The sequence below is a fragment of the Patescibacteria group bacterium genome (assembly GCA_041665345.1).
GTDB lineage: Bacteria > Patescibacteriota > Patescibacteriia > PEXW01 > PEXW01 > JBAYJA01.
This window is the reverse complement of the sequence record JBAYJA010000003.1, coordinates 57672-115342: the sequence shown is the minus strand read 5'-3', so window position 1 is coordinate 115342 and position 57671 is coordinate 57672. Positions and strand designations below refer to the sequence as shown.

Genomic DNA, 57671 nt, shown 5'->3' with positions numbered 1-57671 from the left:
AGGACAAGTGGTGCGCGGCGAATCAGTGACGGACATTGCGCTCTACGGCGTGCAGGCACAGTACCTAACCATCGAAGGTGTCGTCACCAACTTTGGCACAACCTACACATCAGACGATGAGCAGAGTGCGATTGTGAGCGCAACCGCCGCAGAACTCTTAGGTGCAAAAGTGCCGCAAGACCTCCTGGGGCAAAAGGTGACGATGCGTATTGTCCTTCCCGACACCGGTCCGGTGGAACAAGAACGATCCCTGGTCAACACAAATGCTTCCACGGCAAATACTAATGGCAACACGAACACCAGCACGAGTTCTATTAAGACGAAAGATGTGGAGGTAAAAATTGTTGGTATTGTGCCGAGTGATAATAGTTTAGCCTACATGCCGCTGAAAATTTTTACCGATGCAGGCATAACCAATTTCAACTTAGCCCGGGTCAAACTGGATACCCGAGAAAATCTTGCTGCGGCCAGAACGGCTATTGAAGCGCAGGGGTACCAAGTAGACTCCGTGGCAGATACGGTTGGGCAAATTGACCGCATTTTCTTCATCTTCCAGATTGTCATGTTCATCTTCGGCCTCATCGCCATGCTCATTGCCTCATTGGGCGCCTTCAACACCCTGACGGTGTCCTTGCTGGAACGCACGCGCGAGGTGGGCATTATGAAGTCCTTGGGCACCACCAGCCGACACATTTACATCCTCTTCCTTTCCGAAGCCTTGCTCATTGGTGTCTTGGGTGGCATTTCCGGACTCATCGTTGGTACTGCCTTTGGCGAACTAGTGAACTACATCATCAACCGACTGGCTGCGCGCTTGGGTGGGCAAGCCGTAGACCTGTTCACCATTCCCTTCATCTTCCTGCTCATTATCGCCGGCATCATCATTCTCGTGGGTTTGATCACCGGACTCTATCCTGCGCGTCGCGCTGCAAAAATCAACGCGCTCGATGCACTTCGCTACGAGTAACTGAAACGCGTATGGCGCTTTCTACCCCAACTACCAAGCAACCTCGACCACAACGAATCATTGTCGTCGACGACGACGCTCCGGTTTCTAATCTCTTCAAGAAGGAACTGACAGCACTTGGGTACAACGTGGAAGTCGCCTCAAACGGCGAAGAGGGGCTGCAATTGGCACAGCGCCAGAAACCAAACCTCATGATCCTTGACCTCATCATGCCAAAACTTGGTGGCCGAGAACTCCTCGAGAAACTACGGGCAGGAAAGACAACCTTCTCCATCCCGGTGATGATTGTCTCCCACTTAGATAGCAATATTGAACGAGAGAAATGTGCAGAACTTGGCGTTGAGTGCTTCATCGTCAAGCATAAAAGCTCAGTCGCAGACATTATCAACCAGGCGCGTACCATCCTGCAACGTCGCTAGTATGCCACACGTCCTGATTTTTGAAGACGATCAGCTGCTCCAGCCAATGTACCAACAAAAATTCTCTCGAGCGAAATTTGTGGTTACCGTGAAGTCTGACGCCACCGATGCTGTGGCAGTCGCAGAGAAGGTGAAGCCAGACATCATTCTCATGGACCTCATCATGCCAAAAGTTGATGGTTTCGATGCGACCCGCGCGCTCATGTCCGACCGACGGACGAGCGCCATTCCCGTTCTCATCGTCTCCAACCTCAGCGATCCTGCGACCATTCAAAAGGCGCTTTGGTATGGCGCCAAAGACATTGTCGTGAAAGCTGATTTAACACCCGAACAACTGGTGCAAAAAACCCGGGACGTGCTCGCCGGAAAACCCTCGGAACACGTCCTCAATCCCCAACTTATTGAAGTTTTACACATTGACGCCCAGGGCCGTCCACAAACGACCTCGTAAGGTATGACCACACCAACTATTCTCATAGACGGTTTCGTCGGCATCGCCTTGGCTGCAAATACCATCGCGTTCTTCTTCCTGTACTTCATGCAACGGCGGTACACGGAGAGCAGAATTGTACGCCCGCTCCGAATCCTGGTGTTCAATACGGTAATCGCACAAACCAGCATTGTCACCATCTGGCTGGTGGAGCGAAACATTGCCAGCCAACCCTCCGTCCAGTGGGTGAGTGTTGGACTCCTTGGCCTGAACCTCGTCTGCATCACCAGTGCCTGGCTGTGGCTGAAGAAGCTTCGGGCACACCCGCACTTGGCTCGTCTCACGGCCGCCCTGCCATATGTCCTGGGGTTTGTCGCACTGGTTTTCTGCTTGCAAATTGTCTCCGCTTTCCAGCCGCTGGGGGTGGGAGGGGTCATTGCCCGAGGTGCAACTGGCGTGGCGGCTATTCTCTGCCTGGCTTTTGGCGCCGCTCGCGCCCGCTCACAGTACCCGGGCGCAGGGATGGAAGCACTCTTCATCATTTGCAGCGTTGCCACCTTAGTCGTGGGCGCTACGTTCGTTGGGCAAATGAACGGCCGGACGGAGAGCATTGTCATTGAGAACCAAACCAAAGTATTCCAAGAATTCATTGCCCGCCAATCAGAAATGCACCTGACTGCCAAGGCATTCATTCCAAAGAGCGAGGAAGGGCAAAAGGAAATTACCAACTTCGTTGAACAATTTACGACCGCGACAACAAAACGTGTGTACGTGATTCTCCCGGACGGCTTGATCATTGGTTCCGATGTTGCTGATCGGGTCAATACACGTACGACAATTGATGAGGATATAGCCCAAGGTTTGAAGAGTATTGGTACAGTTCGCTATGTGCCTACCAGCAATTCCCTCCCAGAGTCTGAAAAAAGTCTGGGTAGTGCCATGATTGTAACCATGCCCCTCCACGTCAACTCGGGCCAAGGAACGCTGGGCGTGCTGCGGCTTTTCCTTGATGGCTCCACAACCGATATTGCTGCTGCTGGACTGCAAGCACGCGCTGTTGGATTTGCGGTTTTCTATATCCTCCTCACGCAAGTCTTCCTCTTCGCTTTCTTCCTTATTTTCCGAAAAACCATCAGCCACCCGTTTGCAGAGTTGCAAGACGAGCTAAAGAATGTACATGAAGTGTCCATAGAAACTGGGGAAAACCGTCGTCTTGCAGTAAAAGCGGGTGGGCCTTTTCAAAAACTTGCTGACAGCATTAACCGAATCATCAATGAAGATGAGCAGCGGATACGCGACCTGAAGCACACCATGGAAGAGAAGGGGTGGCACGAATAATCGCCCCCTTGCAAATGCGGTATACTATCAGCAAGGTAACGTAAGGAGTGAAAGGAGGTGGATCGTATGAAAAAAATGTCCGTCCTCGACTGGATCGCTATGGTTCTCCTCATCATTGGTGGCCTAAATTGGGGCTTGGTTGGCGTTGCAAAATTTGATCTCGTGGGTGCAATTTTTAAGGGTACCAATGAAATTGGAAGCGATGCGACCATAGCGAAAATTGTCTACATTTTGGTTGGCCTCAGCGCACTGTACATGCTCATTATGGCCTTTGCCAAGAAAGACGCAGCGGCACAGCCGATGCAGCCTATGCAGAAGTAAGCTGCTCTTGCCCGCAGCACAAGTTGCGCTTGTGCTGCCTCACGAGGAGCTGACAGCCAGTCAACGTAAACCACTGTGTGGTACACTTTTTGCATGCTCTACCGTCACGTCCTCCGACCCATCCTCTACCGTTTCTCACCAGACACCATTCACCCAATCGTAGCAACCGGCAGTGAATTTGCCGCACGCACGCCAATCCTTGGGCATGCGCTTCGTCACATTCTCCAGGTGCAGCATCCGGCCCTACAGACAACCGTGGATGGCGTGCTATACCAAAACCCCATTGGCCTATCCGCGGGTTTTGATAAGGACGGTCACAACCTCCATTTTGCGCAAACCTTTGGTTTTGGCTTTTCAGAAGTTGGCTCCATTACCGGTCGGCCCTACACCGGCAACCCCAAACCCTGGGCCAGGCGCATGGTGCGCAACGAATCCCTGGTGGTGAACTATGGTTTACGGAGCCAGGGGGTGGAACGCGTTGCTCAGCGACTGGAACGCACACGCGTGGAAATGCCCTTTGGCGTTTCCATTGCAAAGTCAAATCAACCGGACTGCATAGGCCAAGCAGCAATTGCGGATTACGTCCTTTCCTACGTTCGGCTGAGGGCAATAGGAGCCTACACCACAATAAACTTAAGTTGCCCAAATACTCCTGATGGCACCCCATTCAGCAATCCCCAAGCCCTTGAACCATTGCTCCAGGCACTGCACAAAGCTCGACAAAATGGCAATATTCGTAAACCAACCTACCTGAAGATCAGCCCAGATACGAATGAGAACGACCTTCAAGCAATTGTAGATCTGGCACGCAAGTACGAGATGCAAGGGTTGGTCATTGGCAATCTTCTCAAGGACAAAGCCAAAGCCCGAACGCTCCTAGATTTTCCAGCAGACCATAATCCAGACTGGCCAGGTGGGTTATCGGGCAAACCTGTTCGCAACCTCTCCACAGAAACGATACGACGGGCATACGCTCTCGCGCAGGGGAAACTGACTTTGATTGGTACAGGCGGCATTTTTACCGGTGACCATGCCTACGAAAAAATCCGCGCTGGCGCAAATCTGGTACAGCTCATTACCGGTTTCATCTTTGGGGGTCCAGCCACCATTCAGCACGTCAACAAGCGTCTCCTGGCACTTTTGCAACGGGATGGATTCTCCAATGTGAGCCAGGCTGTTGGCGCAGACCATCGGTAAGGGTTGCCGTTGCAAGGGGAGTCTGGTAGCATGGGTTGTGCCCTGTAGCAGGGCGAGGTAAGGGCGCGCGGCCACGTAGCCAAGTGGTAAGGCGAGGGTCTGCAAAACCCTTATTCGGCGGTTCGATCCCGCCCGTGGCCTCCAGCCTTCGCAACGAGCTCTGGCGAGAGCGAAGGCTGTCCTCCGAAGCTTCCGAGCGTAGGAGGACATAAAGTGTTTTCTCTAAGCTTCGGCTGGCAGGCCAGCTCGCTTTACCCCACAGACGCGTGCTCGTCCCGCAGCGGGACTGCGCGCCACATCTGCGGGGACCCCCGAAAAAAATTCAATAAATACTATGCGGGTGTAGTTCAGCAGTAGAACGCTTCCTTGCCAAGGAAGAGGCCGTGGGTGCGAATCCCATCACCCGCTCCAGACCTTAGTTAAAAATTCCAAGGTATTTTTTGCTACCTACAATTGTCACCTTGGAAGGCCTGGAGGTGAAGCGAGGCAACTGCTTGCCTCGCGTTGGGATGAGCAGGGTTGACCGATGCGCCGGAGGCGCCGGGCAACCCAGGCCCCGAAGGGGGAATCCCATCACCCGCTCCAGCTCGTTTCGAGCTCCACCCTTCGTAGCCCCGTTGCTGCGAGGCTACTTCGGATTCCGCTCGAAGCCTCGCTTTACCCCACAGACGCGTGCTCACCCCGAAGACGGGGTTGCGCGCCACATCTGTGGGGAGCCCAAAAAATAGAACAGGGGGAGTTACGGGGTTAGCTTTTGCATAACTCACCCTGGTGTATACTAGTTTCATGAACCAATACACACGCTCCCTCCAAAAAATCATCGCTACCGGCGTATTCGTCACGTGTATCGCAATACTCCTTTTCCCCTTGCAGGTGAAAGCAGGCTACGTGGCGGCTCCAACTAGTTACAATTACTTGGAAGCCTTCCCGAATTATAAAGTTGCCGTCATCCTGGTAACCTTTACCGATAATCCCACAAAACCAAAAATCTACGGTACCAAAAATCCATGGACAAAGAATTTTGTGACTGGCGAACTCTTTTCCAATACGTACTCCATGGCCTCGTATTTTACGGAAGTTTCCAATGGCGAAGTTTCCGTCACTGGCGATGTGTTCGACAATAACGGGTCATGGTACGTCATTGATACGCCGGCGACGGAGACTGACGGGGACTGTGATTGGACCTCATACTTCGGCGATGCAATTGCGGCAGCCGACGCCGATATTGACTATACGCAGTACAACACGATCATGGTGCTCTCCAGGCAGAAGCTGTGTGGCGCAGAAGGTCTGGCGTCGCATACACCAGTGCCCGAAGCGGGGAATGTACGGTACGGCATTGTGGACATCAACGGCAATATGGGCAGCAATCCACACCATGAGCTGGCACACTTAATGGGATTGGCGCACGCGAATTCTTGGCAATGTGACCCACCGGCCGTCATCAATGGCACGAACTGCAGGGAGGTTGAATATGCCGACCACTACAATATCATGGGGGCAACTGGCTCGCGGTCGTTGCTCTTGACGGCGCAGCAACGGGAGAACTATGGCTGGCTACCACCAGCGGATGTCATTACGGTAACGCAATCAAAAGACTTCACTATATATCCATACCAACTCGCAGGCGTTGGCCCAAAGGTGCTGAAAATTCCCCAGGCTCGCGATGCCAACGGCGACGTGACTAGTTGGTACTACCTGGAATACCGGCAGTCCATCGGATTTGATAATGTGACTGGCTACATTCCAACCATGCAGCAATTGGGCGTACCAAATGGTGTTCTCGTCCACATGGGAAACTCTACCGGCACCCGGTTCAGTTCAACGATACTGGACATGACCCCGGGTTCACAGCGTGGAGGTATGGATATCTACGACCCAGCGCTGCCGCTTGGTTCAAGTTATAGCGACCCCGTGGCTGGTGTCAGTTTTGGCGTGCTGGCGCGGAATGCATCCGCCATGGCTATTCGGGTGCGGTTCACCGGGGAATCGCTTTGCGAGTGGAAAGCACCCTCCGTAACCGCCAAAGCCATAAAAAGCATTGGGAAACCCGGCCAAGAACTCAGCTTCAACGTCACCGTGAAGCATAACTCTGTGCTCTGCGGAGGGCGTACAGCAGAACTCCGCGTCACGAACCTGCCCAAAGGTTGGGCCGCAACCGTGAATAAGAAAAAATCTGCCACAGCAGTCATTGTCTCGGGTCAAACGCAGACCTTCGTTGTCCGCCTCACCTCACCAAAAAAAACCAAGTACCAAAAATTTACTGCCACGGTCGAGGCACGCATGGTGAAGAAACCCACACTAAAAAGTACCGCAAAACTCACTTCGCTCATAAGGAGGTAGCACGGCAGTGCACACGTCTAGGGTTTGAGGCATAAAAAGAGCCTTTACCCTGCTGGCTTTCTGCCTGGCCTTTGCCACCGCCGAATTTTTCGCAAATACCCAAGAGTATGTTCAGCTCTGTTCCACAACTCCGAACAGGGGTATAGTGGAGCAAAGCGATGTGCAATCGCCTCGTCCAATAATCTCTTTGCCCTATGTCCAAGCGCAGTTTGATGACTATTCTTCCCTTGGCTCTTGCTGTTGTGCTGGTTACCGCTGCCTGCAGTAAGCAGGCCAGTACCAATACTGCAGTGACGAATTCGGCAAACGTGAATACTGCTGTCGCAAACACGAACCTGTCAAACCTGGACAACGCAAATGCCAATACAGCTGCAACGAACACTACCGTCACCACTGCAACCGAAAGCGTGAACATGCAGAACTTCGCCTTCAGCCCGCAAACCATCTCCGTGAAAAAAGGCACGAAAGTAACCTGGACCAACAATGACAGTGTGACCCATATCATTGCCGGGGATAAAAATGAATTTGCCAGCAGCCGCATTGCACCTGGGCAAACCTTCTCCTTCACGTTCAACGCCGTCGGCAGCTTCCCCTACCACTGTGACATCCACCCGACCATGATGATGGGCACGGTGACGGTAACGAACTAACGACATCAAAACACTCGTTGGCTAACCGGCCACGGGGTGTTTGTCTTGTTCCCAGTGGGTACCTATACTCAGCCTATGGAAACAGCACTTCGTACCAAACCGTACACAACACTGGATGCTGGCCAGGCTGGATTGCTATTGCAGCAGCTTACGGAGACCTACAACACCTTAGGTTCTACCGCGCGAGCAAATGTCCAAGCGTTGCAAACTTTTTTTTCTCAAGTTGCTGCGATTGACTCGCCTGAGCAAGGGTTTCTCATTGGCCAGTATGCAAAACTGCAGCCAATTGTGGATCAAGGAAAAATGACGAACGATTTTCCAGAAACCCCAGCTTTTACGTACGCTTTTGTCCCTTTGGGACTCATCCTCAAAGGTGAGGTAGTTGTGCGAAAAGGCGGCAAGGCAACCAAGCGACTTTCCACGGGTGACTTCCTTGGACTTTTCGAAACGAGCGATTGGCTGCTGACGCAGCGCACGCGGAATATTGGCGACTGGACGCTAGTTGCAAATGAGCACACGGAAATTCTGTTCTTCAGTGCTGCAACGCTCCAATCACAGGGGGACTTCCGTGTATACCTTACCGAGCTAGCCAGGAACGATCGCGTCCCGCAGCCGCTGACGACCCTCCCACTCCTGGACTGGGTCGCGAGCCACACCACGAAATCCCGGTTGGGGGACTACCTCATCATCGCCCACACGCATTTGCTGCCGAATAATGAGCCATTGTTCCGCCATCTAGCACACCTGGTGGGTTTTGGCCGAATGTTCGTTTTGGAAAAACCCTATTCCACCGTGCGCGCAACCTACACCAACCTGGTGCAAGCGGGATGCGAGGTTGTCCAAGTGCGAATGGAACCTGGCATGCCGTACGAATTCGCAGTGCAGAAGAGTGTAGAAATCCTCTGGGCAAAAATCTTGGAAGAGCTGGGCCGGAGCAAGGCAAAAAACCTGCTAATCGTGGATGACGGTGGTGATATTTGGCTCTCCCTCCCCTGGGACAAGCTGGCGAATGTACGGGTTGCGGGAGTGGAGCAAACACAACGCGGCATAACCCGGATTACCAGCCACGGCCTTCGCATCCCACCCATCGTGAGCGTTGCCTCCAGCGGGATAAAGAAACTTCTGGAATCACAGTTCATTGGGCAATCCATTGTGGACAAACTGCTCCAGGAAAAAATCCTGACGCCCACCACAAAAATTGGCATCTTGGGTATGGGTAGCATTGGCCAAGCCATTGCCGCCTGTTTGCAAAAGCAAAACCTCTCCACGCAGTCATACGATGCTAGCGCTGCTGTCGGATTGAAAAATACCGCTGCCTCAATTGATGCATTGCTCAATGACAACGAAGTTGTGATTAGCACCACTGGTACAGATGCGCTAAAGGGGATTGCGCTTGAGCGAGTGGCTGGTAACAAAATTCTGGTCAGCGCTTCTTCAGCGGATGTTGAATTTGCTTCAATACTCAAGCTTGGGCTACCAACGAACGAGCCTTTCGCCGCCCGTAAAGTGCACGTTCATGCGGGCTTCACCCTAACCGTACTCAACGGCGGCTACCCCTTTAATTTTGATCGCGAAAAAGACGCAACCCCAAGCGAGGATATTGTCCTGACCCGCAGCCTCATGTACATTGCGGCCATGCAAGCCGTGGCACTCATTGCAAATGGCAATGGTGAAGGAAAAATCTACGCGGTAGACCAGGTATCGCAAAAGCACCTCCTGGGACAGTGGCTCAAAGAGAAGGCATCGAGCAAAAATCCAGCGCCCATAACGGCGAAGGATACCAATCAAATTATCAGCTACACGGGCTCACCAAACATTGCCGCAACACCTAGCGTTTGGGAAGAGTAGGAAAGCCACTACGGAGAAAGTTGCGCTAGCCAAGCATCAATCATGTCGCGGCCATTTTGAAAGGCGATTGCTTTTGGGATATCCGAAATGGCAAACCACCGAAGTTCTGCAATATCATCACCTGGCGTAAGTTCACCGCCCACAACAGTGCCCACAAAGCACATGTTCAATGTGGCTTCTTTTTCTGAACCGTACGTATCCATAAAAAAGCCTAAGAAATCATGCGTCTCAACATCGAGGCCAGTTTCCTCCTTTGCTTCTCGTGCTGCTCCTGCAGACGGGGATTCGCCATACTCCAAGAACCCACCGATAACATCCCATTGTCCCTTTGATGGCTCTACTCGGCGTTTGCCTAACAGGAGTTTCCGACCATCAACAATGAGCACACTCGCAGTGGGTTTTGAGTGTTGAAAAAAAGTAAAATGGCAATGACTACACTCCAGTGCGTGCGGGTTCTCCGTATGCGAGTATGTATGTCCGCACTTTGGACAGAAGTTGTAGAACATAGTTTTACCTGAAATCCCAAGACTCCTACTGGGAAATTTTATACTGCTTCATAAAATCAGAAGCATGTATCTCCAGCAACATTGTATTCTGAATAGGTTTCATACATATTGCTCTATCTTGTGGGGTCCCCACAGATGTGGCGCGCACCCTGAGCAAAGTCGAATGGGGAGCAGGGTTTTTTCGGGGTCCCCGTTGAGCGGAAGCGCAGCCCGCTCTGGGGCGAGCACCGATCAATGGGGTAAAGCGAGGCTTCGTGCAAAGTCCGGAGTGGAGCCGTAGCAACGGCTACACGCAGGGCGGAGCACGAAACGAGCTGGTACCGCCGGTCGGATTCGAACCGACAACCCTTTCGGGACGACATTTTTCCGCCAGAGGCGGATCCGCCTTTGGCGGAAAGTGTGATGAACACCTGGTGCCAGGAGAGGGAGTCGAACCCTCAATCCCTTACGGGCGGGAGATTTTAAGTCTCCAGCGTATACCAATTCCGCCATCCTGGCCTACAGAAATCCTACCACTAACAAAAGACTGGCGCGAGATGCGCCAGTCCAGTGTCTTACTTTAAAATTTCCACCTTCACCCGCTTCACGCCCCACTGCTTGGCGTCATGGCGGGTTTTCATCCAGATGTCTGCGCGGGCAGAACCATAGCGGCTGTTCATCCGATCCTGCACCACGAAGACCTTATTCCCAAACTTCTCAGGGATCCGGACCTTAGTGCCAAAGGGGACGCCATTCATGGCAATAATCCCATCCCGCACCTTTTGCCCAGAGGCCGTGGTAAACGGGTCACCGTCGGTCTGGTCTACTGTAGACGAGTAGGCGGTCATCACCACTGTTCGTGCCTTGGCCACTGGCCGGGGTGGCTTGTCCTTGGGAACCGGCGGTTTTGGCACCTCCAGCACTGCTGGGGGCACGGCCGGGGCAGGCGCCACATCGGGCGGAAGAATGGTGGTTGTTTGTTCAGTCACTTCCGGCGTACTTTCCACCACTTGGGCAAAAGCATGCTGGGGGAAGGCGAATTGCCAGGTGAGGAGTGCCACCAGAATCTGGAGCACCAATCGAGCACGGCGCCACTGCTTGCGGGTAAAATGCATAGGGTAATATCAATACGAAAAACTCCCAATTTCGGGAGGTTCCTCTAGAACGGGGTACTGTAACACACCCCTGGGATAAGTCAAGGCAAAACCCCAGAAAGCAAAGGGCGAGACCAGGATAAAAACGTTATATTTTAGCTTAGATTAGCCAAGAAAAGACTTCTCCAAGTTACTTCTCTGGGGTGTGGGCTGAATGTGGATAACCTACCCGTGCTAGACCACTGCTTTGGCGGTGTGGAGCAGCCGATTAGTCACAAAGCTGGCTACCCACAGGATCAAAGAACCCACAAAAGCGGCCATAAAACTATCCACCGTAAAGCCTTTCACCACGGTACTGACGAACCAGAAGAGCGCCGCATTGAGCACCAGGGTGAATAAACCCAAGGTAATTAGGGAAATCGGCAGGGTCAGAACCAGCAAAATAGGCCGAACTACCGCATTGATAATACCAAAAGCCACCGCCACCCACAGGGCATTCCAGAACGATGCCACGTGGATTCCTGGCACAACGTAGGCAATGAGCAGGACGAGGAGTGCATTGATAACCCAGCGGAGGAGGAGCATCATAGGAGTTTGTGGGATAAGCGTGAGACCCGTAGGCACTCCCAGTATACATGGTTGACCAAAAGCCTTCACTCGGCTACACTGCTTGTGCCGCACAGGTGCGGCTTTTGATAGTCCTACATATTTTCGAAGTCGGGAAATTCGGTGAAGGGGGTCGCCACCCGTATCGGATTACGGCGGAAGGAAATCGTTAAACGATTCGTACCCCTAGTGACGAAACCGTAAACCAATACGGCTGCCTGCCCTCGTCGTATGACGGGGCGATACTGTCTCACATTCCCCATTCGTAATTCGTATTTTCGTAGCATCTTTTCGTAATTCGTAACCGTATTCGTAATTCGTAACGTATGCCCCTCCGCAATGTTGCCATTATCGCTCACGTTGACCACGGGAAAACCACCCTGGTTGATGCTCTGCTGAAGCAAACCCACTCTGTGAACAAAGCTACAGAAGGCGGGAGCTTGATCATGGACTCCATGGATTTGGAGCGGGAACGCGGCATTACCATCAAGGCCAAGAACGCTAGCGTGGTGTACCACGATACAACGATAAACATTGTGGACACGCCTGGCCACGCCGACTTTGGCGGGGAAGTGGAACGAACCCTGCGCATGGTGGACGGTGTGCTGCTGCTGATTGACGCGAAAGAAGGCCCCATGCCCCAAACCAAGTTCGTCCTCCGGAAAGCTCTGGAACTGGGCCACCGCGCCATTGTGGTCATCAACAAAATTGACCGAAAGGACGCGCAAGTGGAGCATGTCGTGAACCGGACATTTGATTTATTCGTTGAGCTGGGCGCCACGCACGAGCAGCTGGAATTTCCCATTGTCTACACCGCTGCCGTCCACGGGCAGGCTACCTTGGACATGGCCGTCCCCGGCGTGGACATGCAACCGCTTTTTGAAACTATTCTCAAAACCGTCTCCGAGCCAAAAGGCGACCCCAACGCCCCCCTGCAAATCCTCACCCTGTCCATTGCGTACGATAATTACAAAGGCCGCATGGGCATTGGCAAAGTGACGGCCGGCACCATTACCCGCGCTGAAGAAGTTGCTCTTGCTCGTCTAGATAAAACCTTAACCAAAGCGAAAGCTACGGATCTCCTGGTCTACCACGGGCTTGACCGGGTGAGCGTTCCCTCTGCAACTGTTGGTGATATTGTTGCCGTGGCAGGTTTTGATGACATCCGGATTGGTGAAACCGTCACCAGCGCCGTTAACCCCAGCCCCTTGCCACCGGTGGCGATTGATGAACCCACCATTCAAATGACCTTTGGGGTGAACAACAGTCCCTTTGCCGGCAAGGAAGGAAAGTTTGTGACCTCCCGCCACCTGCAAGCGCGGCTGGCCAAAGAGCTGGAAACGAACGTTGCACTTCGCGTAGAAGTGACCAGTGGTTCAGACCAATTCCTGGTTTCGGGTCGCGGCGAGCTCCACCTAAGCGTGCTCATTGAAACCATGCGGCGCGAAGGCTTTGAATTGCAAATTGCACAGCCACGCGTCATTACCAAAGAGGTGAACGGCGTCATCCACGAACCCTGGGAAGAGCTAACCATTGATGTGCCCGAAGCAAACCAGGGCGACGTGATTGCCGAAGTGGGAAAGCGCCGTGCCGAGCTCACGCACTTGGAAGTAACACCCAATGGCGAGGCGCACCTGGAGTACCAAATTCCCACCCGTGGACTGATTGGCCTGAAGAACGTACTGCTCACGGCCACCCGCGGCACAGTCATCATGCACCACCTGGTGGAAGGCTACCGCCCAGCCGCCGGAGATATGAACCCGTTCCCGCATGGCTCCCTGATTGCCACCGAAGCCGGGGAAGCAAATGCCTACGGTTTGGAAGCTGCCCAGGGTCGTGGCGTGCTCTTCATTAACCCGGCCACCCCGGTGTACCAGGGTATGGTCGTGGGTCAAAACAGCCGGGATGAGGATATTGAAGTGAACATTTGCAAGTCCAAGCGCCTGTCCAACATGCGCGCCTCGGGCGCCGATGAAGCAATTCAGCTGGCACCCGCCCGTCTCCTCACCTTAGAGGCTGCGCTGGAGTACATTGGCGGTGATGAACTGGTCGAAGTTACACCCAAGAGTGTCCGCGTGCGCAAACGCTTGCTGGATCCGAATGATCGCAAGCGCGCTGGCCGCAGCGGTCGCTAACATCTTCAAGAACGACGAGAGGGGAACGAACATTATTCGTTCCTCTGCTTTTTCTTTCAACGATCAACGGGTATACTACATGAAGAAATGACTGTATGAATGAGACGAACAAAACCCTCCTGGTCGAGAGGAAAATGACGAAAATCTAGAGTAAGAGCTACGCACATGCAACCTGTGACGATACTCATGCTGCTACTACTCCCCGTCCTCGGATGTTTTTTCGCGATTCACTACGAACTTTCATTTTTCACAAATGTCATACTCATGTACCTTGTTCCTGGATTGTACCTCACCTTGCGCAAGGCAAATTGGCGTCAAGCTGCGCAACACGCAACTTTTGCGTTACTGATCCCATTCCCGTTTGCATTTGTCGTTGACTATATTGGAACCGTAAGCAATCTGTGGTATGTTCCGCATACATTCCTACCCTGGCGAATCTACGGTGTGATTCCTTTGGAAGATTTTGTTTGGATGGCCTGTGGAGTCTACACCATAATTACCTGCTACACATTTTTTTCAAACAAGGCGCAAGACAAACTAGCGCCTCGAAAACTTCTCTACTTCTGCGCAATAGCAGCAATTGGCTTGGCTGTCTTTTGTATGAGCAGCACGGTGTACCCGGAACTGTTTGTGTGGCACGGTTCGTTTGCCTATCTTACGCTCGGCCTCACGTTCGCTGGCATTCCAACGGCTATACTCATGATGCGCTTCTGGCGCGCATACGCAAAAGTAGGCTACCTTATCGTCTATTTTCTCTTCCTGACGTTCCTCCTTGAATACACCGAGACCTTCCTGGGACAGTGGCTGTTTCACGGAAACTACGCAATCCAAAAGCTCACTTTTTTCGGCACTCCCGGAATTCCATATGAAGAATTTTTTTTCGTCGGGGTAGTGGAGGTACTTGCTGCAGTTGGTTTTTACACTTTTTTCACCGAAAGAGAACGAGCACCTCATCCCTGGTAATACATTTTGCTTGACACTTCATGCACTTCATTGTGCAGTACGTTTTTTTGTGCTACACTGTCTGCACGTTCGAGTGAGCGTTGACTTTCATAGTCACTAACGCTTTTATTGGAAGGAGGTGCGACCACCATGGCAAAGAAAAAGGTAAAGAAGACCAAGAAAGCAACAAAGAAAAAGAAAGTTGCAAAAAAGAAAAAGAAGCGCTAAACGCGTTTCTCTTCCTCAGCAGTCGCACCCTGTGCGCACTGCTGAGACAGCAAGGACGTCGTAGCCGATCAGTGGCGAACGACGTTTTTGTTTTCTCCGGTTGGCGCACACACCGTCAGTGCAGCCAGGAGCACTGCCAGAACTGCCAAATCATTTTTGAAGTACGGTACATCAATCATTCCATGGATGAGCAGCACGCTCCACGCAATGAGTGCAGGTACTGCCCACGGATCCCGCCTGCGCAAGCCCCGAAAAAGGGCTACACCAAGCCCGAAAACGCCTATGCAGCTCGCCACGACGCCCAGTATCCCAAGTTCAGTCCATACATTCAGGAGTGCATTGTGCGGGTACTGCAAAAATTCAATGTGCTGTGGGAGCTTGTACTTCTGGTACGCAACGGGAAACCCGCCCAAGCCAGCGCCGGAAATTGGTTCGGCACGCACCACACGCCACGTCCCTTGCCAGAGGACAGACCGCACGTCGGTGGAAGTGTCTTGCTTGGTCAAAACTTTGGTTACTACCTGGCGCGTTGCGGGGAGCAGCAAGCCAACGACGATGACCAGCGCGATGACCGTCCACCAACGCTTCCGATGTGCTGCCCAAAAGCTGGTCAGGACAATCCCAACCCCAAGGGCGAAGAGTGCGCCGCGCGAGTAGACCAAGAAACAGGTGAAAAAGCCAAAAAGTGCGGCAGTTATCCACAGGCTGGAATGAACCACCGAAATGCGCTCTCGTAAGCGGATTGCCGCGCCAAAAAGGTAGGCAGTGAGTGGCGCGACGTAGAGTGCCGCAGCATTGGGGTACGCAAACCAGCTGGTGACGCGTGCTGGACTTTCCTCGATCCAGGGGCTTGGGCTCCACACCCAGCCCAATCGCTGCAGCACAGCAATGCTACCGATCACCACAAGTTGCACTGCAACCAAATTGAGCAGCCGAATGCGCCAAACCTCCGAAGAAGCAACCGACCACCAGAGGGGGATGGTCAGTAGTGGTTCCAGAAAGTACGCCCGCCACAACCCCAATGCCTGCCAGTGATCTGGGGCGGCCAGCACTCCCACCACCCCAACGCCCAGCCACAAACCGGCAAAAACCAACCAGGTGCTAGGTATCCGCGGCCAGGGCGACCGGCCAGACCACCAGTGCAGCACTGCACCAGCAACTGCAAGCAAAAGCATACCCTCAAGCAAGGTTGTTGGTAGGTGGAAGATGCTTCCCCGAACTTGGTACGCTGGCAAGGCGAGCACTAGCAGGAGTGCACCAGCTTGTGGTCGCCACCAAGCAACCGCGCCTGCAGTCAGGCTCAGCACAATGAATCCCAGAAGGAACCAATCAGACATTGGGGACAGCTGGTTTACGCAATGCGAGATTTTGGAACGCTATAAGCAAACCAATCGCTACCCACACGTGCATGATGTAGAGAATGGAAAACGTTTGGTACTGCACCATGATGCCAACAACCACCGCTGTCCCACCCACAATCAATGCTCGGACGTAGGGCTGTGGCTTAGCACGCAAAGCGCGTACACTTCTGATCAGCAGAATAAGGAACGCACTAGCAATTGCAAATGTTCCAAGCAGCCCAGTTTCGGCCAGCAATTCTAAGCTGAGATTGTTCACAATTTTCCAGCCGTCTTTGGGTTGGTAGAACGGATTGATGGATGCGTACGGGCCAAACTGCCCGGGGCCAATACCCACCAGCGGCTGCTCGCGGAACGCTTGCTGTGCCAAGGTAAACGTATCAATGCGTTCTTCGTATGACGCACCGGTGAAAAGGTTGCGAACATGGTCAGAAAACTTCTGTGCGGAAAACGCATCGGTCCCCAGGTTCAACAGTTGCAAAGCAAAAACGCCAATGACCACTGCGCCTGCGCCAAATGCCAGGATGCGTCCAGGGTGAAGCAGCTGGCGCCAGGACAAGGCGAGGATGACTATGAGGGAAGCGGCGAATGCAATGTACCCACCCCGCGCCACGGTGAGTACGAAGGCCAGCCCAGCGATGAGGAGCAGGGGAATGCCCAACAAACCCCGGCGTGCTTCCCGCCCAAAGAGGAGCGCCGTGAGGAAGGAGAGCGGGAGCAGGAGGAAGTTTGCAAAGTACAACGGCTCCAATGCTGTGGATTGCACGCGGGGGAAACCCAACACGGCTTTCGTGTAGAGGTCGCGCAGACCAGTCACCGATGTTGGTAAACCCGCAAAATCACCCAGGAATTGGAACAACCCAAAGCCCGCTACCAAGAACGTGCTGATGGACAGGGTAAGAATGACGGCGCGGGCGTGCGCTTCGGAGCGCACGAGCTGTGGCACCACCAAGCACACCGCAAAGGTGAAGGCGGTAAAGGCAAAGACGGCAATGCCCCGCGTGGAATTCGCTACGTGCGTCAGCGCAATTGCCTGCACCGCCAAGAAGACAAGCATGGGCCACAGCAAGGGCTGCGCTTCCCAGCGCAGCCGCCCGCGCACCATGACCCGAACCAGCCAGGCCACCAAAACGCACACAGCCAACACTTGACTGGGCCGAATGGTGATACCAACCAGATCAATGGAGCCAATGCGTTCAAACGGCAAAAGGAAAATCACCCCAAGCATGCCCCACCACGGCCGAGCAATGCACACGCCCAAAGCTAGCATTCCCACAATGCCCCCCAGAACCAAGAGTGGTTCGCGGCTGGCTGCCCAGGCAATGGGCAAGCTGAGCACCAGCGCAACGCTGGCAAGCAGCCATACGCGCCCACGTGACCAGGTGATGCCTACACTTTGCATACGGTATGGAAAACGGCGAGGGTACGCTGCGCCGTGTTCTCCCAGGTAAACTGCTTGGCACGCTGCAAGCCGTTGGCCCGAAGTTTCGCTCGCAGGAAACTGTCGTTAATGACGTTACCAATGTGACTCCGCCAAGCGTCCATGTCCGATGGATCAGCGTACAGCACTGCATCACCCGCAACTTCAGGAATGGAAGAGGACGTACTTGCAACCACTGGCGTCCCACTAGCCATGGCCTCCAAAACAGGCAACCCAAAGCCTTCGTAGCGCGAGGGGAAGAGCAGTGCCGTGGCCCCGGCCATGAGCTGCACCACCTCAGCTTCCGCGACGTACTCCAGAATGTGCACCCGGTCACCTAAGTGCAATTGCCGGATACGCTGGTCCACTTGCGGTGCGTCCCACCCTCGCTTGCCCACGATGACCAAATCATGGCTCTCCCGCTTGGCCGTGGCAAAGGTTTCAATGAGAAACGGGAGATTCTTGCGGGGTTCTATGGTACCCACAGCCAGGCAGAATGGGCGGGGCAGGTTGTACGTCCTCCGCACCTGCGTCAGCAATGCGGGGTTGGATTGCGGCTGGAATACTTTTTTTGCCGCCAGGGGAGTGACCGTAATGCGTGACTCAGGAATCCCAACCAAGCGGACAATATCCCGCTTGCTCGCCGTGGACACCGTAAGCACATGGTCCGCATGTCGTAAGCTTGCCGGGAGCAGGGTCTTCCAGTACAGCTGCGCGCTCTTGGAAAAGTACTGTGGAAAAATCATGCCAATCACATCGTGGCACGTGACCACTAATTTTCCTCGCCACAGCAGGGGGGCGGTAAATGCCGGAACAAAGAGCACGTCTGGTCGCTGGCGCATGGCCACCAGAGGAAGTCGTACCTGATCCCAGAACATCCGGCTGGGCGTACGCAAGTCTTTCACAATGGAACGTATTTCCTGAAAGACATCGTCTGGACCTGCAACGTGTCGCAAGGCTGGCAGCAACTGACTCAGGTACGTCCCAAAGCCCGTTTGCTTCCCAGCCAGTGCTTGGCAATCAATGCTAACGCGCATACGCAAAACGTTTGAGGTACGAGCCTAAGAGTTCTGAAGGGATGGCGCGCAGCAGGAGGAGCGCAATGCCGTAGACCGCAACCGCAATGCTCAGGCGGGGGAGGAGGAGCCAGGTTGGCGTCACCCACAGCACCAATGCCATGGCTGCGCAGGCTAACGCAATGCGAAAGCACGCCCGAAGATCCAAACGAATCCGAACCGTGCGGAAGACCAGAATGACTGCCACCACGGTGATTGCCACTTCACTTGCCACCCGGATGTACGCGCCCGCCATCATGCCCGCTGCCGGAATGGCCAGCAGGTACGCAACGAGCGCGCCCATGGCCACGGCCATGTACCCCCAGAGCATGCGGCGCTGCTGCCCAACTGCCACCACGGTATTCGCAAACAAGTTCCCAAAGAAAATGACAGCCGTGGCAACCATCAGTGCAGTGAGGGCACCCGATGCGGCAGTGAACTCTTCACCGCCAGACAGCCGCATCACTTGGACGGCGACAAACGGCGTGCCCACGGCCAGCGGCAATGCCAGGAGCGCCAAACCATCGACAGCGCGTTGGAGAATGGACCGAAAACGTTCACGGTCGTGGCTGGCAAAAGCATTGGCGAGGATGGGAGTGAGCAGACCAGCGAGCATGGCCGGGAAGGTCGCCAGCACTTCCAGCACTTTATTGGCCTGGCCGTACAGACCTGCATCACTGGCCGGGTGCGTCGCAGCTAGAACCAGCATGTCCGTTTTAAAGTAAATGAGGTTGAAGCCAACGGACAGTGCAATGGGCCAGCCTTCACGTATGATAGTTATTGTCCGCACGCGGTCCCACACCAGGCGGATGCGAACAAGTCCGCGGCTAAACCAGAAGCTGAAACCGAGATTCGCCAGCGCGCCAATAGCCACCGCACCCAGCACCCACGGCACGGTTGGGTGGGTTGCTGCCACCACGAGTGTGGCGCCCAGGAGAACCACCCGTCCAACAATTTCTGCAATGACCACCCGACCCATTTGCAATCCACGTTGGAAAATCCCCACCAGGACTTGGTTCACCACAATGGCGAAGGTGGAGAAGGCGCCAATGGCAATGCCAACTTTCACGTCACCCGGGTAGCTGGTCAGCGCACCCACCGCCGGTGCGATGATGAGAATGGCCGCAGCAGTAATGAGCCGAAGCGTAAATGCAGTGCTGGCCCAAGCATCGGCATTGGTTGGATCTTCAGCCAGTTTCTTGATGAGCACGATGTACAGCCCCAGGTCTGCCAGCACGCCAATAATTTGCAGGAAGGCCAGGGCGGTGTAGTAGTGCCCGGCGCCGGTGGGTCCCAGCGCCCGCGCCACCAGGGCAATAACCACAAAACCCAAAGCCGTACTCGCAGCTTTCCCAGCTACTTGCACGCCTGAATTCCAGACTAAAGCCTTGGTGAGTGACATACTAGTACACTAGCATAATCATTCTGATGAACGAATTGACATTTGACCACTTTTCATGCTATGATGCAAGCGTGGAAACGAAAAAGTACCCCGCACTGCCGCGTTACGTTTTCTTCCGACCCGCCCTACAAATTTTTGGGGCGCTGTTTGTCATGGCTGGGCTGTCCTTGCCCTTGTACAGTAACGCGGCTCCTGCAAAGAAACCGGTCACCCCGCCGTACCGCGCGGAAATTCTTCGTCGTTCCACCGATGCGCTGTTTGTGGAACCCAAAGCCGCCGTGGACTTTTGGGTGGACGTGAAGAATACCGGAACCAAGACCTGGCTCGCCAACGGCAACAATCTCGTTGCGCTCAACCCCGTCCGTTTGGAGAAAACTGAACTCGTCCCAAACACCGCCACCAAACTCCGCGACAAATCCTGGAACGCCTTTAATCGGCCAGCCAAGCTCGCCAAAAATGTGAAGCCTGGAGAAACTGTTCGCCTCAGCTTCAAACTCCGCGCGCCAACCAAAGCGGGGGAGTATCGAGAGCGATTTTCCCTGGCGATCAAGGGCGTGGACTGGATGCCTGGCGGTGCATTTGAACTCCTCTTGCGAGCAGACGATCCCAAGGCTGCGCAGTATCGGATGAGCGGTGGCGTGTCTACGGACACGACCTTCACCATGCCCAAAGGCAAGGCAAAAACGTTTTCCTTCACCGTGACGAACACCGGCACGCAAACCTGGAAACGCTCCGGACCTGGCGCCGTGGTTCTGGCTTTGGTGGATCCGTCAAAAACCAGCGCGTTCTACCATGCGAATTGGATTTCCAAAACCATCATTGGCCGTCTGACGACTGGGGAAGTGAAACCCGGCAAGAAGGGGACCTTCCGCTTTGCCTTGCAGGCACCAGATGCGTACGGTGAATTTAGCCAAGCCGCGCAAATAGTGGTTCCAAACTTGACCCGCGTGGTGAATGGCGAGGTGACGCTGACCGTGGTTGTTCCTGCCCCGGTTGTAGAAGGAGCTGGCGCTGTGCTGGCTGCTGAGCCAACCGTGCGTGTGGGTGTGGTCACGACGTCTGACGGCTGGGTGGAAGTGAGCAGTGACCAGCTTGCACTACTGACCGACGCGGACGGCACAACGCTGGAAGAAATTCCAGCAGCGACAATAGTCCGCTTCACCTATCTCCAAGGTGCGTACAGCTACACGCTCAACGGGGTGACCAAGAAGGTGACGGGGCCGTACCGTTTCTTCGGTAAATCCACGCCTGCAATTCTCACCATCACCAGCTGGAACGGCCAGTACAACAAATTCCGCAACCTCCTGGAATTTCGTTCCACCCCGGCCACGGGAAAAGTTTGGGTGATTAATGAGCTCCTTATGGAGCAGTACGTCAGCGGCTTAGCGGAAACTGGGAATACTGGTCCAACCGAATTTATGAAAAGTTTGGTTGTTGCGGCGCGGACGTACGCGCTCTTCCACAATCTTCGGCAGACCAAGCACGCAGATGAATTCTACGATATCAATGCAACCACGGACCAGGTATACCGTGGGTATGGGTATGAACTGAAAGTGCCAAACTTGGTAGCAGCAGTCGTTGCGACACGTGGCATTGTCGCCACGCACAGCGCAGCCGTGTCACCCAAGAACACTGTGGGCGCAATTGTCGCCGCGTACTCTTCCTGCACGGACGGCCGGACGCGCAGCATCCCTGAAGTGTGGGGCTACGATCAAATCTACTTTCCGTACCTCCTGACTGTGCCAGATGCCATTGGCACCTGCACCACGCCACCCTACCCAACCAGCTACCTTACTGGCGGCTCGGGAAACCACATGGTGGGCATGTCTGCCTTTGGCGCCTTGAAGTACGCCAAAGACCAAGGCAAAACCTACGACTGGATTCTCACCAACTACTACACCGGCATTAGCCTGCGGAAGGTGTACTGAGGTAATTAAGCCTCGGTTTTGTTGGGGCAGCGAGTGGAGTTTTTGGGTGGAGGTGTGGGCCGGATAGGAGGTATGGCTGAGAGCTAAAACTCCTCCCCTCCTTTTGAAGGAGGGGGTGGGGGAGGTAATCCTGATGGGGAGACATTGTGAAATAAACCAGGTATGCAAAAAGGGTGCAGCCTGGTTCCGTATTACCGAAAGATTGCCACGCTCCTGCTGGAGCTCGCAATGACAGAGAAAAGCCCTTACAGCTTTACCGCTCTACAGCTCTACGGCTTCCCCCTCCCCCCTGCTATACTTCCTGCATGTTCAAGTCTGCAACGGAATTACTCGACGGGGAAACCTGGGCAGCGATGGTCCAAGAACTCACCAATGCTTCGGCGAGCCGACGCTGGCATGACTTTGCCTGGTTGGGCGCGCATTTGATGATGATTGATCCAATGCGAACACAACAGCTTGAAGTGACGGATGTGGATTGGGAAGGGCTTATGGGTGAACTCTCCAGAGTGGAAGCAACTGCAGACTGGCAGAACGTCGCCGCCTGGCTGGCACACCTCAAGAAACTCGACCCTGCCCGTGGAGCAATTCTTGTGGTACCAGAAGATCTGTGGGCAGCCATGCTTGGGGTTCTTGATGCGCACCGCGCAGCCCAAAACTGGGCCGCCTTTACCATTCACGCCATGCACTTGCACGGCGCAGATGCAGATCGGTTTCGGCCAGCGTTGGTGACGGACACAGACTGGGACAGCGTGCAAAATGTCATTGACGCGGAGAACAACAGCGCCAACTGGGATGCAGTGTTCCGGCTGAGTGCGTGCTTAGCAGACATTGATAGCGACCGCGCAAAAACTCGGCTGCGGCTGCAGCCAACGGTGTGGCAAAATTTCTCCGTGGAATTGGAAGCGAGCCGCCAGCAGAAGTACTGGCTTGGCTACGCTACCCAGCTGAGCCGGTTGGTGCTTTTGGAGCGGGCGGGACTTTCGGCGATTGGGAACGCGGCGTAGCTGGTCCCGGCGGCGGAATGTCCCCTTCAATCCTGGCCATGGCGTCCAGGCCAATTTGCGATTCAATGGATTCCAAGAGGTGCATAATCGTCTTCGCCACGTCTTCTGGGTGCGGCACTTGCTCAAAGACGAAGCGCTCTTTTTCTGCGGCGGTTTGCACACTCACGTTGCCGTACCGGAAAATGCCAGCAAAGAACCCATGCACATCAGTCGTGACGTCCTGCACCCGAAAAAGCTTTTGCTCGGAAACCGTTCGGTAGAAAAGGCGCAACTGTTCAATGTTGATAATGCGTTCGTTAGTGATAATCCACGTATCCAAGTAAAAATTTAACCACGCAATGAAGAAGGCGAGTGCCCAAAAAAGTGCATACGTCCCAAAGAGGAGAATGGTAAAAGCGTACGCTGCGCTTGTCCCATCCACCAGGACGGTTGAGTACCGCCCCAGTACCCACCAGGCAGCGAGCGGGGGAATGATAAAAACAAAGTGAGCGAGAATCAAACGCAAGCCAAAGACCCAGTGCCGGTGCAAGAGCAGGACAACTTTCTCCCCCGGCACCATCCCCGGAAATGTGGGGCGCAACCTCATAGGGTTGGGGTACTGGAGAATGAGGGAAGTGGCACGGTAACAACCGCTGACCAGTCAACGCCCCGGAGTTCAGTGATCACCATGGTGACAATAATCAGAGAGAAAGCTAGGTATGCACAAGATGAGAGGACAGCAACTGGGGTGAGGAATCCAAAGCGCAGCACCTGCCGGATGGCGATAATACTGAAAAACCCCCAAGCCAAAAGCAGGAGGATGAAAGGGATGAGCATGAGCGACGCGCTAAATTCCATATCATTAGTATAGCTTTTTGGTCGAATCAAAGAAAGTCGACAAATGCTTGACAATGAACATCCAGCATTGTAAAGTCAGTTGAATAAAGAAAGTAATCTTGAAAACCTAAAACCCTTCGTGCAGGAGGAATACATGAACCCAATTCTTACTCTCGCAGAGGTAACCGAAGAACGTCGGAACCAACTGCGGTCATCTATCCGAGCGAGCATTGATCACAATGAACCAGGTGAGCCCATCTACCAACAGGAGGAACTCGCAGGATTTACTGTCTCAACGGTTGTGGGCTACAAGAACCCGCAGCAATTGGGATCGCTGGACGCCGAAGAACTTGCGATTCGGAACTTTGAAGCCGAGGTGCTCTCCAAGACCGGTACCATGCCTTTGGCCACACTACCCGCAAAGCTTTGGCAAGACTTCTGCCTGGCCTGCGGACTGTACCGCTTTGAAAACATGGATGCGCAGGGGCGCACAGGAATACTATTCCGACACGATGAATTTGAGAAAAAACTCTTATATTCTCAAAGAATGGAAGACACCGCGACGAAAATCACAATCATCCTAATGCTTCTCTCCTTTGTGGGAACATGCGTGCTCAGGTTGCAGAAAAGTGCAATATGGCTCCCAGTCGGGATCCTGACAATTTTATGCGTCATCACATTAATCGTCTTGGACTCAAAGAAAGCTAGTAAACTCCGATCCAATAGTGTCCATGAACAGCAGAGGCGTTTATGGGAACAAAAAAGGCTCAAAAACTACTGGCCAAATTTGTTCGACTATCCGGTAAATGGAAATGCATCAGTTATCGTCCACTTTCCCACGCCGCCACAAGAATTCGGGAATCGCTTGCTCGCTGTTCAGAGAGCCGACTACCATGCCTGTGTTGCGGTCACACCGGATGCTATTAGTATTGTGGAGGGGAGCTACCGACCTGATGCTGAACCTAATGTTGAACCTGTCCTATACGTCCGGAGTGCTGACGGCGCCACTGTGAGCCTCCTCGCTCAGTTCGGCGACTTTCCGAATGAGCAGGCTGCGATCACAATGGCACAAAAATGCGCCGAGCGGTACTACGCAAATTTGTAGTTTTCTATCATGCACCTTTCAGCCGACACCTCACCCGTGTCGGTTTTTGTATACCCAAAATATGAATACTTACTAACTCGCCAGCTTGCCAACGCACTAACTCGCTACCCCTCAGACCAACCTTTGCTGCAAATCCTTGGGCATCTCCCGCTCCAGGTGTGTGTACGCGGCGGGCGTGGCTACCCGACCCCGCGGGGTACGAGCGAGCAAGCCCATTTGCAAGAGGAACGGTTCCACCACATCTTCCAGCGTTTGCATGTCTTCACCGGTAGTTGCTGCGACCGTGCTCAAACCTACCGGCCCGCCATTAAATTGGTCAATGATCGTGGTGAGCACGCGCCGGTCAACCACATCCAGGCCCAGCGTATCAATGCCCAGCTGCTCCAGGGCTGCAGTTGCCGCGGGCACGGTAACCACGCCATCGTGCCGTACCTGAGCAAAGTCCCGAACCCGCTTCAGTAGTCGATTCGCAACCCGGGGGGTACGGCGCGCGCGGGTGGAGAGCAGCTGCTTGGCTGCTGGATCCAATGTGATATTCAGCAACCGAGCCGAGCGTTCCAAAATTGCCGCAATGTCTTCGTCCGTGTAGTAGTCCAAATGGAACGTCAACCCAAACCGGTCTCGAAGTGGCCCCGAGAGAAGCGCTAAACGCGTGGTCGCACCCACAATGGTGCAGTGCGGTAAATCCAAACGCAGCGTGCGGGCGCCGGGGCCTTTACCCACGACAATGTCGATGGCAAAATCTTCCAACGCCGGGTACAGAATTTCTTCCACGGCGCGGGGCAAGCGGTGGATTTCATCAATGAAGAGAATGTCACCTTCGGCCAGGTTAGTGAGAATGGCAGCCAGGTCACCCGCGCGCTCCAAGGCCGGACCACTGGTCACGCGGACAGTGGTGCCTAGCTCTTCGCCAATGACGTGTGCCAGCGTGGTCTTGCCCAAACCCGGGCCGCCGTACAGCAGCACGTGGTCCAGCGCTTCTTTGCGGTGCTGCGCTGCTCGAATAGCAATGACCAGGCTCTCCTTAATCTGCGACTGCCCCACGTACTCCGCCAATTTCTTTGGTCGCAGGCTAATGTCAAAAGTCTGCTCTTCTGGTTGCTCTTCCGGGGTCAGAACATTATTTATCACTTTCGCCATACCTTACTCTTGCAATGACGCAACGAGACTCCGAGCGTAAGCAACCAACAAGCGCGTACCTGCTCCGGTGGCACCTTTGGCCAAGTGCTGCCCTTCAATACTGGTCATAGTTGGCGCGATGTCCATGTGCGCCCATTTGGAAAACTTCTTGGCAAACTGCCACAGGAACGCAGCGGCGGTAATCGCCCCACCACTCCGACTTTTCCCTGTATTCGAGAAGTCTCCAAACGTGCCTTTTATTTCAGCTTCGTACTCTGTCCACAAAGGGAGCGGCCAGGCAAAATCTCCGCTCGTTTCCGCCAGCGTCCGCAATTCCTGAGAGAATGTTTCATTGGGGGAGAGCAGCGCTGCAGCACGATTTCCTAAGGCTACAACCGCGGCTCCGGTCAGTGTGGCCACATCAATAACTGCTGCGGGCTGGTAGCGTTCCGCATAGGTGAGGGCGTCAGCCAACAGAATGCGACCTTCGGCATCAGTGTGCATCACCTCAATAGTCTTGCCTGATAAACTCTTCAGCTGGTCACCTGGCCGGTACGCCGCGCCCGCCGACATATTCTCAGCCGCTGGGATAAGTCCAATGACCCGGACAGGGAGCTTCAGCTGCGCCACCGCCGCCAGGGCACCAATGACGGCTGCACCACCCGACATATCCATGTGCATCTCGTACATGGACGTATCTGGCTTCACATTCAAACCACCGGAATCAAAGGTCACCCCTTTACCAATGAAGACAAGTGGCTGGTCTTTGGCATGGCCTGGTGCGGCGTACTCCATGATGGTCAGCGTTGGGGGCGCATCAGAACCTCGGGCAACACCCAGGATGCCACCAGCACCCAACTTTTCTAAATCTTTCTTATGAAGAACGTGTACGCGGACACCGTGGTCCTTCCCAACGTTCACCGCAGCAGCAGAAACCCCCTCGGGTGTTAAGTCGCCACCCGGCGTGTTTGCCAAATCCCGCGCGTGATTCGTCGCGTCAGCAATCACCGTACCAGCCTTCACCCCGCGCTTCACTGCTGGGAGGATGCCTACTGCACAAAGCAGGGTGAGCTTGCGGACATTCGGCCAGCCACCCGTGGGCGAGCTGCGGTACCGCGTGTAATCGTAGTGTGCCAGGTGCGCGTTCTCCGTAATCACCTGGGCCACTGCCGAAGGAGAAGCATTCGCCCACGCCAAATCTTCCAAACGCACTGCCACATCCACCAAACGGTGCTGCTTTGCCACCATGACAATGCGTCGGCTCGCTACCATTGCTGTCCGATGGTTCCAGGTTTTCTTCTCACCTAATCCCAGCAGGAGTACTGACTTGCCGGTACTGCCGTAGGGGATCACCCGCACTTCATCAGCCCGGCCTGCAAATTCTTTGGACTTCACAAATGCAAGGACAGTTTGCTGCACACCACTGGGTAAACCGGAAAAGAACGGGTGCTGTCGCACCTCTGCCTTGGCAAAGAGGGCGAGAATCGTCACGCGGCTTGTGGGTTTGGAACGGTAGGGGACGGGAGTAACAATCATATGCGATAATGAAGGGGAAAATACTGTAGCTTGCCAAGCGTACCACCCTTTTTCAGAAGAATCAAGGCACTTTTTGGCTAACCTTAGCCAAATTCGCTCCCCAGGCCTTGACAGGATTTGCACCCAGTGCTAAGGTCACACGTTCTGAAAGAGGTGTTTTGCGTGTACAGCAGTGCTGTTCCCAAACGCACCACCTTGATAAACCAGCTAGCCATTTGCACCCCGATACAACCCCGGCAGGAGCAACCTGCAGCCACGACAAGCATGGGGGTTGTAGCGCGGTGGACACGGATTTTTTCTGCGTCCTACCACGTTACAATCTTCTTGGCTGCAGATTCCTCTTGCCCTCGGCTGCAGATGGGTAGCTGATTTTTGTTATTATTAGATTGAAGGGAAATAAACCGTAACCTAACAACGCACGTTACACTACACAAGGAGGTAAACGTGGTTCAAGACATTATCCGGTTAATCCTCGATTTCTTCGTTGCCACGAAATCCTGGATCATTACGGACATCGATTGGGGGACATTATTTCTTCTGTGCCTCGCAGCGACTGGTGGTTTACGCTACCTCGCTGCCAAGTACACGAAGAACTTTAATGCTGCTGAACTCCAGGAAAAGTGGTGGGGGAAAGCTGCTATTAAAGTCCATGAGGGGCGTAACCGCGTCCTTCGCTGGGGACTAACTGCATCATCCGTATTCTTGGCCTTCGCATTCATAACGGTCGGCAGTCAGAGAAATGGCGCAGTTGCCGATGCTGGATCTGGATTAACAAACCTTGAATCTGGACAGTACGAAATCATGATGAACTGCGGAGAAGAGACTGGCAAAACCGTTCTCTACTGTAGACAGCTACATCTAGATGAGGCAGAGCAAGTCGCACAGAAACCCGAAGGTTCAGTCTTCAAAGCGGGTGAGATGGAAATAGCAACAGGCACATCTTTGCAGCCTGGAGCATTCATTGAAATCTCCCTTTCACAGGGAAAAACCTGGATCAGCGGCTTGAGCGAGAATCAGGCGCAGGCGAGACTTGAGCAGAACGATAATATGTACCAGTCACTGAAACGTTCACTCGCAACTATGTTCTAGAACCAGTGATAACCTACTTCCCGAGCACACGGATCGTGCCCGACGACGAACCTCCCTTCCCCAAATTGTTCCTACCAAAAAGCCAGACGCTTCGGACGCCTGGTTTTTTCTTACCTACTTTTTTACGTACACAAGCTTATGTAGCGGGGGTTTGGGTATGACGAGCATGGTTGAAGGATAGAGGTGTGGATGCTTGTTAGGGTGGAGGTCTTGGGTTTGGTGAAAAAATGCAGAGCACCCTTCTTCCATACCCTATACCATAACGAGCATCCATACCCTTGCCTGACCCGCATCCCCCTCTTCCATCCACCATCGAAAACCTAACCTTAATCCTTCCCTCCCTTTGTCATTCTGAGTCTGACGAAGAATCTCCGAGGTTCATCCATAGTCTGGAGATCCTTCATATGATTCAGGATGACAGAAAAATAAAACGTTTGCCGCGTTACGACTCCGTACTACAATACCTGCCTCGTCGGCCACACCCCGCCAAAGGCGAGACTTCACAATTACAGAATGGCACGAGCCTTCAAGACCTCTACAGCTCTATGGCTTTACAGCTTTACGACTTCCTCACGCTGCTTGCTCAGCTGCAACTTCCTCAGCAGTGGCGCCAACCAACCAGACTTCCTGCCAGGCACGGTACTTACTGGTGAAGACTTTGGTGGTGGTCTTCCCATCTTTGGTCACCGTATAGGTAAACTCCGCTGACCCGCCGTTGTGCGCCCGCTCCAGACGCTTCTTCTGCCCCACGGCCATGTCTGTGGTCTTAATGTACTTCACCGCTGGTGGCTTGGTGACATTGAAAAGCTTGGGCGTAGAGGAGTGCGCCACGCGGCCATCTTTGGTACCGTAGAAGTCAAAGATGAGATCGTCTTTCACCACCCGAGTTTGGAGGAGCAAGGCTGTGGCGTAGTCGTTTGTGAATCGGAAATCTGGACTGGGATCGTAAATGGTAGCGTCCATGCCCACGGGCGGCTCGTAGTAGCTCACCCGGTAGCTGTGGTTCCGCCGTTCCAAGACGGGCAGGCCGGAATTGAGAATCAAACGGAACATGGTGGTACCAACCTGACAGAGACCGCCGCCAACTTCTGGGATGGTCCGATTACCTTTAATGACCAACTCTGGGAAGTACCCGTTGCTAAGTTCGATGGGGGACAGCGCTTTCACCAATGAAAATTCCTCGCCGGACTGAATCAGCAATCCATTCAGTAACCTCACCGCGTTGGCAATGTTCTTCCGGCGATTGGTAGGACTGCCGGCGAAATTCGTTTTCCCGGTCGCCACCAGCTCAGTAATGCCCAGCTCCGCTGCGCTGTCTGCCGCTGACTGCGGTTGGACAGTCGTCACTACAGCAACCGCAACACTTGCGTCTTTCCCAATGACCTGAGTGTTCAGCGCAGCCACCGTTGCCGCGTCATCAAGCTGCTTCCCAATTTTCCCGGCAGCAAACTCAGTAACTTTTCCTCCGCTGATCTGGAAACGCGCATCCTGGGCTTCCACATCGGTCTTCGCCCGAATGCTGTCTAGGGTTTTCTGTAACTTCGCTTCGGTAAACGCCAATGTGAACGACCCGCGCTTGGTACCAGGAATCACGTCCAGACCCCCAGCCACGGCTGCCGCGTTCAACGTTACCGCCTCACCATCCGGTACCTGCAAGGTTACCGGCGCACGGTCAACAATCTCTTGCGCATCATCAAAAAACTTTTCCACATCTGCAACCTTCACCTTCGCCACATCTTCACCTTCCACCAGAGTCACCGCTGGCTCGGCCAAGGCTTTCCAGACACGAACTACTTCGATGGCTGCTGGCTCGTACTGCAACGCTTTGCCGGCTTGCTCGGGTTTGGTTTGAAACGTACCGCCAACGTACTGCAGGTGTGCATCCTGTGCTGGATTGTCTTTCGCGCCGTACTGCTTGTGCAAGGCATCAGCAATGTAGGTTGGATCTGCTTCCATGGCTGGGTCAACATGTTTGCGGAAGAGCATGGCGCGCCAGGCCTGCAACGTGCTGCGTACCACGCCGAAGTTTCGACCATAGGCAAACGCCCCGTCCACACTGGCTTCCACATTCACATCCACCAGTGGGGGAGCCACGTCGCTGGCCGTAATCGCTTGCTGCGTCGCCAGGTTCGTGGTCTTCCCATCAATGGTTACTTTCACGCCTTTGTCGTACAGCACATCCATCCGAACATTCAGCAACTCTGTTGCTTCGGCCACGGTCTTCCCGCCCACGGGCATATTCCCAATCCACACTCCAGGGACAATGGTCTTGGCATAGAGTTTGGGCACGGCCACCAGGACAGCAACCAGGAGCACCAGCAACCCTAATGCAAACCAGCCATCTGGTCCACGGACTTTCTTGGCCTGCTTGCGCACGTGGTGAAGGAAATTCCGCTTCATGCCGGTGGATGGCTTTGGAGAATCGTGTTCAGGGCTTTGCGAGAAACCTCAGCGTGATCATGCGCTGGCACGTTGACGACGGTCACGGTGATGTCCACCACCGAAGCCACCCTGCTGCCAATGGGCAGCTGCCGGGTTTGCCACTGCAGCACTTGGCCGTCATCGCAGTGGATGGTAGCCAGGCCGCCGTCAATTTTTTCAATCACTCCACGCATAAAAAGTAAGGGATTGGAGCTAACAAAAAACGGTGGGAAACGCCCACCGCACAGACTCTTGCCGCGCGTGCGGACGAAAAGGGACGTTACTCGTCCTCACTCTTCACTTTCAAAACCTGGGTCTTGGCGGTTTTGACTTTGGGGATGGTAATGGTCAGGACACCATTCTTCATGCTGGCATCAGCTTTCTCGCTCAGCACATCCACCGGCAGCACAATGGACCGGGAAAACCCGCCCCAGTAGCACTCCTGGGTGAAGTACTGCTCGTCATCTACCTGCTGGTCATTGTGCCGTACGCCGCGGATGGTCACCAGGTCATTACTCACCGCCACATCCAGGTCTTCCGAACGCACTCCAGCCACCGTGGACTGAATGACAATGCTGTCTGGGGTTTGAAAAACGTCGACTGCCAGTTGGCCGTCGTACCGCTCTTCCAGCCAGTCTTTCTGTGGGACAGCATTTCCCTCCGCCACCGCCACATTTTTGGTTTGCACTTTCTTTGGCATGGTGCATGTACTATACCAACTTTTGACCGGATACGCAACAACCCCTGGAATAAAAAAGTCCGCAGTACGTATACTGCGGGCTGAAAGAACATAATTCAGTTTAATATGTCTCGGTTACCTGCAACTCGTTTTCCAGTAAACCAAGAATGTTCAAGACGTGGTTAAGAATGCTGGAAGGGACTTGAATGTAATAAGAACCCAAAATTCTTGTCTGCCCCTTGATCATCGATGGGCATCTGTGTCGTATTCCCTCCGCATCATTGTACTCGCTATACTGAAATACAGTCATTACCTGCACCTCAATGGTATACGTCCCATGGGTCTCATCAAGCTTCGCCGAAAGAATAGATACGCACTTTAAGGGAATTTCATTCTTTAAACTTGAAAATAACCGTGAGGCATCACTACTTGCATAATCATGCAGGCCATGCAATTGTGCCGCAGTAACCCCAATGAGTTTTAGGATGATAAATTTGTTAAACACTGTTACCTCCGTACTGCCTTTCGAGCACTGCTCGCTGCAGTTGTTTATGTTATACCCCTGGCACTGCCAGGGTGTGGGTTTCAGAACACCTTACGCCGGTAGGGTGTAGTCGTCAAGAGGAAAACCTTCAGCCCGAATAAGATAGGGAAGGGTATGCCAAACGTGTTCTTCTTGCGCTCCTGGTTCTTTGCACCTTAGTCTTCCCCATCAGGGTTACCTCCCCCTCCCCCCTCCTTCAAAAGGAGGGGAGGAGTTTGCGGTTCATTACAGACCAAGTCTGTTTGTATCTGTCCTCCCCTTTCCAAGGGGGCCAGCAGGCGGGTGCGACCCATCGGAAGCACCCCGGGGTTAGGAGGGGTAACCCTTACTGGCCCAAAGTCTGTACTACAAAAATCTAGATTGCTTCAAATCAAGCCAAATTTTCACAGACCCCTCCCTCCCCATCCCAAACCTCCACCCTCCAACCTAACGAGCCTCCACACCTCTACCTCCCGTTCAATAATCCCTGGTCGAGCTGCGGGACCTCACACCGCGGGGCGTAACTCCTTTCTTTTCATAATTTCCGGCGGAGCCGGATCCGGCTTCGCCGGACGTATTTTCGTATCTTTATTTCGTAATTCGTAATGTACCAAAAACCCGACCATGTGGCCGGGTTCGTGGGAAAATTGTTGCAACAATTACGGATTCATCAAGGCTCGACCTTGCGCTTGGGTCACTACCTGAATCCCGCTGGCAGTAATCGCGTTGACGATATTCTGCAGCATTGCTGGGGTGTTGTAGTACACACCCGTGTCTGGCCCGGGGGTGTTGGTCTGCTCGTGCAATTCCAGCATCAGCCAGGTCTTGTTGGCTTTGGCTTGGTTAATCCAGCCCTGCACATCCGCCAGCGTGGTGGTGGACTCAACGTGCTTGTCCAGCAAGGCAAACTTGTTGGAGCCCGGGAAGTTGTACCCATCGCTCACGCTCCGGGCGCTGGTGAAGCCTGCGTCTTGCACCATCTGCCGAATGGCGGCATTGTGCACGCCATAAGGGTACACAAAGCTCGTTGCTGTAATGCCGCGCGCTGCCAGGTCTGCTTTGGAACCGACAATTTCTGCCTGCGCCTGTGCCAAAGTCAGCGAGGCCAGATCAGCATGCGTACGGGTGTGTGCGCCAATTTCGTGACCGTCAGCTTGGAGCTGCTGCACCTGGGTCCAGGTCATGTACCCATCTGAACCAATGCCAACACTTGGATCTGTAATAGCGAAGAAGCTAGCCTTGATACCAGCGGCATTAAGAATTGGCCGAGCCACCGTGTAGTGATCCAAAATTGTGTCGTCGAAGTCCAGGGTGATCATCCCGTTGGCAAAGTTCAGCGCACCAGAGGTGATATCCATGGCAACGTAGTTATCAATAGTCAACGTCCCCACGCTCACCAGGGATTGGAAAACGGTGAAGGAGTCCGAACCAGCCGGGGAGGTGAACTGGCTGTTGAAGGTCGTCCAGGCAGCGCTGGCTGCAGGGTCACCCAACCAGGCGTAAGTGTACGAACCATCAGTCATGTGAAACTCAATGGACACGTTCGTCGCCACGTTTGCAGCGTAGTCAAAGGCGATCGTGTACGTCTTCCCACCGGAGGTGGCCACGGGGTTGAACACCCACTTGGCATCACCGGAGGTGTAGCTGGTCACCTGCACTTTTGCGCCGTTGCCGGTCTTCCCTGCCACGGGATACGTGAAGACTGGCGTGAGCGTACCCCAGTATCCCGTCGTCCACGATAGCGGCTGAGAAGGCGTGCCAGGCGTTAGGCTTTCCAAATCGCCGTTCGCAATCAAGTTTGGGGTTGTTGGGGTTGTGACGTGCAGGCTGAAGGAGTACGCATCTACATCCAAAGTACCTGTGCGCCGAAGCACTTGGCGCAAGGACATGGAGGTCACACCCGCGGGGATGGTGACGACTTTGGTGAATGTCTTCCAGGCATTTGTTCCGGACACGGTTCCCAGGGAGACCGTGGATGAAACACCGCCGGCGCGTTTGTAGACTGCCAAGACTGTGCTGGAAACGCCGGACTTGGAGGAAACGGACAGATCATACTGCAGCCCTGCGGTCACAGGAAAGTTGGCAGACGCCCAGCCAATATCACCGGATTTATACGTGGTCACGGTAATCCGCGCTGCCTTCGCCCCGTCAAAGGCTGGGGTAGCGGGGTAAGTAAAGGTCGCCCGATTCCGTGAGGAGCCATTCACCTTGGACCACGAGGTTGGGCTGGTGGTTCCCGTCTCAAAGGATGGGTTGAGTACGAGGTTCACACCCGCAGCCACCGCTGCCGATGGGCGCAGTGGGAGCACGGCAATGGTAAGTGCGAGCACGGAGAGCACAGCGAGGACTTTCTTCATACGGTAACGGTTAGGCGAACTGAGATGGAAAAGGGAAAGAATTACTTGACTTCCTCAACTTCCGGGTTTTTGCGTCGGGAGTCGTGGAGGGCGACAAAGCCAAAGCTGAGCAAGAGCATGCCCAGGCCAAAGATGCCGTAGTCAGATGCTGAGGCACCTGTCGCTGCCAGTTCGCCCTTCACTTGCGGCACTGCGATGCGCAGGGTTGCCGTGGCAGTAATAGGATCTACAGCTGTGGCAGACACCTTCGCGGTGTTGGGGTATGTACCAGCTTTCACGCCCGAACCAATTTTCACCAACGCGGTTACGGTTTGGCTAGCTCCCGCAGCGATGCTGGCGAAGGTCCAAGTCTTGGTGATTTTCCCACCATCCAAGAACGTAAAGCCAGTTGGGAGCGTGTCTGTAATAACCACGTTGGCAACCTTGAGCGTGCCCGTGTTCTTCACCACCATGGTGTACGTCACCACCTGTCCAGGATTTGCCATGGTCGCACTCACGGTTTTGGTCAGCGTCAATGTTGGTTTGAGAGTTGGGGTAATCGATGGGGTTTGCTCACCCAAGACTGCTGGCACGCGGACTTCAACGGCAGAGGTTGCGGTCACCGTGCTGGTGTTACTGCCTTTGGCCGTCGCCGTGTTGGTAAAGCTGCCCGCCTTCTGGCTGGCGCTTACCGTCACTGTGTAGGTCGTGGTCACAGACGCACCAGGCGCAATGTTCCCCAGGGCAAAGGTCTTGGTGGTACCACCCGTGGTGTAGGTGAAACCACTGGGCAAGACGTCCGTCAGCACAACTGCATTGGCGCTATCCGTCGCGCTCGCTGCGTTCGTAACCACAACGGTATACGTGACCGCTGCACCAGGATTCACAAAACTGGCAGCGGAGTGCGTTTTGGTAATAGACAAGCTTGGTGCGGAAGTAACCGTGGTCGTGACAGTGTCTGACACTGGTTCAGTTTGATCTGTATCCAAGGTCGCAACGTTCGTCAGTACTGTGCCATTGGCCAGGGGGCTGTTCACTTTCACCGTGACGGACACCGTGCCGCTGGTACCAGGCGCTTGCGTGCCCAGGTTCCAGGTAACCGTGCTGCCACTCAGCGCGCCGCTGTTGTCTGCAGAGACAAAGCTGGTGTTGGCTGGCAGGGGATCGGTAATGGTCACATTGGTTGCCGCAGGTGCGCCCGTAACCGTCCAGTTGATGGTGTAGGTCGCATTGGCACCTGCAGCGGCCGTGGCGGGACCTTGCTTGTCGATAGTTGTGGAAAGATTCTTCGTATTCGTATACGTGCAGGTGTACGTGACGCCAGTTGCCACGGCAAAGCTCACTTCCTCGTTCTGCGCAACTTGCACTGTACCCCGGCCATCCACACAACTGACGCTGGTGAAGTGGAAACCAGACTTCTGGTCTTCCTTCACCGTCACGGTCGTACCAGGTGTCGCGTACTGCGTGCCACCCGTAGCAAAATTTTGGTTGCCGTTGTTCAGATCCCACGTCCAGTTTGTGGCACCCACAACATCTTCAGCATCCAGTACGTCGCCGTCGCCATTCATGTCCACATTCTTCAGCACGGTTATGCGAGCCTGCTCTTGGTTGCCAAAGTCGCAAACCAGGTTGTACGGGTCTTCGGGTGCAGCTGGAGAGCAGGTGTCGCCTTGCTGCGGGTCGAGAATAGAGACTGTGTGGCAGCCGTTCGCAGTACCGGGGAAAGTTTGGTTCCAACCTGCAACTGTAGTTTCGCACACACGGTACGTGCCGTAGGGCAGATCTTCAAAATGATACCATCCATAATCATCTATAGCGTTGTACTCGTTTGGACCATGCACATTCGTCGTGGAGGCAGTCTGCTCACCAGCATCGAGGACGCCATTGCTGTTGGTATCTAAGAAAACCTGCCAGCCGCCAATTTGCGCTGGAGCAACTTCATCCCACTGGCCATTCCCATTCAGGTCATTCCACTTTTGGCCGTTAATGGAGGCCGTATCTATTGTATTAATAAAAATGCAGCTAATTGCATCTGTGTTCACCGGAATTCCGGTTACCGCGAACGCCGCTGGATCAACCGTTCCCACTGGTGCGCCGGCCGCATTGGTGCAGCGTGCATCTGCGAAGTGGAAACCAGTGGAGTAGCCAGACTCCTGCAGCGAGTAGGTTCCGTTGTACACATCGAAGGTCAGGAAACCGGTGTCGGTGGTGGTTTGGGTTTGCGTTGCCGCAAGGGCGTCCTCCACCGTAAAATCCCAGCCGCTCAAAATTGGATCCGCGGTAGTGCCGTTGATATCAACCACGCCATCACCATTTGTGTCAAACTGCTTCTGGACGCTAATGGTGCCGTCAAGTGTGGCAGCGCTGGCTGTCAGGGGACGAATAACGGAGCTGAGCATGCCCAGGTTGGAGATGGTCACAGTGATGACCAACACATGGAGACCTTTTTTCAGATTCTGCAAAAAGGCGCGGCGCTGAATAGCGCGGCGATTCCGAAAGAGAGATACCCGACTGTAGATGCGTTGCATAGGCTTGTAACGTTACCAAAGAGAAGTGCCCACGAAAATGTAAGGGGGGATTTTTGGCTGAATTTTAGTGTTGGTGCCTGCTTCTGTATTTCGGCTAGTAATGCTTTTTATCATTTTTGTGAACCGCTGTCAATTTAAAACTTATCCCTTGACAGTATGAGTTAAATATGTTAAAAAGTGACATTTTTCACACTTTCCATGGCCGACTTTTGCCGCACTTCGTAACGGGAAAGGACGCACTTTGCAAACGGAAAAGCTCAACGCAAGTTGGGCTAATCTGGACAGGAGGACAAAAATGCGCTATACTGTGTATTCTATGACAAAAAGACACGCATTCTCAGTGGTGCTCCTCTTTAGCATAGTCGTGCTCGCAGTCACCATCGGGGTCGCCATTGCGGCCCAGCAAGAAGAAGCCCCAACCGTGGCCGTGTCCACGAATGAGGAGGTTTTGGTAAATGCGTATGAGATACCATACGTCGACGGGATGGTAGAAGGCGAAATGGTCAATTCCGCCGTGCTTGTGGTTCCCGAAATGATGAATGTGAATGCTACAGCGGACGTACAAACCAATACCGCGGCCGCACAACCAACGACGGCGAAGCAGGCGACGAAGAAGGCCGTGCCGGTGAAGAAGAAAACCCCGGTGAAGAAAAATACGAACGTGACGAAGCCAACGAATACATCGGCGAACACGAACACCGCTGTCAATACGAATAGCGCGCCGGCACCCACTTCCACTGCAGACTTGTTTGACGCAGCCAAAAAAGAGATCACCATGCAGCTGGTTTCCAGCGCAGAGAACTCGACGCTGAACTGGAAGGCGCAGTACGGCTACATTGAAGATATTGGCGATAGCCGGGGCTACACCGGTGGCATCATTGGCTTCACCTCTGGCACGCATGACATGTTACAAATGGTGCAGTACTACGCACAAATTGCGCCCGGCAATATTTTACAGAAGTACATTCCTGCCTTACAGCAGGTTGATGGCTCCAGTTCGCATAGCGGCCTGGGTACGGCCTACGTGAATGACTGGAAGACAGCAGCCGCTGATCCAAAATTCCAAGAAGCGCAGAACCACGAACGTGACGTGGTGTACTTCAACCCGGCAGTGAACCAAGCCAAAGCTGATGGCCTGCGCGCTTTGGGGCAGTTCATCTACTACGATGCCATGGTTATGCACGGCCCGGGGAATGATTCCGTGAGCTTCGGCGGTATCCGCGCGACGGCCTTGAAGAAAGCGAAGAGCCCCGCGCAGGGTGGCAATGAAACCACCTACCTCCACGCATTTTTGGATGCCCGCAAAGCAGCCATGCTTACCGAAGCCGCGCATGATGACACCAGCCGAGTGGACACGGCGCAGCGAGTGTTCTTGAACGCCGGCAATCTTGACTTGAACACACCCCTCAGCTGGAAAACCTACGGAGACAGTTACACCATCAAATAATAATTTCAGGGTAGCAACGGCAAAAACCACCAGCACCGAAAGGTGCGGGCGGTTTTTTTATGTCTCGTGGTGAATGCTATCGACTGACACTTTCACCTTTGCTTCCTGCAGAAGCTGCAAGTGGTAGGTGTGCACGTCACCCCGCTTCCGCACTTTATTCCAATTTGGTGCGGCACCTTCAATTGCTTTAATCACGCTGCGCGCCACCACCAGGAAAATGAGAACGCGGTAGAAAATGCGTTGCACGGGGAGCAGGAGTAGTAGCCAACGCCGTCTATTCTCTTGCCAGAAGGCCAACGCGGCATAGGTAAAATCCACGCCCACAAAAATGAGGTAGAGCAAGAAGGTGGAACGACCAAAGCCGGTCACCAGCGCCAGGATGAGCAAGATATCCATGAGCGGGATGAGCAACGGCAGCACCACCGTAAAGAAAAAAGTGTTTGGCAGCACAGCCCAGCCCAACGCCGGCCGACGGAAACTAAACGTGTAGCGCTTGTACTTCCACAGGCACTGGACCGTGCCAAAAATCCAGCGGAACCGCTGCTTGGCAAAGTCTTTGACATGGTACGGCGTCTCGCTGTACGCCCGGGCCTGGGGTTCGTACACTACCCGGTGGCCGGCAGCCAGCAGCGCCAGGGTAAGGTCTTGGTCTTCCACCAACGTATCAACACTGTACCCGCCTGCCGCCAGCACGAAAGATTTTCGCCAAGCCCCAACCGGACCCGGCACAATTCCCACGGCATTAATGGTATTGAAGCCTTGCTTATCCATGTTTTGGGAAATGACGTACTCCGCCGCTTGGAAGAGATTGAGGATATTTCGTGACCGCGTGGTGCACACTTTCCCCGCCACCGCGCCCACATTAGGATCACGAAAATGCTGCACCATGTTGGTAATTGTCTCCCGATCAAAAATCGTGTCACCATCCAAGGTGACCACAACGTCACTCTGCGCCCGCGCAAAACCATAATTCAGCGCTTGCGCTTTTCCGCCATTCTCAATGGTCAGCAGTTGCAAACGCTTGGGGTGTTGCTTCACCAACTGCTGCACAATTTTCTCCGTGTTATCTTTGGAACCGTCATTGATCACCAGTACCTGGATATTCCTATACGTATTCCGGAGGACGCTTTTCACCGTCGCGCCAATATTCTCTTCCTCGTTGTACGCCGGAATGATAACCGATACCAATCCTTTCCACTGCTCGTGCTTGGCCTTCGCTTTCCACACGGCGTACCCGCGGAGGAGCAAAGCGAAGAACAGCCGAATGGCTACCAGGAGTAGCACGCTCTTCACAATCCACACAATGCCCGTGGCAAAGTACGGTGCAATCCACATGTACAGCCGGGTTGCTTGGGTGAAGAGAAAAACGTCATTCAGCTTACTGGGGGGTAGGGGTTGGTAGGTGGTCTCCTCCAGTGCCTGCACAATGGCCAAGCGGGTAGGGAGGTTCACTTGGCCACTTGTGTCTCCCACGTTACGTTGGCCTTGCCACGTTGCCACTGCACGCTGCGTTGAAGGCCCGTAGACGCCGCCCTGGTCAACAATGGGAAAGCCGGTCATGATCAAAAATTCTTGCAAGGCAGTCACCGAGCCCTGCGTCTTCGCATCCACGGCGCCCAGTTTCAAGTCATGGGTGATAACCATTTTCTTTGCCGCATCCAGGCCCAGCAGGTCGGACGCCGTGGCGAAGGTATACCCCCGCTTTCGTAATTCTTTAATCATCCCAGGCAAAGCTTCCACGGTGTGGTGCTCGCTGCTCCCATCATGGAGGAGGATAATGTGGCCGCCGTTCTCCAGCTGCTTCACCAAATCCTCCACAATGTCTTTGGATGACGTTGCCAGCCAGTCTTTGGGATCAACATCTGCGCCCACGACCACGTACCCATCTTGCACGGCCCAAGCAAGTTCTGGGCGTGACCCCGGAAATGTCGTGGTGGGGTCGCTGCCAATGTCCAGGAGAAAAGGTGGGCGATACAAACGAATGGGTTGGCCGGTCACCGACTCAATCATTGTCGCGGCTAGGTTGAGCTCCAGCCGCAGCCGCCAGGGCGCAGCGTGGACCGACGGGGCGTGCGTGAAGCTGTGATTCCCAATTTCAAAACCCCGCTCTGCAACCTGCTTCACCAAATCTGGATACCGCAGCGCACGCGAGCCAATGAAGAAAAAAGTGGCAGGTACTTTTTCTTTCTCCAGCACGTCCATGATTGCCTCGGTGCGGCCAGGAAACGGGCCATCGTCAAAAGTTAACGCCAGGACCTTTGAAGATCCTACGTTGTTGTAGTAGTAGTTGATATTAATTTGGGCGGGCGGGCGCGAAGCGGAGAGCAGTCCGTAGGAAAAAAAGGTTGTGGTGACCACGGCACTTGCCAAGACAACAACTACCATTCCACGAAAAATCAGCTTCCGAAGGCGTCCGGAACTGTAGAAAATCATATTGGATCGAAACGAGCAAAAAACGTTTGGGCATGGCCTGATATCTTGCCTATTTTTAGCGGATTTGTCAAATTGGAATCACTCAATTGTGAACAGCTGCTGGTAAGGGTTATGGCTTGCAACAAGTGGGGGATGCAGATCAGAAAAGCCTTTTCCGTCGTAGCAAAAACAGAGATTCAATTCCATTACCCCGGTTTTGTGGGTCTTTACATACATAGATGTGCTATGTATAGTGGAATCACGTTTGATTACCTAACGCATCTTGGGAACGTATGGAGATTAACAAAGACCTGATTGCCGCCTCTTCTACCCCAATTGTCCTTGCCACTTTGGTACAGCAGGAGAATTACGGCTACGCAATCCTCAAACAGGTGCAGGAAGCTTCTGCCCGCCAAATCACCTGGACCGACGGCATGCTCTACCCCGTCCTGCATCGCCTGGAGCGGCTGGGATTTATTGAAGGGCAGTGGAAAGCCGCGGAGAATGGACGGAAGCGGAAGTACTACCGCATCACCGCCAGTGGTAAAACGCAGCTGGCGGAAGAACTTGAGCAGTGGCGGGCAGTTGAAGCGACAATTCGGGGAATCGGTTCCACGCTGCTCCAATCATTTCACCCTGCAGCCGTAGTCTAAGCAACGCATATGCCAACACCCCAGACCGAACAGCTTGAGGAGCAAATCAATCAGTGGCGAAACTTCCTCCAGCGCCACCAAGTTATCCAGGCAACCGACGTGGCCGAACTGGAAGACCATCTGCGCGAGCACATCACCGGGCTGACCGATGCCGGCTTAGCTGCGGATGAAGCGTTTCTGATTGCCGTCAAGCGGATGGGGAATCTGGATGCACTGTCCAAAGAATTCGCCCGGGAGCATTCGGATCGGCTGTGGAAGCAGCTCGTGCTCACTTCTCCGGATGCAGAGCACTCCAAGCGGGGGAGCCGCAGAGAAACAGCCGTCGCTTTTGGCTTGGCGATAGTCGCGGGCTTACTGGTGAAGCTTCCGACGATCTTCGGCCTGGATATTGAGCATGATGAAAGTTTCTACATGCGGAATATCAGCTTCTTCGTCCTGCCCATCTTGGCTGCCTACTTCATCTGGAAGCGGGGCGTCTCTCGTCAGACGATCATTCCCGCGGCTATTGGGTTTGTCATTGGTGCGATAGGTGCGAACGCCTACCCTTTCCTGGCCGGCGGCTCCACCGAAGCTCTCACCAGCTTGCACGTGCCCATTGCAATGTGGCTCATTGTGGGTCTGGCCTATGCCGGAAAACGCTGGCGTGACGTTGCCGGCCGCATGGACTTCATCCGCTACACAGGCGAGCTGCTCATTTACTACGTGCTCATTGCCTTGGGTGGCGGCGTGCTCACTGGCTTTCTCTTTGCGATTTTTCAGTCAATCGGTTTCAATGTAGAGCCAATTGTTGGCACCTGGATTATCCCGTGCGGTGCAGCGGGAGCGGTTATCATTGGCTCGTGGTTGGTGGAAGCGAAGCAGAGTGTGATTGAAAACATGGCGCCAGTGTTAACCCGGCTGTTCACGCCCCTCTTCGCCATCGTCTTGGTGGTGTTCCTGGTCACCATCGTGGTGTCAGGCCATGGCATAGACGTTGACCGCAACATCCTCATTGCCTTCGATTTGCTCTTAGTGGTCGTCCTTGGCTTGCTGGTCTACTCCATCTCCGCCCGCGCCCCGCTGGCCCCTCGCAACGCCTTTGATGTCTTGCAAGTGGTCCTGCTGGTGAGCGCCCTCTTGGCCGATGCAGTGGCACTGTGGGCAATTGCCTCGCGCATCTCTGAATTCGGCTTTAGCCCAAACCGGGTTGCGGCCTTGGGCGAAAATTTTATCTTGCTCGTCAATCTTGCGTGGTCAACCGTGCTGTACGTGCGTTTCCTCCGCGGGCGGGGGACGTTCGCGCACATTGAGCGATGGCAAACGAACTACATACCGGTCTATGCAGCCTGGGCTTCCCTTGTCATCTTCCTCTTCCCACCACTCTTCGGGTTCAAGTAAAGAGGGAGGCGGGGTTTAATGCTCGTTCGAAGACGCGCAAGCCTAAATGCAGAAAACTTTTCGCCGGGGGTAAGTAACCCATCAAGTCCTAGGCAAAACCCTTGACCGCAGGTATTATTCGTTATAGGTTGCTGTATCACGGCCCTATCGTCTAACGGTTAGGACATCGGCTTTTCAAGCCGGTAATCGGGGTTCGATTCCCCGTGGGGCTACCAAGCTAGATTTATTCCCGTCAAACATCCTATTCATCTCGTAGATTGGGGACAATTTGGCGTTTCCAAACCTCTTCCCATTAAATTGGAGCTTATCTTGAAAAACAAGTTTCTGGAATTGTAATCGCCCAGCATAATCGGCCTCGCGCCAGGTTTTTGCTGTGTTTCGAACAAAGCTAAAACAGGCGTCTAAAGTTTTCTCCATGTCTAAGCCCTCATACTGCTTTTCATTCAGCTGCTGGTATTTATTCGCTATTTGTAAATTGACGGCATTTTTTTGTTCACTAAACTCGTCATCAGTTAGCTTGCCTTGACGCATCATGGTAAATACACGATCTCTCTCAGCCTCAAGTCGTGTAAGCTCTAATCTCGCTTTCTGATTTTGTGAGCTAATGTTTTTGTAGTTATTTTGCCAAATATCGATAACTATTGCCTTAAACCATTTTTCGTATTTTAGGCTTGGCGTAATTGACTCCAAATACTCTACGAACTCTTGTTCAAAAGATTCGCGAGGGATGCTCTTGGCTTTAGAACAACTTTTTTTGTAATGATGATAATAGGAATATCGTTGACTGGCACGCCCTGTAGAAGTACTTCCTGTAAAACTCGTGCCGCACTCTTCGCACACTACAACTCCTCTAAGCGGATACATGGGGTTATTTGCCGATCGAGGTGCCGCGTGGCCTTTTAAGTTCTTGCTGTTTGGCTGACAACTTAAGTAAAGCTCTTCACTAATCAATGGCGGGAAACTACCTTTGTGTTCTTCACCAAACGCCTCTATGTGACCGTAATAAATTGGATTGCGTAGTATCTTCTCAATCAGCTGAGCGCGTGGGCGCTTGCCATACCTCGTGCGCATTCCAGCCGTGTCCATTAAATTAGCAATTGCCTTATACGTGTATATGCCTTTTGCGTACAAATTGAAGATTTGTTTTATATGTGGCGCAGTTAATTCATCCGGCGAGATATTTTTTACCCCGCCCACACGTTTATATCCAAGCGGCGCAGACCAAACCCAAGCCCCTTGTCGAATTCTTTCAAGCATTCCTCCCCGTGTTCGTTCAGTACGAACATTGTTATCAAACTCTGCAAAAACTGAAAGCATACCTTCCATCGCTTTTCCTATTGGCGAATCATTGATCGGTTCAGTTGCCGACTTCAGCTCAGCGCCATACTTTTTTAACAATGCCCGAACAGTCACATGGTCTTCTTGATTTCGAGCAAAGCGGTCAAGTTTGTAAACAACAAAATACCCAATGTTATTTTTTTGGATGCCACAAAATTGGATTGCCTTATTAAACTCTGTCCGATCTGCACTCTTTGCGGATTCACCTTGTTCAATAAAAACTTTAACAACTTCAATATGGTTTCGAAGGCAATACTCCCCACAGGCCTTTTCCTGAGATTCAAGGCTGGTGTTATCTACCTGATCTTTTGAGGAAACACGAACGTATATAACTCCTCGTTTGATATTTTGTTCTTTAGTAGTCATCGCATTTATATATTAGCGTCTTCTTTAAAAGTTGGCATTACCCAAGTGGGATTTTTGGAAACACCCCCTTGTTTTTGAGTGGATTCAAAAGCCAGAGTGGCTAGTTCATACATAGAATCACGAAGATGAACAATTTCCTCATCAGAAAGTTCAGAAAGGCTTGGCTCAATTTGTCTACACTGTTTAATCGTCAACATGGTATTCTGGCCAGCGATATGTTTCGTAAAGATATTGGCTGATAATTTGATCTGCTAAGGCCATCATTGGCATTCCTTCGCGAGCGGCAAAAATCTTCAACCCTTTATGGTTACCTTTTGCAACCCTGATCTGCTTTGTCTGGTTTGCTTCTTGTCGCTTAGTTGACATATTACCCACCGGATTAGTTACTTAAGGCACCTTCCCTCTCCCCAGTCTGCCGCCGGTGATAGTAGTCTTATAGTATTTACTGCTAGTACTATGAGACTGCTTATCATCACCGTTTGGCGAGCTGGTCTAGAGGCGTAGCTCACAATCTTCAAAGGATTTATTTACTGTCGCCCTTTGAGCACTGTGAGTGTGCTCCTCGCGACATTTTGATTATGCACGCGCTAACTTATCCCCAGCTTTTTGGACATAATTAAATGGGAAACAAAAAAAGCCCATTATGGGCCAATTCAGCTTTACTTAAAATTAGTGAAGTTTTTTTCTTACTCTTTCATAACACCTTTGGCTGCAAAAAAGCAGTTGTTCGCCACTTAATACGTGGCTTTTGAGTAAAGGGGAAAACACCCCACAACAACTACAACTACCAACAAAGCTTTTGTCATCTTTTTTCCTTCCTCTTCTGAGTGCGTTAGAACCCATTTGGCAATGCCGGTTCTCTGTCCTTGTACATCGTTCATATATTTTCGTCCGTATCAAAAGTTTGCCACAACGAGGACATGCTGTGTTACATGTGTGACTATTTATCTTGCGAAGATATATAAGTTTTTTTAATTTGTACTTCTTTTTAAGATAACGGATTAAAATCGGGAAATATCTATCGATGCAATTGTTTATGAATTGTACTGACCTCGCCTTTTCTAAAGGAAGTATACCGTTTTTCGTCTTTGAAAGAATCGATCGAAGATACTTAAACGCAATTTCGGAGAGTTCTCTAAGCGTAGTTTCTGACAAATGGTATTTATTGATTAAATGATTTGCAAAGTCCTCTGATGTCTCAGTCAGTGGTTTTATTTTAAAAACCTTTTTTGGGAGAATGTTTTTTTCTACTAAAGTTTCATAGCCCGAATACGCTCTGTTTGCATTAAAGAACGCTGCGACTTCCATTCCAACTGACATAATGCTATGAAACTTATCATCATTTATACACGACTTGATTTGATGGAGATACGTTTTATTCGCATTCAAAAATCCACTACGTAGAACATCAAAATCCACGGTCTTTTTTCTTCGTAACCACCGATAATACGCCTTTGAAAGACTCGGATTATCCTTTACATTTATCATTTTTTCGAGTAAAATTGATATGTTTCACTCTAATTATCAAGCAATTGAAGTATAAATACTAGCAATTTAATTTTATCGCCTAAACCTTAGCTTTGCTAGGGCATGGCAACAAAACCGTTCAGAGTATAAAGCTCCTCGTCCAGAGCACTCTGAACGGTCATGCTCCGAAAGGGGTATGGGTGGCCGAAAGGTCATCGCTGGCGGGGGGCTTTGTGCTTTCTACCAGATAAAACCGTTCAGAGATATGGATTGGAATATAATTGCAAACTTTTTCATAATTTCAATAACTGGAGTTTTAGGATATTTACTCCTATGGCGTAGCCATGTAAAGAAAAAGGAAACTCAAGAAACTTTGGCCACATTGCTAATTGGTGGCAGTATAATTTGGCAATATGGTAGCACTGGCTTAACACTCGGCGTCATTTACGTAACAGCATTTTGGTTAATCGGAAGCCTTCACAATAAGAAATTAACATATTTCTGGAAATCAGCAGCGTCTGAAAATGTTGATGGTCGCGCAATCTCAACTTACTATCACGGATGGATAACAATTTTTGGTTTAGCAATCCCATGTTTTTGGTTATTTATGGGTTTAATATATAAGTTATTTTCTTAGTTTGAATCATTATGAAAAAAAGTGTTAAAAAATCTAGAAGACCTAGTACAAACTGGGGCCAAAGGTTTACTAAAGCGCTGAATCGTGGCATCCAAGAAAGCATAAAGGATGATGGGGACGACCCTACAATGAGATCCCTTAGAGATTTAGCAACCGAAGAACTAAAAGCTCAAAGAACTAAACGAAAGGGTAAAAAAGGATTATCTTGGAAAGGCTGGGGAAAAAAGCGGGGAGATGTTAAGGCGGCCATTATAGGAATCTAGGCTAGCGCGAATATAATACAGCAATCATCACAGATAATTGTTTTAAGCGTATAATTAGAATATGTACGTATTTTGGGCAATTGTAGCCATAATTATAATTTGGAGTGTTGTTAAACATTTCGTTGACAAACATCGTCAAAAGCTTCGAGATCAAGCTGCTTTTGAGGTTGCTGGTAATTTAGACACAGCCACTTTAGTTTCAGAAATTGTTCAACTCGGGCCATCTATCATGCCGGACGAGGTCAATGAAAAAGTTAAGGGCAGAGGATTTATTCATCAAATGCTGCTTGAGAAAAATGATAACCGACTAAAATGCCCAAATGACGGAGGTACGTTGATACCAAGAAGCGGGCGGTATGGTGCATTTTGGGGATGCGCTAATTACCCATCATGCAGCTATACAAAAAATAAACTATAATTTATGGGATATTTTGAAGAAAAGAAAAACGAACTTAATAACATTCTTAGGTTAATCGCCTCAGAAAAATCATCCTACGAACTATATTTAAAATCTGAAAAACAAGAACGTAATGTCGGTATTGCATGGTATAAAAAACTTGAAGAGGGTGTGCATCAAATGGCTCGAGAACGCCAACAGGGATTTCCATGGCTAGCAAATGCTTATAAAGAGTTATTTAAAGCCCGTGACGCAGCCCAGTCTGATTACTTAAGAAGAAAAAAACATCCCGCAATCCAAGCCAGTGAGGTTGTGAAAGAACAGTCAAGATTACGACGTGAAGCAGAGAAAGAAGCTCGTATCGCAAAGTACATAATTGAATACTATGAATCGATAGCTCCTTTTCTTGTTGATTTAAAAGAAGAGGTTGATGTTCCAACTGAAGAGGATCGGAAAATGTTCGCGGAGTACTCTGATGAAGAAAAGGTAGATCAGGTTACTCAATATCTCTCAAAGGAAGAATACCGTAAACTCCCAAGTGTTGAACGGAATCAAATGGCTCTGGATCGATTTTGGAAACGCCCAAAATCATCCTGGTTAATTGGTAGGATTTATGAACGGTACATTGGATTTCTATTTGAAGCAGAGGGATATGATGTTGAGTATGTGGGTATACTAAAAGGCTTCGAGGATCTAGGGCGCGATTTGATCTGTCGAAAAGGTAAAGACTTTATAATTGTGCAATGTAAAAATTGGGCACAATTTAGAACTATATATGAAAAACACATTTTTCAATTTTTTGGCACGGTTTTCCAATACAAAGATAAAAATCCAGATAAAAAAGTTCGTGCGATTTTCTACACTGCAACTAAGCTTTCCGATCTCGCTCGCCGTTTTGCATCTGAGCTTCATATCGAATTAAAAGAAAACTTACCATTAGATAAACAATACCCCTGTATTAAGTGCAACATTTCAAAGGTAGATAGTACAAAGATATATCATCTTCCTTTCGACCAGCAATACGATAAAACTAAAATAGAAACACGAAAGGGTGAGTTCTATTGCGCTACTGTCGAAGAGGCTGAAGACAAAGGCTTTAGGAGGGCCTTTAAGTATCGCGGGGGTAAGAAGGCTAGCTAGAAACCCGTTTATAGGTCCAGAGTTGGTCACAGAACGCTGTTTTGAGGGTATAATTAGGTTAGATATGCCTACTCACAAACAGCGCAACGTAGCCCGTATTTTATCCGAAAATCCCCGAAAATCGGTCTCTGCTGCTATGCGCCAAGGGGGTTACAGTGACCGATCTGCCGAAAAGCCTCAGGAGCTTACGAAGAGTAAGGGTTGGCAGGAGTTGATGACCGAAAGCTTGCCCGATGAGAAACTTTTACAAGTTCATTTAGGTCTACTGGATAACCCTGATTGGCGAGCGCGCGCTAATGGGCTAGATAAGGCTTACAAATTACGCGACTTGTACAAATCCTCCGTCTTGCACAATGGGTTCTTGGAAGGTCTAAGCCTTGAAGAACTAGATGAAAAACTAGCAGAACTAGAACCAATTTTGGAGCGTGCAAAATTATATAGAAAAAGGAAAACAACTACGTAATTCTATGGACAAAGCACAGGGGCCAGATGGAAGAAAATATATCATCAACCACGGGAAAAGGTTCCTAATCCCTGACTCCATTACACGAAATGCATTGGGGCTTAAGGTTGATGACTTTACACAAAAGACTCAAGAAGAGCTGGATATATTGCAAGATGGTAGGAGCCTAGTGGACATAAAAAATGTTCGTCTTATTAAATCCATTAGCAATCCTACTGACGTATTCGCGGTTCTCCCTTTCCCAGAATTGCACAAAAGGCACGTCCCTAATCCACTTACCTTTAATGCTCTAGGTTTGTCATGGGAAAAAATTGAAGGTATTACACAAAGTGAGTTTGATGCTATTCCAACACAACCCGCTCTTGTTTCTTTTGAGAACTGGGAAACAGATGTTCAGGACGCAGTAAAGGAGTTGTTGCCCAAAAGTGGCCCCAAGAAAGCAGTAATTAAGTTTGGTGTATTTGGCCCAATTATCAAACGTACTCAAATTAAGGACTATCTTTCTTATGGGGATATAACTGCAGATGGAATCAAAGATGAGTTTACCCACACATCCTTTCAATTAGGAGAGTTTTTTCAAAGGCAAGTGACTGACTTAACTGTGGAAATACTTGATCGATATGTCGAGGCCACGACAATTGAAACGCACCAAGGTATCGTCTCCGCTCATCCAGAAATTTCGAAATACCTTGTGGATCCCTTGGTTTCTGCAAAGAGAAACTTTTGCCTGGGTGACTACCTCTCTTGCATCGCTGTTTGTGGTGTTGTTGGAGAAATGTTAGCAATTTTTCTTTGGAAAACAAGCAGTGTGACTTTTAAAAATCATCCGATCACCGAAGAGGAGGAGGCTTTGCTTTTCCAGAGGACTTTTGAGAGGTTGATGCACGAAAGAAGATTAGGTGTATTAAAGGCATTCAATCGTATCCCACCAGAGCAGCAAAAAAAGTTTTCAGACATCCAGGGCGTTCGTCGTTCTTACCTACACTTCTGGGCACGTAAACCCAGAAATGAAAAGGCAGATGCCCTTCTTGTTTTTCGATCGGCAATGTCATTGTTCAAGCAAATTGTGGGGGTCAAATTACACGATGCAGGAAGCATAGATCTACCTCCCGCACTTCAAAAATATCTTGTAGACAACAGTGCTAAATTAGTACCGAATGACAAAAAAAATTGGTCGGAATGATCCATGCCATTGTGGCAGTGGGAAGAAGTATAAAAAATGTCATCATGATGCTGATAACAATCCTCCGACTCCTGAGGATTTTCAGGCTGTTAAAAAATACATTCTTGACATGCAGGCTGAGCAATCACGACTTCAAGCACAAGGGTACTTTCTCCCACACGTACAAAGTATTTTTCAAGGTAAACGAGTTAGAGCAGTTGGTTCAAGATTGTTCCACTCTCTTCCAATAGAACAAACTTTTCATGAGTTTCTGATAGATATTCTCGCAGTTACTTTAGGACGGGCATGGATAAAGGATCAGCTACAATTACCTTCTGTGCAGCAACACTTTATTACTCAATGTTACATACATTTCCAAGCATGGAAACAAAAGAATGCTACTGCTCAAAATTCTGAAAATAAAAAATGGAGCGCAATTCCTGATGGTTGGAGCAGGTCTCTATTGTCTTTAGCTTTTGATATTTACTGCCTTCAGCATCGTGCCAAACTTCCCGTACGTTTGTTGAATAGATTGAAAGACCAAAATCAATACCAGGGCGCACGCTATGAAGTAGCAATCGCGTCTTTATTTACTCAACTTGGATTCACCATTGAGTTTCTTGATAGGAGCAAGCCACAAACGAGACATTGCGAGTTCATAGCAACCCATCAAGAGAGAGGAATAAGAGTCGCTGTAGAAGCGAAGAGTCGTCATAGACCTGGTGTTATCCATACACCTGGAGTAATGCATGAAGAGCAGTTAATCCGTGGAGATGTTGGTAGGTTAATCAAATCCGCAATGACGCAAAATCCAGGTGACATGCCATTTATGATCTTTATTGATATTAACTGCATTTTAACGCCTGGATTAAATTTCCCCGATAAGCCCTGGTTTATGGATATCCGAAACAATGTTGAAGAATTGGGCGAACATGATGAAAAAAATCCCGCAAGCGAGAATGCCTTATATATAACTAATTTTTCATTTCACTACCAAACTGATAAAGAGGCTGACCCAGCAGAGCATGTAGCAATTATCGAGCGCTTTACTAAGCACCCTTTGCCCGACATGGAAATATACAATCTACTACACAATGGGCTCACACATTATGGGCAGGTGCCAAATTTAGAGTAGCCTGCTGTTGCTCGGAAAATTGACCACTATATAACTCGTTGAAACTAACAAGACTTACAATAAGCTGATTCCAGCCTTTTCCTATAAGGGCTACCAGATTCAAACTTCGAGCAGTCTCTGGATTATTATTCTTTTTGAATATGGACTACCCAGAATGGTCAAAAAAAGTAGAGCAACAATTTGCAAAAATGCGGAAGCACGCCACGCCTTATGAAGTGGAAATTTTTGGAAAAAAGATTTTGGTGCTCCCTGAAGTTTTTTCCCCCAAATACTTTACAGATAGTGCGTATTTCGCAAACGTAATCCCAAAACTTGTTCAGAAACAAAAATTGCTGGAGATTGGGACTGGAACGGGCATCGTTGCGGTCTTTGCTGCGTTACATGGTGCAACGGTAACTGCCACCGATATCAATCCAGCCGCTGTCCAAAACTGTTTACTCAATGCTCAGAGATTTGCCGTACAAATGGACGTAAGGGAAAGTAATTTATTTGCTGCCTTCCGGAATGAAGAAAAGTTTGACTTCATTTTCTGGAATCACCCTTTTAACCGGGCGGAGTCGCCGGTTACGGACATTCTTCTGCAATCAGGCTTTGATGAGAACTACAACGCACTGCAACAATTCTTGAAGGAAGCACCAGCTTTTCTTACAGCATCAGGAGTTGTGCTCATTGGAACGAGTGCGTATGCGCGTTTGGACGAAATTGAAAACCATGCGAAGCGACTTGGCTACAGCATACGAATTGTTGATACAAAGGGAATGCTCATGGCAGAGGGAGAAAAAGATCTCACAGTACATAGGGTATACGCCTGCACCCCAAAAAAGTGAGGGTGAGATGTCTTACACTATAGCGATCCCTGATGTCACTTATAAGAATACCCAACCTAGTAAGTACTATACTTTCCCTATAGAAAACGGGAGCCAAGCGGCTCCCGTGTATTTTTAGTCTCAGTCCTACAGCACGCCTTCTGCAACCAATTTCGGTACCACGTGCTTGGCCAATACCGACCCCAGCACAATGCCGTGGTCAGCATACGCCCGGTCAATCCACATGTACTCCTTAATTTCCGAGTGGGGAGTAGGTTCGCCTTCGACCTCCGCGTAGTACACATCCATGTGCAATGGAATATTTTCAAATACTGCCGTTTCGTCAAAACTCCCAAACAGCCGCATGCCACGCAGGGTAACGCCTAACTCTTCCATAAGTTCCCTCGTCAACGTTTCCTGGTGCGACTCATCTCCTTCCTTGCGACCACCGGGAATAATAAACTCCGACCGATTGTCCGCGGTCTTCTTCCGCACCACCAGCAACCGTTTGTCCTTGGTGATAATGCCGCCGACTTTTTGGATAATTGATGGCTGGGTCATATGTTTACCATTCGCGAAAGTAGTGTTCTTGCTCAAGCCTACCTCTGCCGGTGATCTGGAGTCAATGCAAAAAATACTCTTGGGTAAAAAAATCCCAATCCTTGGTGGATTGGGATTGATGTAGGTTTGCCTTAAAGAGCGAGTCGATTTGCGGACATTTTTTTCTGCTCAGCGGCCAAAAAGCGTGGGGTGAGCACTGATCGATCCGCAAGGATGATTGCCCGCGCAGAACCCCTGCGAATGTGTTCCATTGGGGTGCGCAGGATCTCATCAATAGTCATCCATGCACTATCCACATGCTCCGAACTCAGGACAATAACAAACGGCGGGAGTACTTCCACAATTGCAAAATGTACTTTCCGTACCAGGCCGGCGGCAAAGGATCCGTCAATGGCGTAGGGGACTTCGTACGAAAAAATTTCCTGCACCACGCGTGTAACCTTCAGGCCGGTTTCTTCGAAGGTCTCTCGGATATACGTTTGCAGCGGATTCATTTCCGTTGGCTGTGCGACGCCGCCGGGACATTCAAACTGATCCTTATCCCGATCAGCAGTAGGCGAACGCTTGAGGAGCAAGTACTCAAAGGTGGGGCACAGGCCTTCCTGGTGTCGCACGTGGGGGATTATTGCTCGGAAGACAGGCGGAATACTGTTGGGCAATGCAATGTTGGTCACGCAAACTCCTTCCTGGATTTTTTAGGTACAATGTTCTGAAAAGAGCGTACGTGCTTGCTCACCTTTGGTCAAGTTGTGCGCAGCAGAAACGCCTATGCTACGCTACGAGCATGCATATTCTTGGAATTGAGACGAGCTGCGACGACACCTCCATAGCTGTGGTGGATGTGGGGCGAACCGGCTTTGCCGTGCAGAGCATGGTCACCGCCTCCCAAGTGCTCACGCATCAAAAGACTGGTGGGGTGGTGCCCGAAGTTGCCGCACGTGAGCATGCAGCAACCATTATGCCCACACTGATGGAAGCCCTCCGTCGCGCCCGAAAATCATTAGCTGCTATAGACGCAATTGCCGTCACCTCTGGACCAGGTTTGTCTACCGCATTACTCGTGGGCGTGGAGACCGCCCGCACGCTGGCTTTTGCCACTGGGAAAACCCTCATTGGCGTAAACCACATTGCCGGGCACGTGGCCAGTGCGTGGCTGGGTCCAATTGTTCCCAAACTTCCTGCCTTAGCATTGGTGGTTTCGGGTGGGCATACAGAACTTTTGTGGATTGCACCAACCAAAAATACAGCCACGCGTTTGCCTCAGGGCATCCACGGGTGGGGGAAAGTGAGCCTCATTGGCTGCACGCGGGATGACGCGGCCGGCGAAGCGTTTGATAAAACGGCGAAGATGTTGGGACTCCCATACCCCGGCGGCCCAGCGCTGAGCAAACTTGCCGAGCGTGGAAAACCAAATATCGATCTGCCCAGACCAATGCTCCATGAGGCGAACGCGGAATTCAGCTTTGCGGGTTTGAAAACTGCCGTGCGCCGGTACCTGGAGCTCCACCCGAAACTCACTCTGCAGCAGCGCGCGAACTTGGCCGCGTCTGTGCAACAGGCAATTGTGGATGTGCTGGTTGGCAAAACCGTACGCGAAGTAAAGACGCGGAAACCCGCCAGCGTCATTCTGGGTGGTGGCGTGGCAGCGAATGCGCCACTTCGAAGCGCGCTTGGCAAAGCATTGCTGCCCGAGCATACCCCGCTGCACGTAGCTCCGCTTGCCTACACCATGGACAACGGCGCCATGATCGCCGTGGCTGGTGCCTTCAGCCTGGCTGCTGGCCACCGCACACCGTGGGATAAGATTGAAGTTGACCCCATGTGGGAGTTGGGACGGTAGTTGCAGGATGAGTGGTTTAGGTTTGGATGGAGGTATAGATGGAGGGTGAGGTGAGGGTTTGGGCACACGGAAAAAAGCATAACCTCACAAAGAGGGTGGGGTAGTATTGACATATTTTAAGGTAGACGATACAGTCATCCATTAACCGATCTTTCCCAAAGGAGAATAGTGAATGGCAATCGATGTTAAACGTCTAGCTGAGCTCACTAATATTATTGCAGACGCACAGCAGGAAATGCAGTGGGGTGGGTGGCAAACGCGCTACTACGAAGGAGTGACAGCCGTCATTCCCAAACAGCTGCTTGTCATTACCCTTCGGCGCTTCTATGTGGGCGAACATGGCAAGCACAACGCATTGCTGAAAGACTACCGTGGGCCACTTATCCCCTGTCCGTACCGTGACTTGGACCCAAAGGTGCATTGGCACGTTTACCAGTTGACGGTCGATGATCCGGCCTACCGCTGGAATAGCCGAAAGGTTTGCGACGTGTACATCACACCAAACGATACTGAGCTCTTTGCACAAATAGGGTTGGTGTTTACCCAAGCCACTCAGAAAGCCAACTACCCGTTGAAAGTAACCTGCGATCCACTGGGGGCTTGCGTCAAGCATCTCCAGTCGCTGTAACCCAGCTATCAGCAATCGATGGAACTCCTGTCGATTGCTTTTTTATTTGCTGCTGGCTCTATGTGGGAACTGGGGAGATAAACAAACGGCGATCAATTTTACATTTCTAATTGTACAAACCCTTCCTTGGTGGCGGTCTTCAGATATCCAACGTATGTTTTCAGCACTGGGGTTTTGAAAGGCAAGGAAGTTTCTGGCTCAGAAAATGTAATTGTTGTTGTATAGAGCTTGTGGCTAATGCGTTTTTTTGCCACACATGAATCAATATCTCCAGAAAGGATACTTTTTTGCAGTTTTTCACAAGCATCAAAAACTGCGTCACTGAATACTTCCATATTTTTTATTAGCACGACGCGCTCGTGAAGATCGCCGAGTTTTTCAACAGCCTTCAAAAACAGCTTTTCATTACCGCTTTCCAGAATAATTACCTGTGCGTTCGTATTGAACTGGCTTTCATTGGTGATAAATGCGATTTTTGATTCCTCGCCTTTCACCTGCTCTACAAAGTTATCCTTGGCCATGGGATATGCTGTAAGGAAAAGTATCTTTGACCCCCGCAAAAATAAATCAGCAACCAGCGTTACCGTGAATTGTGAACCGCCTTGCTTTTCTCTGTAATGCACCAGGCAAGGAAGGTCATTCTCGTGAAAATGGAATTCCTCGTTATTGAACAGAATTTTGTAGGCCATAAGAAATTGAGGTTGATCCCATGTGGGAATGAAGGCGCTACACAAACCATCAGGCGTTTTACACTTCAAATGGTTCGTTTGCTTCTGGTTGCGGTGCACCCAACCGTACCTCCAGTCGGCGGAGAACTGATTCGTAGAAATCTTTTGGAATAGAGCCAGGTTTATTCCCAAGCATAAGCTCGCCCTCGGTCTTCGCGTAGCACGGCTGCGTGAGGGTAATTTTCCCACTCTCCACAAGCTGCTCTCGCTTCTTGTAGCCAACACTGTGCTTCCACACCTCAGCAAGATTTTCCTTGCGGATATCGTTGCTGTATCGGAAAACGTAACTTTCGTTGCCTGGGCATGCCTGCACCCGTCCGTCTTTCCGTATGAACATACCATTAATGAATTGATTGCATGCATACCCCGCATAGGGAGAAACACTTTCCTGTTTCACGTCATCAAGCGTCATAATGCCCTCACGTACCATCCATTCGTAAATGCTGGCATACAGATCAACAAGCCTGCGTTCTTTAAAATCAGTGTCAGTCACTTCCGGTTGCTCCTGCCCTTTCCCACTCACCATAGTTGGCGCTACAACCGTGGGAATATTTCTCTTCGCTCCCCACTGGTAAATAGCAAGGACCTCGTCAATATTATCCCGGAGCACCGGCGCGCAAATGAGTGCCATCCGCTGCAACTGGGGGTTACTGTTCATACCTGCTTCCGTTGCATTTTCTAGGCCTCGATTCCGCTTCTCACTGAAGTCTTGAATGGTGGAACCAATGCGCGCTTGCTCTACGTCAGGAGAAGCAGAGGTAAACCCAACCAATAATCGCGCGGTACTATACGATGCAATTTTATTGCACAACTCGCTTGCGGACAGGTGAAAATTCTTTTCAGCTAATGTATCGTCACCCAGGATAACTCCTTTGGTAAAAATAGAAATGGTAATACCCTCCTGTTCGAAGTAGTCCAGAATCTCAAAAAGCTTTGGGTTGTGGAGCAGTTCGCCGGGTCCCAAAAATTTTACCGTTTCGAGCCCCAGTGCTTTCGCGCGCTCGACCACGCCCTTCACCTCGTCGAATGTCATGAGCGGGTTATTGGTGTCTGTTTTGCATTCAAAGCAGTGCTTGCAACGAATATCACACTTGTACTCTTTTTCCGCGCGCTCGCTTAGTGATTCCGCCGGTCCACTATTGACGCGCTCAATGTACTCCTCCTCACTAATACTCAAATCCAGGGTGAGGAGTTTGTAGGTACCATCAGCATTCTTCTCTTTCATTTTCTCCAAAGAAAAAGCCCAGCCGTCTACCCACGGACGGTAACCAGGCGGGAATCCCTCAGGAAAAGTTTCGGGGATATTCGGCCATGCCTTTCGCGCCTCTTCATGCTCAGGAAGTGGCTGCACATCATCTTGATTTTCGAATTCAGGTGATATTTCACTCATACAAACATTGCAGTAAATGTGTATAAACTATTACATATTTAAAGGAGTTTAACAATCGACGAAATGCGGGAGTTGGGACGATAGAAAAACGCCTGACTCAGATGAGCAGGCGTTTACGGCGTTGGCCGATTTTCACGCG

52 protein-coding genes, 4 tRNA genes and 1 pseudogene (2 of these 57 cut by a window edge) are annotated in these 57671 nt (G+C 51.6%); 31 read left to right on the top strand and 26 right to left on the bottom strand.

Going from position 1 to position 57671, the window contains the following annotated elements; translation table 11 throughout:
• From WCV85_05315 to WCV85_05265, 11 genes are all read left to right on the top strand, one after another.
• Positions 1 to 967: the 3' portion of an FtsX-like permease family protein gene (locus WCV85_05315; GenBank protein ID MFA6474270.1), read on the top strand. It extends 293 nt beyond the left edge of the window; 967 of the gene's 1260 nt are visible here — the last part of the coding sequence; the start codon falls outside the window, past its left edge; it ends in the stop codon at positions 965 to 967.
• 11 nt (positions 968 to 978) lie between these two features.
• A complete protein-coding gene (locus WCV85_05310) occupies positions 979 to 1386 on the top strand; it encodes a response regulator (GenBank protein ID MFA6474269.1) in 408 nt (135 codons plus the stop codon).
• 1 nt (position 1387) lies between these two features.
• A complete protein-coding gene (locus WCV85_05305) occupies positions 1388 to 1837 on the top strand; it encodes a response regulator (GenBank protein ID MFA6474268.1) in 450 nt (149 codons plus the stop codon).
• A 3-nt stretch (positions 1838 to 1840) separates the two neighbouring features.
• Positions 1841 to 3154, top strand: coding sequence for a hypothetical protein (locus tag WCV85_05300; protein ID MFA6474267.1), 1314 nt, complete (start codon positions 1841 to 1843; stop codon positions 3152 to 3154).
• A gap of 66 nt (positions 3155 to 3220) precedes the next feature.
• Positions 3221 to 3475 carry a DUF378 domain-containing protein gene (locus tag WCV85_05295; GenBank protein ID MFA6474266.1) on the top strand — a complete coding sequence of 85 codons (255 nt, stop codon included), beginning with the start codon at positions 3221 to 3223 and terminating at the stop codon, positions 3473 to 3475.
• Between the two features lie 93 nt (positions 3476 to 3568).
• The gene (locus tag WCV85_05290) at positions 3569 to 4672 is read left to right on the top strand and encodes a quinone-dependent dihydroorotate dehydrogenase (protein MFA6474265.1); all 1104 of its coding nucleotides are present in this window, start codon (positions 3569 to 3571) and stop codon (positions 4670 to 4672) included.
• A gap of 69 nt (positions 4673 to 4741) precedes the next feature.
• A tRNA-Cys gene (locus WCV85_05285) sits at positions 4742 to 4816 on the top strand.
• Between the two features lie 192 nt (positions 4817 to 5008).
• Positions 5009 to 5083: transfer RNA gene (locus tag WCV85_05280), tRNA-Gly, on the top strand.
• A gap of 375 nt (positions 5084 to 5458) precedes the next feature.
• Positions 5459 to 7015, top strand: a complete 1557-nt coding sequence (locus tag WCV85_05275) for a hypothetical protein (protein MFA6474264.1) — start codon at positions 5459 to 5461, stop codon at positions 7013 to 7015.
• A 194-nt stretch (positions 7016 to 7209) separates the two neighbouring features.
• Positions 7210 to 7665: a plastocyanin/azurin family copper-binding protein gene (locus tag WCV85_05270; GenBank protein MFA6474263.1), complete on the top strand. Its 456-nt coding sequence runs from the start codon at positions 7210 to 7212 to the stop codon at positions 7663 to 7665.
• Between the two features lie 75 nt (positions 7666 to 7740).
• On the top strand, positions 7741 to 9513 hold the full coding sequence (locus WCV85_05265) for a hypothetical protein (protein ID MFA6474262.1): 1773 nt from the start codon (positions 7741 to 7743) through the stop codon (positions 9511 to 9513).
• Between the two features lie 8 nt (positions 9514 to 9521).
• On the opposite strand, the gene WCV85_05260 is transcribed toward WCV85_05265, so the two are convergent.
• From WCV85_05260 to WCV85_05245, 4 genes are all read right to left on the bottom strand, one after another.
• Positions 9522 to 10019, bottom strand: coding sequence for an NUDIX hydrolase (locus WCV85_05260; protein MFA6474261.1), 498 nt, complete (start codon positions 10017 to 10019; stop codon positions 9522 to 9524).
• 411 nt (positions 10020 to 10430) lie between these two features.
• Positions 10431 to 10517 (bottom strand) — tRNA-Leu (locus WCV85_05255).
• Between the two features lie 56 nt (positions 10518 to 10573).
• Positions 10574 to 11113, bottom strand: a complete 540-nt coding sequence (locus WCV85_05250) for a hypothetical protein (GenBank protein MFA6474260.1) — start codon at positions 11111 to 11113, stop codon at positions 10574 to 10576.
• Positions 11114 to 11326: 213 nt separating this feature from the next.
• On the bottom strand, positions 11327 to 11680 hold the full coding sequence (locus tag WCV85_05245) for a phage holin family protein (protein ID MFA6474259.1): 354 nt from the start codon (positions 11678 to 11680) through the stop codon (positions 11327 to 11329).
• Between the two features lie 344 nt (positions 11681 to 12024).
• On the opposite strand from WCV85_05245, the gene typA reads away from it, so the two are divergent.
• Both typA and WCV85_05235 read left to right on the top strand, forming a co-directional pair.
• Positions 12025 to 13833: a translational GTPase TypA gene (gene typA, locus WCV85_05240; GenBank protein ID MFA6474258.1), complete on the top strand. Its 1809-nt coding sequence runs from the start codon at positions 12025 to 12027 to the stop codon at positions 13831 to 13833.
• A gap of 165 nt (positions 13834 to 13998) precedes the next feature.
• Positions 13999 to 14796, top strand: a complete 798-nt coding sequence (locus WCV85_05235) for a lycopene cyclase domain-containing protein (protein ID MFA6474257.1) — start codon at positions 13999 to 14001, stop codon at positions 14794 to 14796.
• A gap of 275 nt (positions 14797 to 15071) precedes the next feature.
• Here the strand turns inward: WCV85_05235 and WCV85_05230 are convergent, their stop codons facing one another.
• The 4 genes from WCV85_05230 to WCV85_05215 are packed head-to-tail and all read right to left on the bottom strand — an operon-like array spanning position 15072 to position 20238.
• The gene (locus WCV85_05230) at positions 15072 to 16340 is read right to left on the bottom strand and encodes an O-antigen ligase family protein (GenBank protein ID MFA6474256.1); all 1269 of its coding nucleotides are present in this window, start codon (positions 16338 to 16340) and stop codon (positions 15072 to 15074) included.
• Positions 16333 to 17763 (bottom strand): O-antigen ligase family protein, encoded by a 1431-nt coding sequence (locus WCV85_05225; GenBank protein ID MFA6474255.1) that lies wholly within the window; start codon positions 17761 to 17763, stop codon positions 16333 to 16335. The genes WCV85_05230 and WCV85_05225 overlap by 8 nt, the downstream gene beginning before the upstream one ends.
• Entirely contained in the window at positions 17751 to 18818 is a 1068-nt protein-coding gene (locus WCV85_05220; GenBank protein MFA6474254.1) for a glycosyltransferase family 1 protein, read from the bottom strand. The genes WCV85_05225 and WCV85_05220 overlap by 13 nt, the downstream gene beginning before the upstream one ends.
• The gene (locus tag WCV85_05215; GenBank protein ID MFA6474253.1) at positions 18808 to 20238 is read right to left on the bottom strand and encodes a flippase; all 1431 of its coding nucleotides are present in this window, start codon (positions 20236 to 20238) and stop codon (positions 18808 to 18810) included. Before WCV85_05215 ends, WCV85_05220 begins: the two co-directional genes overlap by 11 nt.
• A gap of 26 nt (positions 20239 to 20264) precedes the next feature.
• On the opposite strand from WCV85_05215, the gene WCV85_05210 reads away from it, so the two are divergent.
• Together WCV85_05210 and WCV85_05205 are read left to right on the top strand one after the other, a co-directional pair.
• On the top strand, positions 20265 to 22166 hold the full coding sequence (locus WCV85_05210) for a SpoIID/LytB domain-containing protein (protein MFA6474252.1): 1902 nt from the start codon (positions 20265 to 20267) through the stop codon (positions 22164 to 22166).
• 305 nt (positions 22167 to 22471) lie between these two features.
• Positions 22472 to 23170 (top strand): hypothetical protein, encoded by a 699-nt coding sequence (locus WCV85_05205; GenBank protein MFA6474251.1) that lies wholly within the window; start codon positions 22472 to 22474, stop codon positions 23168 to 23170.
• On the opposite strand, the gene WCV85_05200 is transcribed toward WCV85_05205, so the two are convergent.
• Both WCV85_05200 and WCV85_05195 read right to left on the bottom strand, forming a co-directional pair.
• The gene (locus WCV85_05200; protein MFA6474250.1) at positions 23103 to 23756 is read right to left on the bottom strand and encodes a PH domain-containing protein; all 654 of its coding nucleotides are present in this window, start codon (positions 23754 to 23756) and stop codon (positions 23103 to 23105) included. The two genes, WCV85_05205 and WCV85_05200, sit on opposite strands and share 68 nt — an antisense overlap.
• Complete coding sequence (locus WCV85_05195; protein ID MFA6474249.1) at positions 23753 to 24007, bottom strand: hypothetical protein; 255 nt, start codon at positions 24005 to 24007, stop codon at positions 23753 to 23755. Before WCV85_05195 ends, WCV85_05200 begins: the two co-directional genes overlap by 4 nt.
• 133 nt (positions 24008 to 24140) lie before the next feature.
• Between WCV85_05195 and WCV85_05190 the strand changes: the two genes are divergently transcribed.
• Complete coding sequence (locus WCV85_05190; GenBank protein MFA6474248.1) at positions 24141 to 25091, top strand: hypothetical protein; 951 nt, start codon at positions 24141 to 24143, stop codon at positions 25089 to 25091.
• 111 nt (positions 25092 to 25202) lie between these two features.
• On the opposite strand, the gene ruvB is transcribed toward WCV85_05190, so the two are convergent.
• Positions 25203 to 26231 (bottom strand): Holliday junction branch migration DNA helicase RuvB, encoded by a 1029-nt coding sequence (ruvB, locus tag WCV85_05185; protein ID MFA6474247.1) that lies wholly within the window; start codon positions 26229 to 26231, stop codon positions 25203 to 25205.
• A gap of 3 nt (positions 26232 to 26234) precedes the next feature.
• A complete protein-coding gene (locus tag WCV85_05180) occupies positions 26235 to 27746 on the bottom strand; it encodes a leucyl aminopeptidase (protein ID MFA6474246.1) in 1512 nt (503 codons plus the stop codon).
• Between the two features lie 444 nt (positions 27747 to 28190).
• Between WCV85_05180 and WCV85_05175 the strand changes: the two genes are divergently transcribed.
• The gene (locus tag WCV85_05175) at positions 28191 to 28835 is read left to right on the top strand and encodes a hypothetical protein (GenBank protein MFA6474245.1); all 645 of its coding nucleotides are present in this window, start codon (positions 28191 to 28193) and stop codon (positions 28833 to 28835) included.
• Positions 28836 to 29405: 570 nt separating this feature from the next.
• On the opposite strand, the gene WCV85_05170 is transcribed toward WCV85_05175, so the two are convergent.
• From WCV85_05170 to WCV85_05145, 6 genes are all read right to left on the bottom strand, one after another.
• Entirely contained in the window at positions 29406 to 31235 is a 1830-nt protein-coding gene (locus WCV85_05170; protein MFA6474244.1) for a VanW family protein, read from the bottom strand.
• Positions 31232 to 31450 carry a hypothetical protein gene (locus WCV85_05165; GenBank protein ID MFA6474243.1) on the bottom strand — a complete coding sequence of 73 codons (219 nt, stop codon included), beginning with the start codon at positions 31448 to 31450 and terminating at the stop codon, positions 31232 to 31234. Before WCV85_05165 ends, WCV85_05170 begins: the two co-directional genes overlap by 4 nt.
• Positions 31451 to 31536: 86 nt before the next feature.
• On the bottom strand, positions 31537 to 31956 hold the full coding sequence (locus WCV85_05160; GenBank protein MFA6474242.1) for an Hsp20/alpha crystallin family protein: 420 nt from the start codon (positions 31954 to 31956) through the stop codon (positions 31537 to 31539).
• 100 nt (positions 31957 to 32056) lie between these two features.
• Positions 32057 to 32440: a hypothetical protein gene (locus tag WCV85_05155; protein ID MFA6474241.1), complete on the bottom strand. Its 384-nt coding sequence runs from the start codon at positions 32438 to 32440 to the stop codon at positions 32057 to 32059.
• Positions 32441 to 33117: 677 nt separating this feature from the next.
• Positions 33118 to 34815: a polysaccharide deacetylase family protein gene (locus WCV85_05150; GenBank protein MFA6474240.1), complete on the bottom strand. Its 1698-nt coding sequence runs from the start codon at positions 34813 to 34815 to the stop codon at positions 33118 to 33120.
• 41 nt (positions 34816 to 34856) lie between these two features.
• Positions 34857 to 37322, bottom strand: coding sequence for an NEW3 domain-containing protein (locus WCV85_05145; protein MFA6474239.1), 2466 nt, complete (start codon positions 37320 to 37322; stop codon positions 34857 to 34859).
• A gap of 745 nt (positions 37323 to 38067) precedes the next feature.
• Between WCV85_05145 and WCV85_05140 the strand changes: the two are divergent.
• Positions 38068 to 38769: pseudogene (locus WCV85_05140) on the top strand (chitosanase).
• A gap of 57 nt (positions 38770 to 38826) precedes the next feature.
• Here WCV85_05140 and WCV85_05135 read toward each other — a convergent pair.
• Complete coding sequence (locus WCV85_05135; GenBank protein MFA6474238.1) at positions 38827 to 41202, bottom strand: glycosyltransferase; 2376 nt, start codon at positions 41200 to 41202, stop codon at positions 38827 to 38829.
• 272 nt (positions 41203 to 41474) lie between these two features.
• Here WCV85_05135 and WCV85_05130 point away from each other — a divergent pair, with 272 nt between their 5' ends.
• From WCV85_05130 to WCV85_05120, 3 genes are all read left to right on the top strand, one after another.
• A complete protein-coding gene (locus WCV85_05130) occupies positions 41475 to 41834 on the top strand; it encodes a helix-turn-helix transcriptional regulator (protein MFA6474237.1) in 360 nt (119 codons plus the stop codon).
• A gap of 9 nt (positions 41835 to 41843) precedes the next feature.
• Positions 41844 to 43211: a permease prefix domain 1-containing protein gene (locus tag WCV85_05125; protein ID MFA6474236.1), complete on the top strand. Its 1368-nt coding sequence runs from the start codon at positions 41844 to 41846 to the stop codon at positions 43209 to 43211.
• Between the two features lie 140 nt (positions 43212 to 43351).
• A tRNA-Glu gene (locus WCV85_05120) sits at positions 43352 to 43426 on the top strand.
• 1494 nt (positions 43427 to 44920) lie between these two features.
• Here WCV85_05120 and WCV85_05115 read toward each other — a convergent pair.
• On the bottom strand, positions 44921 to 45112 hold the full coding sequence (locus WCV85_05115; protein MFA6474235.1) for a hypothetical protein: 192 nt from the start codon (positions 45110 to 45112) through the stop codon (positions 44921 to 44923).
• Entirely contained in the window at positions 45099 to 45281 is a 183-nt protein-coding gene (locus tag WCV85_05110; GenBank protein ID MFA6474234.1) for a hypothetical protein, read from the bottom strand. The genes WCV85_05115 and WCV85_05110 overlap by 14 nt, the downstream gene beginning before the upstream one ends.
• Before the next feature lie 1297 nt (positions 45282 to 46578).
• Here WCV85_05110 and WCV85_05105 point away from each other — a divergent pair.
• From WCV85_05105 to WCV85_05070, 8 genes are all read left to right on the top strand, one after another.
• Entirely contained in the window at positions 46579 to 47019 is a 441-nt protein-coding gene (locus WCV85_05105) for a hypothetical protein (GenBank protein ID MFA6474233.1), read from the top strand.
• A gap of 11 nt (positions 47020 to 47030) precedes the next feature.
• The gene (locus WCV85_05100; protein MFA6474232.1) at positions 47031 to 47282 is read left to right on the top strand and encodes a hypothetical protein; all 252 of its coding nucleotides are present in this window, start codon (positions 47031 to 47033) and stop codon (positions 47280 to 47282) included.
• A 61-nt stretch (positions 47283 to 47343) separates the two neighbouring features.
• Positions 47344 to 47700 (top strand): topoisomerase DNA-binding C4 zinc finger domain-containing protein, encoded by a 357-nt coding sequence (locus WCV85_05095; protein MFA6474231.1) that lies wholly within the window; start codon positions 47344 to 47346, stop codon positions 47698 to 47700.
• 3 nt (positions 47701 to 47703) lie between these two features.
• A complete protein-coding gene (locus WCV85_05090; GenBank protein ID MFA6474230.1) occupies positions 47704 to 48819 on the top strand; it encodes a restriction endonuclease in 1116 nt (371 codons plus the stop codon).
• Between the two features lie 64 nt (positions 48820 to 48883).
• Positions 48884 to 49282, top strand: coding sequence for a hypothetical protein (locus WCV85_05085; GenBank protein ID MFA6474229.1), 399 nt, complete (start codon positions 48884 to 48886; stop codon positions 49280 to 49282).
• Positions 49283 to 49286: 4 nt separating this feature from the next.
• Complete coding sequence (locus WCV85_05080) at positions 49287 to 50465, top strand: hypothetical protein (GenBank protein ID MFA6474228.1); 1179 nt, start codon at positions 49287 to 49289, stop codon at positions 50463 to 50465.
• Positions 50440 to 51579 (top strand): SEC-C metal-binding domain-containing protein, encoded by a 1140-nt coding sequence (locus WCV85_05075; protein ID MFA6474227.1) that lies wholly within the window; start codon positions 50440 to 50442, stop codon positions 51577 to 51579. The genes WCV85_05080 and WCV85_05075 overlap by 26 nt, the downstream gene beginning before the upstream one ends.
• A gap of 140 nt (positions 51580 to 51719) precedes the next feature.
• A complete protein-coding gene (locus WCV85_05070) occupies positions 51720 to 52406 on the top strand; it encodes a methyltransferase (protein MFA6474226.1) in 687 nt (228 codons plus the stop codon).
• 126 nt (positions 52407 to 52532) lie between these two features.
• On the opposite strand, the gene WCV85_05065 is transcribed toward WCV85_05070, so the two are convergent.
• Positions 52533 to 52946 carry an NUDIX domain-containing protein gene (locus WCV85_05065; GenBank protein MFA6474225.1) on the bottom strand — a complete coding sequence of 138 codons (414 nt, stop codon included), beginning with the start codon at positions 52944 to 52946 and terminating at the stop codon, positions 52533 to 52535.
• Between the two features lie 131 nt (positions 52947 to 53077).
• Positions 53078 to 53620 (bottom strand): NUDIX domain-containing protein, encoded by a 543-nt coding sequence (locus tag WCV85_05060; protein MFA6474224.1) that lies wholly within the window; start codon positions 53618 to 53620, stop codon positions 53078 to 53080.
• A gap of 110 nt (positions 53621 to 53730) precedes the next feature.
• On the opposite strand from WCV85_05060, the gene tsaD reads away from it, so the two are divergent.
• Positions 53731 to 54786 (top strand): tRNA (adenosine(37)-N6)-threonylcarbamoyltransferase complex transferase subunit TsaD, encoded by a 1056-nt coding sequence (gene tsaD / locus WCV85_05055; GenBank protein ID MFA6474223.1) that lies wholly within the window; start codon positions 53731 to 53733, stop codon positions 54784 to 54786.
• A gap of 172 nt (positions 54787 to 54958) precedes the next feature.
• Positions 54959 to 55414: a hypothetical protein gene (locus WCV85_05050; GenBank protein ID MFA6474222.1), complete on the top strand. Its 456-nt coding sequence runs from the start codon at positions 54959 to 54961 to the stop codon at positions 55412 to 55414.
• A gap of 98 nt (positions 55415 to 55512) precedes the next feature.
• On the opposite strand, the gene WCV85_05045 is transcribed toward WCV85_05050, so the two are convergent.
• The 3 genes from WCV85_05045 to WCV85_05035 all read right to left on the bottom strand — a co-directional run.
• Complete coding sequence (locus WCV85_05045) at positions 55513 to 56103, bottom strand: hypothetical protein (protein ID MFA6474221.1); 591 nt, start codon at positions 56101 to 56103, stop codon at positions 55513 to 55515.
• A 58-nt stretch (positions 56104 to 56161) separates the two neighbouring features.
• Positions 56162 to 57532, bottom strand: a complete 1371-nt coding sequence (locus tag WCV85_05040; protein ID MFA6474220.1) for a radical SAM protein — start codon at positions 57530 to 57532, stop codon at positions 56162 to 56164.
• A 113-nt stretch (positions 57533 to 57645) separates the two neighbouring features.
• Positions 57646 to 57671: the final stretch of a hypothetical protein gene (locus WCV85_05035; GenBank protein MFA6474219.1), read on the bottom strand. Its footprint extends 337 nt past the window's final position; only the last 26 of its 363 coding nucleotides appear in the window; its start codon lies beyond the right edge, outside the window; the stop codon is at positions 57646 to 57648.

Bases quoted from the DNA above. Each gene is read 5' to 3' on its own strand.
- WCV85_05310 (MFA6474269.1), top strand. From the start codon at position 979: ATGGCGCTTTCTACCCCAACTACCAAGCAACCTCGACCACAACGAATC.
- WCV85_05305 (MFA6474268.1), top strand. From the start codon at position 1,388: ATGCCACACGTCCTGATTTTTGAAGACGATCAGCTGCTCCAGCCAATG.
- WCV85_05300 (MFA6474267.1), top strand. From the start codon at position 1,841: ATGACCACACCAACTATTCTCATAGACGGTTTCGTCGGCATCGCCTTG.
- WCV85_05295 (MFA6474266.1), top strand. From the start codon at position 3,221: ATGAAAAAAATGTCCGTCCTCGACTGGATCGCTATGGTTCTCCTCATC.
- WCV85_05290 (MFA6474265.1), top strand. From the start codon at position 3,569: ATGCTCTACCGTCACGTCCTCCGACCCATCCTCTACCGTTTCTCACCA.
- WCV85_05275 (MFA6474264.1), top strand. From the start codon at position 5,459: ATGAACCAATACACACGCTCCCTCCAAAAAATCATCGCTACCGGCGTA.
- WCV85_05270 (MFA6474263.1), top strand. From the start codon at position 7,210: ATGTCCAAGCGCAGTTTGATGACTATTCTTCCCTTGGCTCTTGCTGTT.
- WCV85_05265 (MFA6474262.1), top strand. From the start codon at position 7,741: ATGGAAACAGCACTTCGTACCAAACCGTACACAACACTGGATGCTGGC.
- WCV85_05260 (MFA6474261.1), bottom strand. From the start codon at position 10,019: ATGTTCTACAACTTCTGTCCAAAGTGCGGACATACATACTCGCATACG.
- WCV85_05250 (MFA6474260.1), bottom strand. From the start codon at position 11,113: ATGCATTTTACCCGCAAGCAGTGGCGCCGTGCTCGATTGGTGCTCCAG.
- WCV85_05245 (MFA6474259.1), bottom strand. From the start codon at position 11,680: ATGATGCTCCTCCTCCGCTGGGTTATCAATGCACTCCTCGTCCTGCTC.
- typA (MFA6474258.1), top strand. From the start codon at position 12,025: ATGCCCCTCCGCAATGTTGCCATTATCGCTCACGTTGACCACGGGAAA.
- WCV85_05235 (MFA6474257.1), top strand. From the start codon at position 13,999: ATGCAACCTGTGACGATACTCATGCTGCTACTACTCCCCGTCCTCGGA.
- WCV85_05230 (MFA6474256.1), bottom strand. From the start codon at position 16,340: ATGTCTGATTGGTTCCTTCTGGGATTCATTGTGCTGAGCCTGACTGCA.
- WCV85_05225 (MFA6474255.1), bottom strand. From the start codon at position 17,763: ATGCAAAGTGTAGGCATCACCTGGTCACGTGGGCGCGTATGGCTGCTT.
- WCV85_05220 (MFA6474254.1), bottom strand. From the start codon at position 18,818: ATGCGCGTTAGCATTGATTGCCAAGCACTGGCTGGGAAGCAAACGGGC.
- WCV85_05215 (MFA6474253.1), bottom strand. From the start codon at position 20,238: ATGTCACTCACCAAGGCTTTAGTCTGGAATTCAGGCGTGCAAGTAGCT.
- WCV85_05210 (MFA6474252.1), top strand. From the start codon at position 20,265: ATGAACGAATTGACATTTGACCACTTTTCATGCTATGATGCAAGCGTG.
- WCV85_05205 (MFA6474251.1), top strand. From the start codon at position 22,472: ATGTTCAAGTCTGCAACGGAATTACTCGACGGGGAAACCTGGGCAGCG.
- WCV85_05200 (MFA6474250.1), bottom strand. From the start codon at position 23,756: ATGAGGTTGCGCCCCACATTTCCGGGGATGGTGCCGGGGGAGAAAGTT.
- WCV85_05195 (MFA6474249.1), bottom strand. From the start codon at position 24,007: ATGGAATTTAGCGCGTCGCTCATGCTCATCCCTTTCATCCTCCTGCTT.
- WCV85_05190 (MFA6474248.1), top strand. From the start codon at position 24,141: ATGAACCCAATTCTTACTCTCGCAGAGGTAACCGAAGAACGTCGGAAC.
- ruvB (MFA6474247.1), bottom strand. From the start codon at position 26,231: ATGGCGAAAGTGATAAATAATGTTCTGACCCCGGAAGAGCAACCAGAA.
- WCV85_05180 (MFA6474246.1), bottom strand. From the start codon at position 27,746: ATGATTGTTACTCCCGTCCCCTACCGTTCCAAACCCACAAGCCGCGTG.
- WCV85_05170 (MFA6474244.1), bottom strand. From the start codon at position 31,235: ATGAAGCGGAATTTCCTTCACCACGTGCGCAAGCAGGCCAAGAAAGTC.
- WCV85_05165 (MFA6474243.1), bottom strand. From the start codon at position 31,450: ATGCGTGGAGTGATTGAAAAAATTGACGGCGGCCTGGCTACCATCCAC.
- WCV85_05160 (MFA6474242.1), bottom strand. From the start codon at position 31,956: ATGCCAAAGAAAGTGCAAACCAAAAATGTGGCGGTGGCGGAGGGAAAT.
- WCV85_05150 (MFA6474240.1), bottom strand. From the start codon at position 34,815: ATGAAGAAAGTCCTCGCTGTGCTCTCCGTGCTCGCACTTACCATTGCC.
- WCV85_05145 (MFA6474239.1), bottom strand. From the start codon at position 37,322: ATGCAACGCATCTACAGTCGGGTATCTCTCTTTCGGAATCGCCGCGCT.
- WCV85_05135 (MFA6474238.1), bottom strand. From the start codon at position 41,202: ATGATTTTCTACAGTTCCGGACGCCTTCGGAAGCTGATTTTTCGTGGA.
- WCV85_05130 (MFA6474237.1), top strand. From the start codon at position 41,475: ATGGAGATTAACAAAGACCTGATTGCCGCCTCTTCTACCCCAATTGTC.
- WCV85_05125 (MFA6474236.1), top strand. From the start codon at position 41,844: ATGCCAACACCCCAGACCGAACAGCTTGAGGAGCAAATCAATCAGTGG.
- WCV85_05115 (MFA6474235.1), bottom strand. From the start codon at position 45,112: ATGTTGACGATTAAACAGTGTAGACAAATTGAGCCAAGCCTTTCTGAA.
- WCV85_05110 (MFA6474234.1), bottom strand. From the start codon at position 45,281: ATGTCAACTAAGCGACAAGAAGCAAACCAGACAAAGCAGATCAGGGTT.
- WCV85_05105 (MFA6474233.1), top strand. From the start codon at position 46,579: ATGGGTGGCCGAAAGGTCATCGCTGGCGGGGGGCTTTGTGCTTTCTAC.
- WCV85_05100 (MFA6474232.1), top strand. From the start codon at position 47,031: ATGAAAAAAAGTGTTAAAAAATCTAGAAGACCTAGTACAAACTGGGGC.
- WCV85_05095 (MFA6474231.1), top strand. From the start codon at position 47,344: ATGTACGTATTTTGGGCAATTGTAGCCATAATTATAATTTGGAGTGTT.
- WCV85_05090 (MFA6474230.1), top strand. From the start codon at position 47,704: ATGGGATATTTTGAAGAAAAGAAAAACGAACTTAATAACATTCTTAGG.
- WCV85_05085 (MFA6474229.1), top strand. From the start codon at position 48,884: ATGCCTACTCACAAACAGCGCAACGTAGCCCGTATTTTATCCGAAAAT.
- WCV85_05080 (MFA6474228.1), top strand. From the start codon at position 49,287: ATGGACAAAGCACAGGGGCCAGATGGAAGAAAATATATCATCAACCAC.
- WCV85_05075 (MFA6474227.1), top strand. From the start codon at position 50,440: ATGACAAAAAAAATTGGTCGGAATGATCCATGCCATTGTGGCAGTGGG.
- WCV85_05070 (MFA6474226.1), top strand. From the start codon at position 51,720: ATGGACTACCCAGAATGGTCAAAAAAAGTAGAGCAACAATTTGCAAAA.
- WCV85_05065 (MFA6474225.1), bottom strand. From the start codon at position 52,946: ATGACCCAGCCATCAATTATCCAAAAAGTCGGCGGCATTATCACCAAG.
- tsaD (MFA6474223.1), top strand. From the start codon at position 53,731: ATGCATATTCTTGGAATTGAGACGAGCTGCGACGACACCTCCATAGCT.
- WCV85_05050 (MFA6474222.1), top strand. From the start codon at position 54,959: ATGGCAATCGATGTTAAACGTCTAGCTGAGCTCACTAATATTATTGCA.
- WCV85_05045 (MFA6474221.1), bottom strand. From the start codon at position 56,103: ATGGCCTACAAAATTCTGTTCAATAACGAGGAATTCCATTTTCACGAG.
- WCV85_05040 (MFA6474220.1), bottom strand. From the start codon at position 57,532: ATGAGTGAAATATCACCTGAATTCGAAAATCAAGATGATGTGCAGCCA.